Source organism: Taklimakanibacter albus, assembly GCF_016595235.1.
Lineage (GTDB): Bacteria > Pseudomonadota > Alphaproteobacteria > Rhizobiales > Aestuariivirgaceae > Taklimakanibacter > Taklimakanibacter albus.
This window is the reverse complement of record NZ_JAENHL010000007.1, coordinates 1272436-1330106: the sequence shown is the minus strand read 5'-3', so window position 1 is coordinate 1330106 and position 57671 is coordinate 1272436. Positions and strand designations below refer to the sequence as shown.

At 62.9% G+C, this 57671-nt stretch carries 48 protein-coding genes, 1 tRNA gene and 1 pseudogene (2 of these 50 only partly in view); 18 read left to right on the top strand and 32 right to left on the bottom strand.

The window, feature by feature from the left end; translation table 11 throughout:
* The 6 genes from JHL16_RS17820 to JHL16_RS17795 all read left to right on the top strand — a co-directional run.
* Positions 1-772 carry the 3' portion of a trimethylamine methyltransferase family protein gene (locus JHL16_RS17820; protein WP_200186205.1) on the top strand. Its footprint begins 758 nt before the window's first position, so the window shows 772 of its 1530 coding nt (coding positions 759-1530); its start codon lies beyond the left edge, outside the window; the stop codon is at positions 770-772.
* Positions 773-854: 82 nt separating this feature from the next.
* On the top strand, positions 855-2018 hold the full coding sequence (locus tag JHL16_RS17815) for a calcium-binding protein (RefSeq protein WP_200186204.1): 1164 nt from the start codon (positions 855-857) through the stop codon (positions 2016-2018).
* 22 nt (positions 2019-2040) lie between these two features.
* Positions 2041-3186 (top strand): calcium-binding protein, encoded by a 1146-nt coding sequence (locus tag JHL16_RS17810; protein WP_200186203.1) that lies wholly within the window; start codon positions 2041-2043, stop codon positions 3184-3186.
* A gap of 22 nt (positions 3187-3208) precedes the next feature.
* Positions 3209-4939 carry a type I secretion system permease/ATPase gene (locus JHL16_RS17805; RefSeq protein ID WP_200186202.1) on the top strand — a complete coding sequence of 577 codons (1731 nt, stop codon included), beginning with the start codon at positions 3209-3211 and terminating at the stop codon, positions 4937-4939.
* A complete protein-coding gene (locus tag JHL16_RS17800; protein WP_200186201.1) occupies positions 4936-6219 on the top strand; it encodes an HlyD family type I secretion periplasmic adaptor subunit in 1284 nt (427 codons plus the stop codon). Before JHL16_RS17805 ends, JHL16_RS17800 begins: the two co-directional genes overlap by 4 nt.
* 24 nt (positions 6220-6243) lie before the next feature.
* Positions 6244-7242: a calcium-binding protein gene (locus JHL16_RS17795; protein WP_200186200.1), complete on the top strand. Its 999-nt coding sequence runs from the start codon at positions 6244-6246 to the stop codon at positions 7240-7242.
* A 238-nt stretch (positions 7243-7480) separates the two neighbouring features.
* Here JHL16_RS17795 and JHL16_RS17790 read toward each other — a convergent pair whose 3' ends face one another.
* Genes JHL16_RS17790 through JHL16_RS17760 form a run of 7 tightly spaced genes read right to left on the bottom strand, consistent with a single transcriptional unit; the run spans position 7481 to position 15324 of the window.
* Complete coding sequence (locus JHL16_RS17790) at positions 7481-8113, bottom strand: TetR family transcriptional regulator C-terminal domain-containing protein (protein ID WP_200186199.1); 633 nt, start codon at positions 8111-8113, stop codon at positions 7481-7483.
* Positions 8110-9678, bottom strand: coding sequence for an ABC transporter substrate-binding protein (locus tag JHL16_RS17785; protein ID WP_200186198.1), 1569 nt, complete (start codon positions 9676-9678; stop codon positions 8110-8112). The genes JHL16_RS17790 and JHL16_RS17785 overlap by 4 nt, the downstream gene beginning before the upstream one ends.
* A 15-nt stretch (positions 9679-9693) precedes the next feature.
* Positions 9694-10662, bottom strand: coding sequence for an ABC transporter ATP-binding protein (locus JHL16_RS17780; protein WP_200186197.1), 969 nt, complete (start codon positions 10660-10662; stop codon positions 9694-9696).
* Positions 10659-11510, bottom strand: a complete 852-nt coding sequence (locus JHL16_RS17775) for an ABC transporter ATP-binding protein (RefSeq protein WP_200186196.1) — start codon at positions 11508-11510, stop codon at positions 10659-10661. The genes JHL16_RS17780 and JHL16_RS17775 overlap by 4 nt, the downstream gene beginning before the upstream one ends.
* On the bottom strand, positions 11507-12337 hold the full coding sequence (locus JHL16_RS17770) for an ABC transporter permease (RefSeq protein ID WP_348647232.1): 831 nt from the start codon (positions 12335-12337) through the stop codon (positions 11507-11509). The genes JHL16_RS17775 and JHL16_RS17770 overlap by 4 nt, the downstream gene beginning before the upstream one ends.
* 4 nt (positions 12338-12341) lie before the next feature.
* Positions 12342-13295, bottom strand: a complete 954-nt coding sequence (locus tag JHL16_RS17765; RefSeq protein ID WP_200186194.1) for an ABC transporter permease — start codon at positions 13293-13295, stop codon at positions 12342-12344.
* Positions 13296-13311: 16 nt separating this feature from the next.
* Complete coding sequence (locus JHL16_RS17760; RefSeq protein ID WP_200186193.1) at positions 13312-15324, bottom strand: CocE/NonD family hydrolase; 2013 nt, start codon at positions 15322-15324, stop codon at positions 13312-13314.
* Positions 15325-15665: 341 nt separating this feature from the next.
* On the opposite strand from JHL16_RS17760, the gene speE reads away from it, so the two are divergent.
* Positions 15666-16514 carry a polyamine aminopropyltransferase gene (gene speE / locus JHL16_RS17755; RefSeq protein WP_200186192.1) on the top strand — a complete coding sequence of 283 codons (849 nt, stop codon included), beginning with the start codon at positions 15666-15668 and terminating at the stop codon, positions 16512-16514.
* A gap of 346 nt (positions 16515-16860) precedes the next feature.
* Here the strand turns inward: speE and JHL16_RS17750 are convergent, their stop codons facing one another.
* The 3 genes from JHL16_RS17750 to JHL16_RS17740 all read right to left on the bottom strand — a co-directional run bounded on the left by JHL16_RS17750 (position 16861) and on the right by JHL16_RS17740 (position 21479).
* On the bottom strand, positions 16861-18099 hold the full coding sequence (locus tag JHL16_RS17750) for a porin family protein (protein WP_200186191.1): 1239 nt from the start codon (positions 18097-18099) through the stop codon (positions 16861-16863).
* 414 nt (positions 18100-18513) lie between these two features.
* Positions 18514-18786: a DUF4242 domain-containing protein gene (locus JHL16_RS17745; RefSeq protein WP_200186190.1), complete on the bottom strand. Its 273-nt coding sequence runs from the start codon at positions 18784-18786 to the stop codon at positions 18514-18516.
* A gap of 71 nt (positions 18787-18857) precedes the next feature.
* Positions 18858-21479, bottom strand: coding sequence for a helix-turn-helix transcriptional regulator (locus JHL16_RS17740; RefSeq protein WP_200186189.1), 2622 nt, complete (start codon positions 21477-21479; stop codon positions 18858-18860).
* Positions 21480-21696: 217 nt separating this feature from the next.
* Here JHL16_RS17740 and JHL16_RS17735 point away from each other — a divergent pair, with 217 nt between their 5' ends.
* On the top strand, positions 21697-22110 hold the full coding sequence (locus JHL16_RS17735) for a DUF4339 domain-containing protein (RefSeq protein WP_200186188.1): 414 nt from the start codon (positions 21697-21699) through the stop codon (positions 22108-22110).
* Between the two features lie 59 nt (positions 22111-22169).
* On the opposite strand, the gene JHL16_RS17730 is transcribed toward JHL16_RS17735, so the two are convergent.
* Positions 22170-23303 carry a glycoside hydrolase family 3 protein gene (locus JHL16_RS17730; RefSeq protein WP_200186187.1) on the bottom strand — a complete coding sequence of 378 codons (1134 nt, stop codon included), beginning with the start codon at positions 23301-23303 and terminating at the stop codon, positions 22170-22172.
* Between the two features lie 160 nt (positions 23304-23463).
* Here JHL16_RS17730 and JHL16_RS17725 point away from each other — a divergent pair, with 160 nt between their 5' ends.
* Both JHL16_RS17725 and JHL16_RS17720 read left to right on the top strand, forming a co-directional pair.
* Entirely contained in the window at positions 23464-24240 is a 777-nt protein-coding gene (locus JHL16_RS17725) for a class I SAM-dependent methyltransferase (protein ID WP_200186186.1), read from the top strand.
* A gap of 112 nt (positions 24241-24352) precedes the next feature.
* The gene (locus JHL16_RS17720) at positions 24353-25396 is read left to right on the top strand and encodes an OmpA family protein (protein ID WP_246770963.1); all 1044 of its coding nucleotides are present in this window, start codon (positions 24353-24355) and stop codon (positions 25394-25396) included.
* Positions 25397-25617: 221 nt separating this feature from the next.
* On the opposite strand, the gene JHL16_RS17715 is transcribed toward JHL16_RS17720, so the two are convergent.
* The 3 genes from JHL16_RS17715 to JHL16_RS17705 all read right to left on the bottom strand — a co-directional run bounded on the left by JHL16_RS17715 (position 25618) and on the right by JHL16_RS17705 (position 29476).
* Positions 25618-26877 (bottom strand): porin, encoded by a 1260-nt coding sequence (locus tag JHL16_RS17715; protein ID WP_200186185.1) that lies wholly within the window; start codon positions 26875-26877, stop codon positions 25618-25620.
* A gap of 419 nt (positions 26878-27296) precedes the next feature.
* The gene (locus JHL16_RS17710) at positions 27297-28616 is read right to left on the bottom strand and encodes a porin family protein (protein WP_200186184.1); all 1320 of its coding nucleotides are present in this window, start codon (positions 28614-28616) and stop codon (positions 27297-27299) included.
* 473 nt (positions 28617-29089) lie between these two features.
* Positions 29090-29476 (bottom strand): winged helix-turn-helix transcriptional regulator, encoded by a 387-nt coding sequence (locus tag JHL16_RS17705; RefSeq protein WP_200186183.1) that lies wholly within the window; start codon positions 29474-29476, stop codon positions 29090-29092.
* A gap of 589 nt (positions 29477-30065) precedes the next feature.
* Here JHL16_RS17705 and JHL16_RS17700 point away from each other — a divergent pair.
* Both JHL16_RS17700 and JHL16_RS17695 read left to right on the top strand, forming a co-directional pair.
* Positions 30066-31340 carry a TetR family transcriptional regulator gene (locus JHL16_RS17700; RefSeq protein WP_200186182.1) on the top strand — a complete coding sequence of 425 codons (1275 nt, stop codon included), beginning with the start codon at positions 30066-30068 and terminating at the stop codon, positions 31338-31340.
* Positions 31341-31438: 98 nt separating this feature from the next.
* Positions 31439-31861: a winged helix-turn-helix transcriptional regulator gene (locus JHL16_RS17695; RefSeq protein WP_200186181.1), complete on the top strand. Its 423-nt coding sequence runs from the start codon at positions 31439-31441 to the stop codon at positions 31859-31861.
* Between the two features lie 42 nt (positions 31862-31903).
* Here the strand turns inward: JHL16_RS17695 and JHL16_RS17690 are convergent, their stop codons facing one another.
* From JHL16_RS17690 to JHL16_RS17655, 8 genes are all read right to left on the bottom strand, one after another.
* On the bottom strand, positions 31904-35395 hold the full coding sequence (locus tag JHL16_RS17690) for a caspase family protein (protein WP_200186180.1): 3492 nt from the start codon (positions 35393-35395) through the stop codon (positions 31904-31906).
* Positions 35396-35593: 198 nt separating this feature from the next.
* A tRNA-Arg gene (locus JHL16_RS17685) sits at positions 35594-35670 on the bottom strand.
* A gap of 100 nt (positions 35671-35770) precedes the next feature.
* Positions 35771-36331: a fasciclin domain-containing protein gene (locus JHL16_RS17680; protein ID WP_200186179.1), complete on the bottom strand. Its 561-nt coding sequence runs from the start codon at positions 36329-36331 to the stop codon at positions 35771-35773.
* Positions 36332-36484: 153 nt separating this feature from the next.
* On the bottom strand, positions 36485-36793 hold the full coding sequence (gene clpS, locus JHL16_RS17675) for an ATP-dependent Clp protease adapter ClpS (RefSeq protein WP_200186178.1): 309 nt from the start codon (positions 36791-36793) through the stop codon (positions 36485-36487).
* Positions 36794-36863: 70 nt separating this feature from the next.
* On the bottom strand, positions 36864-37802 hold the full coding sequence (locus JHL16_RS17670; protein WP_200186177.1) for a CarD family transcriptional regulator: 939 nt from the start codon (positions 37800-37802) through the stop codon (positions 36864-36866).
* A 323-nt stretch (positions 37803-38125) separates the two neighbouring features.
* Positions 38126-38464, bottom strand: a complete 339-nt coding sequence (gene fdxA, locus JHL16_RS17665; protein ID WP_137857603.1) for a ferredoxin FdxA — start codon at positions 38462-38464, stop codon at positions 38126-38128.
* Between the two features lie 178 nt (positions 38465-38642).
* Positions 38643-38921, bottom strand: coding sequence for an RNA-binding S4 domain-containing protein (locus JHL16_RS17660; RefSeq protein WP_348647231.1), 279 nt, complete (start codon positions 38919-38921; stop codon positions 38643-38645).
* Positions 38918-41932 carry a helicase-related protein gene (locus tag JHL16_RS17655; RefSeq protein ID WP_200186176.1) on the bottom strand — a complete coding sequence of 1005 codons (3015 nt, stop codon included), beginning with the start codon at positions 41930-41932 and terminating at the stop codon, positions 38918-38920. The genes JHL16_RS17660 and JHL16_RS17655 overlap by 4 nt, the downstream gene beginning before the upstream one ends.
* A gap of 621 nt (positions 41933-42553) precedes the next feature.
* Between JHL16_RS17655 and rpmB the strand changes: the two genes are divergently transcribed.
* The 4 genes from rpmB to JHL16_RS17635 all read left to right on the top strand — a co-directional run bounded on the left by rpmB (position 42554) and on the right by JHL16_RS17635 (position 44389).
* Entirely contained in the window at positions 42554-42850 is a 297-nt protein-coding gene (gene rpmB / locus JHL16_RS17650; RefSeq protein ID WP_137857605.1) for a 50S ribosomal protein L28, read from the top strand.
* Positions 42851-42920: 70 nt separating this feature from the next.
* A complete protein-coding gene (locus tag JHL16_RS17645; protein ID WP_200186175.1) occupies positions 42921-43580 on the top strand; it encodes a DapH/DapD/GlmU-related protein in 660 nt (219 codons plus the stop codon).
* 36 nt (positions 43581-43616) lie between these two features.
* A complete protein-coding gene (locus tag JHL16_RS17640; protein ID WP_200186174.1) occupies positions 43617-43931 on the top strand; it encodes an ArsR/SmtB family transcription factor in 315 nt (104 codons plus the stop codon).
* The gene (locus tag JHL16_RS17635; protein WP_200186173.1) at positions 43928-44389 is read left to right on the top strand and encodes an SRPBCC family protein; all 462 of its coding nucleotides are present in this window, start codon (positions 43928-43930) and stop codon (positions 44387-44389) included. The genes JHL16_RS17640 and JHL16_RS17635 overlap by 4 nt, the downstream gene beginning before the upstream one ends.
* Positions 44390-44393: 4 nt before the next feature.
* Here JHL16_RS17635 and JHL16_RS17630 read toward each other — a convergent pair whose 3' ends face one another.
* From JHL16_RS17630 to JHL16_RS17610, 5 genes are all read right to left on the bottom strand, one after another.
* Positions 44394-46961: a caspase family protein gene (locus JHL16_RS17630; RefSeq protein WP_200186172.1), complete on the bottom strand. Its 2568-nt coding sequence runs from the start codon at positions 46959-46961 to the stop codon at positions 44394-44396.
* Between the two features lie 70 nt (positions 46962-47031).
* Positions 47032-48024 carry an esterase-like activity of phytase family protein gene (locus JHL16_RS17625; RefSeq protein ID WP_200186171.1) on the bottom strand — a complete coding sequence of 331 codons (993 nt, stop codon included), beginning with the start codon at positions 48022-48024 and terminating at the stop codon, positions 47032-47034.
* Complete coding sequence (gene cobT, locus JHL16_RS17620) at positions 48024-49910, bottom strand: cobaltochelatase subunit CobT (protein WP_200186170.1); 1887 nt, start codon at positions 49908-49910, stop codon at positions 48024-48026. The genes JHL16_RS17625 and cobT overlap by 1 nt, the downstream gene beginning before the upstream one ends.
* A gap of 9 nt (positions 49911-49919) precedes the next feature.
* Positions 49920-50909, bottom strand: coding sequence for a cobaltochelatase subunit CobS (cobS, locus tag JHL16_RS17615; protein WP_200186169.1), 990 nt, complete (start codon positions 50907-50909; stop codon positions 49920-49922).
* A gap of 209 nt (positions 50910-51118) precedes the next feature.
* Positions 51119-51718, bottom strand: coding sequence for a J domain-containing protein (locus JHL16_RS17610; RefSeq protein WP_200186168.1), 600 nt, complete (start codon positions 51716-51718; stop codon positions 51119-51121).
* Positions 51719-51758: 40 nt separating this feature from the next.
* On the opposite strand from JHL16_RS17610, the gene JHL16_RS17605 reads away from it, so the two are divergent.
* The gene (locus tag JHL16_RS17605; RefSeq protein WP_200186167.1) at positions 51759-52031 is read left to right on the top strand and encodes a BolA family protein; all 273 of its coding nucleotides are present in this window, start codon (positions 51759-51761) and stop codon (positions 52029-52031) included.
* A gap of 58 nt (positions 52032-52089) precedes the next feature.
* Here the strand turns inward: JHL16_RS17605 and JHL16_RS17600 are convergent, their stop codons facing one another.
* The 5 genes and pseudogenes from JHL16_RS17600 to JHL16_RS17580 form a co-directional block, all read right to left on the bottom strand.
* Positions 52090-53208, bottom strand: coding sequence for an NAD(P)/FAD-dependent oxidoreductase (locus tag JHL16_RS17600; RefSeq protein ID WP_200186166.1), 1119 nt, complete (start codon positions 53206-53208; stop codon positions 52090-52092).
* Between the two features lie 88 nt (positions 53209-53296).
* Positions 53297-53854 (bottom strand): hypothetical protein, encoded by a 558-nt coding sequence (locus JHL16_RS17595; RefSeq protein ID WP_200186165.1) that lies wholly within the window; start codon positions 53852-53854, stop codon positions 53297-53299.
* A gap of 54 nt (positions 53855-53908) precedes the next feature.
* Positions 53909-54670: pseudogene (locus JHL16_RS17590) on the bottom strand (HlyC/CorC family transporter); the annotation flags it as partial.
* Positions 54671-54738: 68 nt separating this feature from the next.
* Positions 54739-55875, bottom strand: a complete 1137-nt coding sequence (aroB, locus tag JHL16_RS17585) for a 3-dehydroquinate synthase (protein WP_200186163.1) — start codon at positions 55873-55875, stop codon at positions 54739-54741.
* Entirely contained in the window at positions 55862-56455 is a 594-nt protein-coding gene (locus JHL16_RS17580; protein ID WP_200186162.1) for a shikimate kinase, read from the bottom strand. The genes aroB and JHL16_RS17580 overlap by 14 nt, the downstream gene beginning before the upstream one ends.
* Before the next feature lie 295 nt (positions 56456-56750).
* Between JHL16_RS17580 and xerD the strand changes: the two genes are divergently transcribed.
* Positions 56751-57671: the 5' portion of a site-specific tyrosine recombinase XerD gene (gene xerD / locus JHL16_RS17575; RefSeq protein WP_200186161.1), read on the top strand. The gene runs 30 nt beyond the window's last position; only the first 921 of its 951 coding nucleotides appear in the window; the start codon lies at positions 56751-56753; its stop codon lies off the right edge, out of view.

Here is a 57671-nt window from a genome sequence, read left to right as displayed (position 1 = left end):
CCAATGCGTGATCGTGACGCCCTTCACGCTGGCGGGCGCGATGTCGCCCGTGACATTGGCCGGGGCGCTCGCCCAACAGCATGCGGAAGCGCTTGCCGGCATTGCGCTGACCCAGATCGTGCGGCCGGGGGCGCCGGCGATGTATGGTGGCTTCACCTCCAATGTCGATATGAAATCCGGCGCGCCCGCTTTCGGCACGCCCGAATATGCGCAGGCCGCGCAGGCCTCGGGGCAGCTGGCGCGGCTCATCGGCATGCCGTTCCGCTCGAGCAATGTCACCGCCGCCAATGACGTCGATGCGCAGGCGGCCTATGAAAGCATGATGGCGCTGTGGGGCTCGATCATGGGCGGCGCCAATCTGGTTCTGCATGCGGCGGGCTGGCTCGGCGGCGGCCTCACCGCCTCCTTCGAGAAGCTCATCCTCGATGCCGATCTCCTGCAGATGATGGCCGCCTATTGCGAGCCCTTCCAGGTGACACCGGAAACGCTGGCGCTCGATGCGGTGCGCGAAGTGGGGCCGGCCGGGCACTATTTCGGCACCGCGCATACGCTGGCGCGCTACGAGACGGCCTTCTATCAGCCGCTGATCTCCAACTGGGACAATCACGACACCTGGATCGAGCGCGGCCGTGAAACGGCGCCCGTCAAGGCCAATCGCATCTGGAAGCAGATGCTTAAGGATTATGAACAACCGCCGATCGATGCGGGCGTAGACGAGGCGTTGCGCGATTACATGGAACGCCGCAAACGCGGCGATTCCATAAAAGCCTGAACCTCGACTGAACGGCGCCCGCGGATGCCGTTCAGTCATGTGGCGATAGGGTGTCCTCCGTCCATCAAACCGGAGGCACATCATGATCATTTTTGGAACGCCCACCGAAAACAGCGATTGGATCATCGGCGACGACGGCAATGACTGGATCTACGGCGCCGGCGGCAATGACCTCCTGCAGGGCGGTGGCGGCAACGACCTGCTGCTCGGCAATGATGGTGACGATACGTTCGTGCCGGGCCTCGGCATCGATTTCGTCTATGGCGGCTTTCTCAACGGGGATTCCGGCAACGACACCGTTTCATATGCGCTTTACGGGGGCGCGGTGGAAGTCAGCCTGCAGCAAGGCTATGGCTATCTGCAGTCGCAGAAAGAGGCCGACAAGGACACGCTGCGCGGCATCGAGAATGTCCGCGGCTCCGCTTATGGCGACGCTATTATCGGCGATGCCAATGCCAACAAGCTTTATGGCAATGACGGCAATGACGGGCTGGCCGGGCGTGACGGCAATGACAGCCTCTATGGCGGCAACGGCGACGACGAGCTCTCTGGCGGCAAGGGCGCCGATCTGCTCGATGGCGGGGCCGGCATCGATACCGTCGCCTATGACACGTCACCGGATTATGTCTTCGTCAATCTGCGCGACGGCTACGGCATGTATGGCGACGCGCAAGGCGACACATTCGCCGGCATCGAGAATGCCCGCGGCTCGTTCGGCAATGACTATCTCTTCGGCAGTGCCGTAGCCAACCAGCTCTATGGTCAGGAAGGCCGGGATTTCCTCTGGGGCTTCGAGGGAAAAGACGGACTGGGCGGCGGCGATGGCGACGACGTACTCGACGGCGGTGCCGATAATGACGTGCTCAATGGCGGCGGTGGCAAGGACACGCTGGCCGGCGGCACCGGCGCCGACCGGTTCTACTTCGGCGCTTTTGGCAACACGCTCGAAAGCGCTCTCGATACGTCGCGCAGTGATGTCATCACCGATTTCAGCCATGCGCAGGGCGACAAGATCGATCTTTCATCGGTCGGGAAAACGGGATCTCTCGATGGCAATCAATCCGACAATCTGACCTTCACCTTCATCGGCGGCGACGATTATTCAGGAACGGCCGGCGAGCTGCGCAGCTCGCATATCGATGGCAACACCTGGATTTCCGGCGACATCGATGGTGATGGCAATTCCGACTTCCGCATCATGCTGACGGGCTCGCACCAGCTCGTCGCCGGCGACTTCATCCTATGAACCGCACGATTGGAGGACGATCATGATCATCTTCGGAACGGCGACAGAGAACAACGACTGGATCATCGGTGACGATGGCAATGACTGGATCTACGGCGCCGGCGGTAATGACCTCCTGCAGGGCGGCGGCGGCAACGACCTGTTGCTCGGTAATCACGGCGACGACACGCTGGTGCCGGGCCTCGGCGTCGATCTCGTCTATGGCGGTTTCCTCGATGGTGATTCCGGCAACGACACGGTGTCCTATACACTCTATGGCGGTGCCGTGCAGGTCGACCTCGCACAGGGCTATGGATACCTGAAATCACTGGGCAATGCCGACAAGGACACGCTGCGCGGCATCGAAAATGTCCGCGGCTCCGCTTATGACGATTTCCTCGGCGGCGACGCCAATGCCAACAAGCTCTATGGCAATGACGGCAAGGATATTCTGTCGGGCGGCCAGGGCAATGACGGCCTCTATGGCGGCAATAATGACGATATCCTGACAGGTGGCCAGGGCGCCGACATTCTAGACGGCGGCAGCGGCAGCGACATCGCCTCCTACAGTTCGTCCCAAGAGCGCGTCGTCGTTCATCTCGGCGGCGGCTACGGGCTTTATGGCGATGCCGGAGGCGATAGTCTCACCGGCATCGAGAATGTCGATGGGTCCTCCTATGACGACTGGCTGTTCGGCGATGACGGCGCGAATGGCTTGTTCGGGGCGAATGGCGCCGACCACCTCTACGGCAATGGCGGAGCCGATGCGCTCGCGGGCGGCAGTGGTGACGATTTCCTCGATGGCGGCACCGGCGGCGACAAGCTGATCGGCGGGCTGGGCAAGGACACGATGACCGGCGGCACCGGCGCCGACTATTTCATCTTCAGCGTCATGACGGGTATCATCGACAGTGCCGTCGAAACATCCAGAAGCGACGTCATCACCGACTTCGGCCAGGACGACACGATCGACCTGTCCGGCATCGACGGCAATACCGGTCTCGGCGGCAACCAGGCCTTCACCTTCATCGGCGGCGACGACTATTCGGGAACGGCAGGTGAGCTGCGCATCTCTCACATCGATGGGAATACCTGGATTGCCGGCGACAATAATGGCGACGGCAATTCCGACTTCCGCATCATGCTGACGGGTCAGCATCAGCTGACCGCCAGTGATTTCATCTTGTGATCGAGCAGCTGGGGAGCTTCCAATGGGCAGCGATCACAAGAACGGGCCGTCACGAGTAAGCCTCGTGGCGGCCCTGTCGTCTTTCCGCGCCGCCTTCATCGGCATCGGCGCGCTGAGCGGGGCGGTGAACATACTGGCGCTCACCGGCTCGTTCTTCATGCTGCAGGTCTATGACCGGGTGGTGCCGGGGCGCAGCATGCCGACGCTCATCGGGCTCGTGCTGCTCGCCGGCCTGCTGTTCGCCTTTCAGGGGCTTCTCGATTTCATCCGCGCGCGGCTTCTCGTCCGCATTGGCCTCGCCGTCGATGCCCGGCTGTCGGGCCCCGTCTATGCGGCGCTGATCCGCCAGCCCTTGCGGAGCGGCCAGCAGGGCGACGGGCTGCAGCCTCTGCGCGATCTCGACCAGGTGCGCTCCTTCCTGTCGGGCGCCGGCCCCACGGCCTTCTTCGATCTGCCCTGGATGCCGCTCTATATCGGCATCTGCTTCCTCTTCCATGTCTGGATCGGCGTCGCCGCTTTGGCGGGCGCGATAGTGCTCTGCGCCCTGGCGCTTCTCGCCGAAGGCCGCACGCGCAAACCCACCCAGGAAGCAGGCGCCCTGGCGGCGTCGCGCAGTGGCCTCGCCGAAGCGGCGCGCCGCAATGCCGAGGCGCTCCAGGCGATGGGTTTCGCCACCCGGATGGAAGCGCGCTGGGCGGTGGTCAATGACGCCTATCTCGACGCCCATGCCAAAGCGAGCGACGTCGCGGGGGCACTCGGCACCGTGTCGCGCACGCTCAGGATCGCGCTGCAGTCGGCCATGCTGGCGCTCGGCGCCTGCCTGGTCATCGGGCAGGAGGCGAGCGGCGGCATCATGATCGCGAGCTCGATCATGATGAGCCGCGCTCTGGCGCCGGTCGAGCTCGCTATCGGAAACTGGAAAGGCTTCGTCTCGGCGCGGCAAGGCTGGCGCCGGCTCGGCACGCTTCTCGGGAGCGCGCCGAACATTGCACCGCGCACCGCCTTGCCGACCCCCCAGGCGACACTTGCGGTCGAGGGCGTCAGTGCGACGCCGCCGGGCGACGGTCGGCTGGTGGTGCGCGATATGAGCTTCAACCTCGCCAAGGGAGCCGGTCTCGGCATCATCGGCCCCAGCGCTTCCGGCAAGTCGTCGCTGGCGCGGGTGCTCGCCGGTCTCTGGCAACCGGTACGCGGCACGGTCAGGCTCGACGGCGCCGCCCTCGATCAATGGGCGCCGGAGGAACTCGGCCGGCATGTCGGTTACCTGCCGCAGGATGTGCAGCTTTTCGACGGCACGATCGCCCTGAATATCGCGCGCTTCGAGCCCGAGGCGCCGGCCGACAAGATCCTGAAGGCGGCGCATCTGGCCGGCGTGCATGATCTCATCGTCCATTTGCCGGAAGGCTACGAGACGCGGATCGGCGAGGCGGGGACAAGACTGTCGGCCGGCCAGCGCCAGCGTGTGGCTTTGGCGCGCGCGCTCTATGGTGATCCCTTCCTGGTGATCCTGGACGAGCCCAATTCCAATCTCGATACGGAAGGTGAGGCCGCCCTCGGCCGCGCCATAACAAGCGTGCGTGAGCGCGGCGGCATCGCCATCGTCGTGGCGCACCGGCCGAGCGCGCTGGCGCCTCTCGACCAGCTTCTCGTGATGGCGGAGGGCAAGCCGCAAATGCTTGGACCGCGCGATCAGGTGCTGGCGCGTCTCGCCCGTCCAAAGACCGCGCAACCAGAAATGAAGGTGGCCTCATGACCGGAACAGCCCATAGAGCCGACCGCGCCATCCGGCGTTATCTGCTGGCCGGTGTCGCGAGCCTTGGACTTCTCGTCCTCGGCGTCGGCGGCCTCGCCGCCATGACCAAGCTGTCGGGCGCCGTCATCGCGCCAGGCCGGCTGGTGGTCGACACCAATGTGAAGAAGGTCCAGCATCCGTCAGGCGGCGTCATCGGCGCCATCCGGGTGCGCGAGGGCGACCCGGTAAAGGCCGGCCAGCTCCTGGTCCGCCTCGATGCGACGGTTACCGAGGCCAATCTCGCCATCGTGAGCAAGAGTCTCGATGAATTCGAGGCCCGTCAGGCACGCCTCAAAGCGGAGCGTGACGGCGCCGCAGCGATCAGCTTTCCGCAAGGCCTGCTGCCGGACCTCAGCGTCGGCGAGACATCACTGTTCAATCTCAGACATGAAGCGCGGGCCGGCAAGCGGGCGCAGCTCAAGGAACGCATCACCCAGCTCGGCGACGAGATTTCGGGCCTCAACCAGCAGAAGACGGCGAAGGCGCGGGAGATCGCGCTGATCGCCGAAGAGCTCGAAGGCATCCGCAAGCTGTGGAAGCAGAAGCTCGTCTCGATCGGGCGGGTGACGCTCCTCGAGCGCGACGCCGCACGTCTGGACGGCGAGCATGGCCGTCTCATCGCCGCCATCGCCCAGGCGAAAGGCCGGGTCGGCGAAACCGAATTGCAGATCCTGCAGATCGACCAGGACTTCCGCAGCGAGGTCGCCGGTGAGCTGCGTGACGTCGAGGCGAAGGTCGCCGAATACAGTGAGCGCAAGATCGCCGCCGAGGACCAGCTGAAGCGCATCGACATCAAGGCCCCGCAGGACGGCGTCGTGCATCAGCTGGCGGTGCATACGGTGGGAGGTGTGGTGCAAGGCGGCGAGTCGCTCATGCTCATCGTGCCGGTCAGCGACGAGCTGACGGTGGAAGCGCGCATCGCGCCGCAGGATATCGACCAGATCGCCGCCGGACAGAACGCCCTGTTGCGGCTCTCCGCCTTCAATCAGGCGACGACGCCGGAACTCAACGGCCGTCTGGTCACCGTCGCGGCGGATCTCACGACGGATGAGAAGACCGGCATCAGCTTTTATACGGCAAGGGTGAGTTTACCGCGGAGCGAAATCGTCAGGCTGAAAGGCCTGGCGCTGGCGCCCGGCATGCCGGCGGAAGTGTTTTTCCCGACGCATGAGCGCACCATCCTCTCCTATCTGGTGAAGCCGTTGAGCGACCAGATGGAGCGCGCCTTCAGGGAAGAGTGACGAGCAACGCAAAGGAGTCCTCTCATGGCCAAGATCGATCCCGTCCCCGGCACGAGGCCGCCCGGCACTGCCGACAGATTTCGTTTCGATCTCAACGTTCTCTTCGGCACCGACAACAACGATACCCTGGTCGGCGGCGCCGGCGACGACCGCATATCGGGTCGCAAGGGAGATGACACGCTGATCGGGGGCGGCGGCAACGACCGGATCGATGGCGGCGACGGCAGCGACACGCTCTTCGGGCAGGAGGGCGATGATACGTTCACCCCGGGTGCAGGACGCGATTACGTCTATGGCGGATCCTCGACCGGCGACTCCGGCATCGACACGGTTTCCTACGCCAATTATGGCAGCGGCGTCCTGGTCAGCCTGGTCAATGGCTATGGCTATCAGCAGTCGCTGGGTAATGCCGACCGGGACGATCTCCATGGCATCGAGAATATCATCGGCTCGGCCTATGACGACACTCTGGGGGGCGACAACAAGGTCAACCGGATCATGGGCGGTGACGGCAAGGACACGCTCGATGGCTGGGGAGGCGATGATTATCTTGATGGCGGTGATGGCGACGACACGCTCTTCGGCTCTGGCGGCAACGATACGCTGATCGGCGGCGATGGCGACGATGAGCTGCATGGCATAGAGGGGATCGACACTCTCGATGGCGGCGCCGGTGAGGATGATCTCTATGGCGGTTCGGAAGCGGATATCCTGACCGGCGGCAGCGGCGCCGATACGTTCCATTTCGGCGTCACGGACAATAATGGCGCCTGGGGACGCGATACGATCACCGACTTCACCCATGAGGATATGATCGAGCTGCTCGGCTTCTTCGCCGAGCCGAGCTTCCTCGGCCAGCAGGCTTTCGACGGCGTCGGCGGCGGCGGGCAGATCCGCTATGAGCATCCGCAGAGCGGCGGCACGCTCATTCAGGTCGATTTCGAAGGCAACGGGACGGTCGACAAGGAGTTCTTCCTCAACAATGTCGTGACCCTGACCACCGACGACTTCGCTTATTTCTAATCTCTCTTCCCTTCTCCCGCTTGCGGGAGAAGGGAAGAGAGGGCGGATGAGGGTGTTGGTTCAGTTGGCGGCAGCGCTGCAAGAGAACAAGATGACGAAGCTTCAATACCTCCCATACTTGCTCCTTTACAGAAGTTGAGAGAACACCCTCATCCGGCCTTCGGCCACCTTCTCCGGCAAGCGGGAGAAGGGGAAATGAAGAGAGTCCCGAGTCTTGTCACCGACGAGGTTTCTCAGATCAGCGCTTGAGGGGGCCGAGCCTCGCTTCGAGCACGGCGTAGACCGCGGCGCGCGCACTGTCGCGGTCGACGACGGAGGAATCGAGGCACCATTCGATCCACAGGCCGTCGATGAGCGCGATCACCGTCATGGCCAATGCCTCGGCGTCGAGCTTGACCTTGCGCGCCTTGGCGATCTCGCTCAGCGCGTCGCCGATCGCCCGGCGATAGGCATCGTAGGATTTGCGGTGCGAGGCCTTGAGGCGCGGATTGGTGGCGACCTCGCCCCACAGAGCGAGCCAGGCCCGGAGCGATGACTTCGAGAACATCGGGGCGCGGAACATGGTGTCGATGACGGCGGTGAGGCGCTCCTCAGGCCCGCCTTCGAAGAACAAAGTCTCGCGCCCGGCCGCCAGCATCGACTGGGTCATCGCCTCATAGACCTCGATCAGGAGGCCCGAAATGCCGTCGAAGTGATGATTGATGAGCCCGCGCGAGACATTCGCCTCGCGCGAGATGCGGTCCACCGTGAAGGCGGCGATGCCGCCCTCGGCCAGGCAGCGGATCGCGGCCTCGATGAGCATCTGACGGCGCAGATCGGCATCGACGCGGGCGAAGCGCGGCTTGGCTTTGGCGGCGGCGGTTTTTGTCATGCTTTCTGCTTCTTGAAGCCGACCGGGTTGGGATATCCGTCGGCGAGGATTTCGGGCTCGATGGTGTTGCGGTGCACGGCGACGAAAGGCTCATGGCAGATGAAGATGAAGCCCCCCGATTCCTCCATCAGATCCTCCATGCGGTTATACATCTCCTTGCGCTTGGCCTGATCGCCCTCCGACAAAGCCTTGTTGTAGAGCTCTTCATATTCCGGGCTGTTGAAGGCCGACCAGTTGTAGACGCCGATCTGGTCGGGCCGGAACCAGACCGTATTCTCCGACGGGTCGATGCCGCCGGCAAAGGCCATCAGCACCATATCCAGATTCTTATAGCCATCGCCCTGGGTCTTGTCGCCCAGCACCCAATAGGCCCCCTCGTCAAAGGGCTGGATATCGACGGTGATGCCGGCCTGGGCCATGGTCGCCTGGATGATCTGGCAAGCCGTCATGTAGCGCGAGTCGTTGAGGGTGGCGAGATTGACCTTGAGGTCGCTCGCTCCCGCCTCGGCGAGGAGCGCCTTGGCCCTTTCATAATCCGGCTTGTCGATGATGTTCCTGGCCCGGGTAAAGGGGGTGCCGGGCTGCACCACGCCGGTCGAGCGCGGCACCAGGCCGTCATAGGTGCCAGCGATCACCTGGTCGCCGTCAAAGGCATATTGCAACGCCTGGCGGACCTTCGGGTCCTTGAGCTTGGGATTGTCGATATTGATGGTGAGCCAGACATATCGCGTCGACTGGGCCTCGATGAGCACCGTCTCGGGGAGCGGCTTTTCCCGGAGCGGCTTGGCCGCCGCCACCGCGACCCGGCAATAATCGAAGGCCTTGGCCTCATAAGCGAGCTGGGCCGCCTCGTCGTCATCGACGATGCTGATCTCGATCGCCGGGAAATCGGGCTTGGGGCCTGGCCAATCGGGATTGGCCTTGAGCACGACCTTCTGCTTGGGCTCCCATTTCTCGAGGACATAGGGGCCGCATTGCGCCGGGATCTCGGTCGTGTATTTGCCGCCCACCTTCTCGACCGCCGCCTTGCAGACGATATGGCCGCCATAATAGGGGAGCGAGGCGAGCCAGATCGGCTGGTACGGCTCCTTCAGATGGATGATGCCGGAGCGCTCATCCTTGACTTCGACATGGTCGAGCTTCTCGAACTGGTACTTCCACGGCGATTCATTGGCCGGATTGGCGATGCGCTCGAAGGAGAACTTCACGTCCTCGGGGGTGAGGGCGCCGAAGCCGCCGGTCCATTTGAGGCCGGGGATGAGCGTGAAGGCGATGCTGGTCGGGCTCGTCTGCTCGATCTTCTCGGCTGCCCAGGGGGTGATCGTATTGCCCTTGCGCATGTCGGAAAGCCGCACCAGCGAGGTGAGCACGCAGCGATTGGTGATGTCTTCAAGTCCGCCGATCTCGTAAGCCGGATCGAATTTCTGGATGTCGCCTTCGCCCCTGATGCGCAGGAGATCACCCTCGGCGGCGAAGCTCAGGCGCGGCGAGAGCACGATACCGGAGCCGAGCAGCGCGGAGAGCTGCAGAAAGCCGCGACGGTCGAAATGTCCTTTGATCTTCATTTTTTCTACTCCTCCCTAATTGATTGGATAGTGACAACGCACTTTATGGTCGGCAGTCAGAGATGAAAGCGCCGGAGCCTCGGCGCGGCAGCGTGGCTGCGCAAAGGGGCAGCGTGTGTGGAACTCGCAGCCTTTCGGACGCTTGAGGATGCTTGGCACCTCGCCGGTGATGGCGAGATGCTGGCGCCGCTGCCGGGGATCGGGAATGGGCTCGGAGGCGATGAGGGACGCCGTATAGGGATGGCGCGCCTTGGCGAAGATCGTTTGCGTCGGCCCTTCCTCGACGATACGGCCCATATACATCACCGCGATCCGGTCCGAGACATGGCGGACCACCGCGAGATTGTGGGTGACGATGATGTAGGAGAGATCGAGCTCGTCCTTGAGCTTGGTCATCAGATTGAGGATTTCGCCCTGGATCGAGACGTCGAGACCGGCGGTCGGCTCGTCGGCGATGACCAGCGACGGCCGCAAGGCGAGTGCGCGGGCGACGCCGGCGCGGCGTGCCTGGCCGCCCGACAATTCATGCGGGTAACGGCTGACGAAATCGGCCGGCAGTCCAACGAGTTTCAGAAGCGCCTGCGCCGCCTCGCGCCGGGACGTCATGGCGGCGCCATGAATGACGAAGGGCTCGGTGATGGCGGCGCCGATCGACACGCGCGGGCTCAAGGAGCCGACCGGGTCCTGGAACATCATCGCCGTCTTGCGGCGCAAATGCCGGAAGGCGGAAGGCTCCGTTCCCGCAATGGCGGCACCCTCGAAACGGACACTGCCGCGGCTCCGCGGCACGAGGCCCAGCAGCGCCCGCGCCAGGGTCGTCTTGCCGGAGCCCGACTCGCCCACTAACCCCAAGGTCTCGCCGGGGACAACGGCCAGCGATATGTCATCGAGGATCATCAGGCGGCGGGAACCGAGTCCCAGCATGCCGCCAGGGGCACGGAAGTTCACGCCAAGCCCTTGAGCCTCGATGAGGGGCTGGGTCATAGTGAGGAGCCTCGGAGGAAGCCCGCGCGCTCGGAGTCCGAGATCACCGGCAGATAGCTGGTGCGCTCGGTGATGCGGGCCGGATCGCAGGCGAGCAGCGCGCGCGTATAAGGATGGCGCGGTCTGTGGAAGATGTCGTCGACATCACCGCCTTCCACCACTTCACCCTGATACATCACATAGACGCGGTCGCAGAGCTCGGCCACGACGCCCAGATGATGGGTGACGATGAGGATGCCGCCGCCATAGTCGCGGCGCAGCTCGCGGAAGAGATGGATGATCTGCGCTTCCATCGTGACGTCGAGCGCGGTCGTCGGCTCATCGGCAATGAGCAGGCTCGGATTGACGAGCAGAGCGGCGGCGATGGCGCAGCGCTGGCGCATGCCGCCCGACAGCTCATGCGGATAGGCGCGGGCGCGCAGAGCGGGATCGGGAATGCCGACCCGCGCCAGCATGGCGACGGCGCGGTTGAGTTTCTCCATCGGGCTGCCGGGCATGCGGCACTGGAAGTCGACCAGCTGCTCGCCGATGGTGAGCACCGGATTGAACGAGGTCATCGGATCCTGGAACACCATGGCGATCTCATCGCCGCGCAAGGCAGCCTGCGCCCTGCGGTCGGCGCCGGTGATGACCTGGCCCTTGAAGGCGATGTCGCCTGAAAGGATGCGCGAGCTCGACGGCAGGAGCCCGGTGATGGCCGAGGCGAGGGTGGACTTTCCGGAGCCCGACTCCCCGACGAGGCCGACGGCCTCGCCGAGCCTGACCTCAAGATTGGCCTTACGCACCGCCTGGACATGTCCGGCATAGTCGATGGTGAGATCACGGATGGCGAGCAGCGGTTCGGTCATGGGGTGCGCCTGGTCTTGAGCTTGGGGTCGAGCGCGTCGCGCAAGGCTTCGCCGAGGAAGGTGAAGCCCAAGGTCGCGATCACGAGAGGAATGCCGGCGGCAATGACCAGCGCCGGATTGCTGCGTAAGGAAGTGTAGCCGTCATTGAGGATGGTGCCCCAGCTGGGTGTCGGCGGCTTCACGCCGAGGCCCAGATAGGAGAGCGCCGCTTCCAGCGCCACGACGGACGGAATGTCCATGCTCACCAGGATGACGAGCGGCCCCAGCACATTGGGAAGAAGATGGATGCCGACGATACGCGGCAGGCTCGCCCCCATCGCCTGCTCGGCGAGGATGAATTCGCTGCGCCGGAGCGACAGCGTCTGGGCGCGCACCAGCCGGCCATAGACGGGAATGGAGATGACGGCGATGACGAAGATGAGCGTCGAGGTGCCGGGGCCTAGAATGACGATGACGGTGAGGGCGAAGAGGATGAGGGGAATGGCGTTCAAGGAGTCGAAGAAGAAGATGAGAAGGGCGTCGAGCCAGCGCGGTCCATAGCCCGCGAGAATGCCGAGGATGAGGCCGATGAAGGCGCCGATGCCGATCGAGAACACGGCGATGCCCATGGCGACGCGGGCGCCGTAAATGATGCGGGACAGGGTGTCGCGGCCAAGCTGGTCGGTACCGAGCCAGTGCGCCGCCGAGGGGCCTTGCAGCTTGTTGATGATGTCGATCTTGGCCGGGTCATAGGGGGCAATCACATCGGCGAAGATCGCCGCGCCCAGCACGATGATGACGAGCACCAGGCCCAGAAGACCGAAGGGATCGCGCGTGACGCGCTTCACTATCTCAAGCGCCCCGGAAGGCATCTCTGATCCTCGGATCGAGCCGCGCGATCAGGAGGTCGGCGGCTATGGTGAGTGTGACATAGATCGCGGTCATGACCAGCACGGCGCCCATGACGACGGGATAATTGCGCAAGGCCACGGCACTGGTGACGAGCTTGCCGATACCGGGCCTGGAGAAGATAACCTCGACGAAGACGGCGCTGGAAATGAGCCCGCCGAGGCTGACGGCGAGCAGCGACAAAGTCGGGATGAGTGCGATGCGCAGGCCGTATTTGGTGACGATCTTCCATTCCGGCACGCCGAAAGCGCGCGCCGTGCGGATATGCGGCTCGCCCATGACGTCGAGCATGGACGCGCGCACGAGGCGCGCAAGATAGCCGACCCAGGTGAAGCCGATGGCGAAGGCCGGCAGAATGAGCGCCTGGACCTGGCTCATGATGTCGCCATCCTCGCCGTCGCCGATCGCCGGCAGCCAGTTGAGCTTCACGGCGAAAATGAGCAGCGCATAGATGGCGACGACATAATAGGGGAGCGAAATGGTGCCGACGGAAATCAGGCTCGCCACCCGGTCGACCCAGCTGCCGCGCTTCAGCACCGCAAGGCAGCCAAGCGGAATGGCGAGCAAGGTCGCCCAGCCGAGCCCCGCGATGCACAGGATCAGCGTATTGGGCAGCACTTCCCAGATCTCGGCCGCCACCGGGCGGTTCGACATAACATCGATGCCGAGATTGCCGGTGAGCACATTGGCGAAGAAGTTATAGACCTGGATGATATAGGGCTGATCGAGGCCCATCTCGCGGGTGAGCCTGTCGATCATTTCCTGAGTGGCGCGCGGCCCCAGCGCGGCGCGCGCCGGATTGCCCGGCACGATGAAGACCGCCGCATACATCGCGAACATGACGCCGATGAGGATCAGAAGTCCGAGGCCGATGCGTTTGATGGTGTAAGCGAGCATGGCCTGGTCCGCCGCTTCAACAGAAGTCGCGTTTAATGGTGCGCGTCGCACCCTTGCTGTGGATGACGCGGCCCTTCTCGCGTGCCTCGATCTGCCAGGTCAGATAAAAATTCCCGGCATCGGCGGTGAGCTCGGTACGCGATTTTGCTTCCATGTCGGAGGGACCGCTTCTGATCGCCCAAGCATATTCGGTCACGAGCTTCGCCGACAAGGGATCGTCGGGGTGGATGAAGAACGTGTCGTTGTTCCAGGATGACGTGACGATGCCGCGATCGTCGATCGACTGCGTGCCGCCGTCGCTTCTGAGCTTGATGGTGCGAATGCCTGAACCCAGATCGTCCTCGACGGTTTTGGTGACCGCGCCTGCGGTGATATCGGTCGAGGGAACGGGCGGGGCGATCTCGGCCGGCTCGAATCTCACCGATGTATCGCGGGGACCCGCCGGGCGCACCGGCAGGCGGATGGTCGACAGCCCGGTCCTGATCGTCGCGGTGGCGAGCGTCGGCTGCGGCCACAGGACGAACCAATGCTGGGTGGCGAGCGCCAGGCGGATGCGATGGCCGGCTGGGATCTCGCGGGCAAAATCGTTGAGCTTCAGTTTGACCTTGAAGGGCTTGCCGACCGGGCAATCTTCCGGGAATTCATGGCTGTCGCGGTGGCTCAGATTGAGCACGCCATAGGTCATCAGCGCCGAAGTACCGTCCGGGTAAACGTCACACAATCGCGCGGCGAGATTGACCTTCGGCACGTCGACTGTGAGCTCGAGCTCGATCTCGGGCGCGCCCAAAAGCGTGATCGCTTCGGCAAGCGGCTCGGTGTCGAAACACAAAGCCTGGCCGTCCTCACGGCGCTGGTCGATGGCGAGATCGGGCGAGGTGCCGCCATAGCCGCCCCAGCGACCGCAATCGGTGCCGGCGGTGGCAGGCGAGCGCACCGACCGTTCGGCGCCGGTCTTTGCCTCGCGATCGAGACCGATCGGATTGAGATAACGTGTCTGCCAGTCAATGCGGGGGCTGGGCCAGGCCTCCTCGGCGACCCAATGGCCTCTATGCGTTTCGTAATAGGAACGCGGACGCTCCTCCTCGATGACGAAGACGCGATAGAGCGGCTCGTCCATGATGCCGGTCGCCTCGCCGGCCAGCCAGTATTTCCACCAGCGCAGCGCTTCCTGCAGATAGCCGATCTGCGGGCCCGGATTGCCGCGGCAGGGAAAGGCATGTGTCCACGGGCCCATGATGGCGCGCTTGGGGGAGGAGAGGCCTTCGAGCAAACGGGCCACGGAATTGGAGTAGCTGTCCTCCCAGCCGCACACCGCCAGCACGGCGCAGTCGATCTTCGAGAAGTCCTCGCAGACCGATCCCTGTTTCCAATAGGCATCGCGGCACTGATGCCGCAGCCAATGCTCCGACCAGGAGGTGTTGGCCTCGAGGCGCTTCAGCCACATGTCGCGCCAGGCGTCGCCGACGATCTGCGGATCGGGCGGCATGGCGTTCTTCACCAGCATGAAGTTCGACCACATCTCGTCTTCGGTGATCAGCGCGCCGCCCATATAATGGACGTCATCGGCATAGCGGTCGTCGGTCGAGCACAAGGTGATGATCGCCTTCAGCGCCGGCGGGCGGCGGGCGGCAACCTGGAGCGAATTGAAGCCGCCCCAGGAAATGCCGACCATGCCGACATTGCCGTTGCACCAGGCTTCCGCGGAGAGATGTGCGATGATCTCGCAAGCATCTTCCTGCTCGCGCGGGAGATATTCATCGGCGAGCAGGCCGTCCGAATCGCCAGCGCCCCTGATATCGACGCGGCAAACGGCGACGCCGAAGCCCGCCCAATAGGCCTGGATCTCGACGTCGCGGAAGACGGTGCCGTCACGCCGGCGGTAAGGGACCATCTCGACGACGAGCGGAACCTTGTCCTTCGTCTTCGGCTTCCACAAAGTGGTTGCGATCCGGGTGCCGTCGGCGAGGGTGATCCACAAGGGATCGACGACCTCCACCGCATAGGGGAATTCTGTTCTTATATCCGCCATGGCGTTTCCTTGTTGAACGAATGTATAACAAGGAATAGCGGACTTTCAACGGCCTATTTTCACTTTTTCGCTGGAGCATAACTTCCGGTGGAGGAAGGCGTCGCGGGCAGCGCCTAACTTGTTGAAAGGACTTGCCTGTCGCGCATATGGACCATCCCGGCGGCGACATACGCCTCGCGACATCGGTATCGGCAGTTCCTAGGCTGGCGAGGCTCACCACCACGGCAAAGGCAGGTGGCGGTCGCTCGATCGTTCATCACGACTGAAGGCCTGCACGCCTTGCAGTAGGGCGCCCAAGTGGCTATTCGACTCCCGGTTCGTATTCCGGGAGACCAGATTTCATGCCGCAGGATTTCGTCGAAAGCCTTCATGCCGATTATGGCCAGCGCTTCAGCGTGGATGAGGTGCTTTATGAAACGCGCACCGAGCACCAGCATCTGGTGATCTTCCGCAATAAGCGCATGGGCCGGGTGCTGGCGCTCGACGGCGCGGTGCAGACGACCGAGGCCGACGAGTTCATCTATCACGAGATGCTGGCGCATGTGCCGATCCTCGCCCATGGCGCGGTGCGCAAGGTTTTGATCGTCGGTGTCGGTGATGGGGGCATCGTGCGGGAAGTCACGCGCCACAAGAGCATCGAGGAGATCGTTGCCGTCGAAATCGACCAGGCGGTCATCGACATGTGCCTCAAATATCTGCCGAACCATTCGGCTGGCTCGCTCGACGATCCGCGCCTCAAGCTCGTCATCGCCGACGGGCTCGACTATCTGCGTGATGCGGCCGAGAAATTCGACGTGATCCTGTCGGATTCGACCGATCCGATCGGTCCCGCCGCCAGCCTGTTCAGCAGCGATTTCTATCGTCTGAGCCGGGAGCGCCTCAATGAGCGCGGCATTCTCTCGACGCAGAATGGCGTGCCGTTCCTGCAGCCCGATGAATTACGCAAGACGGCGAAGAACCTGGCGCAATCCTTTCCCGACCGGCATTTCTTCCATGCCGCGGTGCCGACCTATATCGGCGGCAGCATGAGCTTCGGCTGGGGGGCGATGGATCCACAAGCGCGCCATGTGCCGGTCGAGACCCTGCGCCAGCGTTTCGCCGCGAGCGGTCTCAAGACGCGCTACTACAATCCCGAGATCCACCAGGCGTCATTCGCGTTGCCGCAATATATGCTCGACCTGATGGCTTAGTTGTCCGCGACAGGCATACAGAATCCTCACCCTGAGGTGCCCGGCGAAGCCCGGCCTCGAAGGGTTTGTTGCCGCGCTTTCGCTCTATCCTGAGGGATGCTTCGAGGCTCGCTTCGCTCGCACCTCAGCATGAGGGGTTGTGATTCCTAGCTTAGGGAAATCGCAGCCAGATGGCGTAATTTATCTGGCGCAGAGGTCCCATAAGTACCCTCACCCTGAGGTGCCCGGCGAAGCCGGGCCTCGAAGGGTTTGTTGCCGCGCGCTCGCTTCATCCTGAGGGATGCTTCGAGGCTCGTTTCGCTCGCACCTCAGCATGAGGGGTTGTGGGAGATTCCTCGTTCAGGGGTCAGGGGAAACGCAGCCAGGTGGCGAAGAATATCTCAAGGCTGTCGTCATTGCCGATGACATGGTCCTCGGTGACGGCATCCTTGTAGTCTACATAGGCGGCGCCGGCGCCGAGGGTGAGCTGGCTGACCGGGTCCCAATAGAGACCGCCGCCTAAGCCCAGCGCTTGGCCGGCGATATCGTAGTCTTCGATGCCGGCGCCGAGCTCGAGGCGGGTCTGCTCGGTGAGCTGGGCGAGGAGGCCGATGGAGCCGGCCCAGAAGTCCTCATCCGCCGTCAGCGGGCTCAGATTGTTGTAGAAGCTCGATGTGCCTTCGCCCAGAACCGCGCCGGCGGTGATGAGGATACCTTCGGCGATGTCCAGCGTGGCGCCGCCGCCGAACGCCCAGTCATCGGCGCCGTGATCGTCGGATTGATAATAGCCGACGATCTGGCCGGTGAAGGGCTTGTTCGTGTACATGAGATAGGCCTGGAGCGAGGGCATATCGCTCTTGTCGATCGTCTCGCCTTCCGCATCGGTGATGTCGTCCGGGTCCTCGAGCGAGATGGCGGCCGAGACCGTCCCGTCGGAATAGGTCAGGCGCATCTGCTCGCTGTAAGGATTCGACATGCCGAAAGAGCTCGTCGGGCCTGAGGCGCCATTCCAGTCCCAGCCCACCTGCAAGGCGGACGTGCTGTCGTTGTTGCCGGCCATGAATTCCCAGTTGGGCGCAAATTTCCACCAGCCATAGGCATAGTTGATGCCGACATCTTCGGCATAATCGGTGAGATTGCCGCCGCCCGAGGCCTGCAGGCGCAGATAGCCGCCCACCTCGCCGACCGCCGTATCGGTCTTGCCGGTGACGACGATGCGGCCGCGCGTCGTGACGTCGAGATTATCGCCGTCCTCCCAGTCCGTATAATACAAGGCGGCGCGGATTTCGCCGGAGACCGAAACCTCGGCGGCGGGGGCGGCATCGGCAGCCGGCAACACCGATAGCGTGAAGCCCTGGTCGGCTCTCACCCGGTCGGCGGCGCGGCGTGGCACCAGACTTTCGGAATGTCCCTGGCCGTCGCGGATCGACAGGAGGCTGTAGCCCGGCGCCGACACGGCTTGCGGTTGCGTCTCGAGGTCCGACACGCGCGCCTGCAACAAGGCGAGCTCACTCTTCAGATTGCTGAGATCGTCGGCTGCGGCGCCCATGGCCATGGCGGCCAAAGCGACCCCGCCCAGAAGCACGTGCTTCCCGAGATTTGTCACGGTTTCCCCTCCCCAACAGAGATCAAGCACTGCGTTGCGAAATTGATCTGGAATGCCGTCTTCCCCCAAAAGTGAATCGGGGTCGGACTTATGTTGAACTATCGTTCAACAAGGCGCAACAGATTTTTGACGAAAGGGGAGGGCAGTATGGGTGGCGCACCGGAGCATCCTCTGCGTGTGATCACTTCCTCAGAGTGTGTTCCGTATTGTTTTCACATGTCAGCCCGATGTCTTTCAGCTGGTAGTCGTTCAGCCGATGAAGCTTGGCGAGGCGTGGAGCTTCGTCGCCCGCGTGTGGGCGGACAAACAATGCCCGCAGCAATCGCCGTGCCTGGGGGAGGATGGCGGCGATTGCCGGGGCGTCTGCCGGCTCCTCCCGGTCATCGTCACCGGAAGGAGCGTCGCAGGAACAGGTCATAGATAGAAATAGGGATCGAGCACGCGGACTTCGGTGATGCGGTCGACCGGCAGGCCGTTGAGCTCGGCAACCTTGCGAATGGCTTCGGGCGTCGGCCCGTCATAGACGCAGAAGGTCTTCTTCTTGTCCTGGGTGACATAGGAATGCACCCAGGTGACGCCTTGCTCGGCATTGCGGCTGACGACCTTCAGCGTACCTTGGGCGCCTTTGGCGTCCATCGGAATTTCGAGGCCGGCGGGAAAGGTTCTTTCGATGATATAGCGGGGCATGAGGAAACTCCTGTGCAAGTGGACGGCCAGACTCTAAGCGCGCCGCTTCCGCCCCACATCGGGAGGTCTCCCTATTTTGGCGCCGCCATCTCCCTATTTTGGATGACGAGGCCCTGGGCGAGGGCTGCTGCCGCGGCCTCGGCGCGCGACCGCACCTGCAATTTCGCCAGGATCGACGAGACGTGATGATCGACGGTCTTCGACGAGATATGAAGTCTCGTGCCGATCAGCGCGTTGCTGAGGCCGCCCGCCAGGCAATCGAGAATGGTGATCTCGCGGACCGTCAGGCCGTGCGGGTTGCGCAAGGTGGTGGCACGGGGCCCCCGCGGAATGCGGCGTGTCCCCTGATCACGCATGTGCTGGCGCAGCATCTGGGCGGCGGGCGCGGCGCCGAGCCGGTCGAATATTTCGAGCGCCCGCAACTTCGCCGCCATGTCGCCGTCGGCCAGCGCGCGCGCCTCCTCATAGGGACATTTGAGATCTCGCCAGGCCGCGGCGGCGCCCTGCCAGTCGCCATCGATCTGCAGGGCAAAAGGCCTGGCGCACCAGCGCGGCGGCTGGACATCTTCTCCGGCACGCCGGCGCCAGAAGGTGAGCTCACCGATATGCCAGGGATGACGGTGATTGAAAGCGAGCTCATAGGCTGCCGTCGCCTCGGCGGCGACACGCTCCTTGTCGCCTTCGAACCACGCCGCCTCGGCGCGCGCCGCATGCACGGGGGCTAGGCGCTGCAGCGTATTGGTCTGGCGCGCCAGGTCGAGCGCCTCATCGAGCGCCAAAGCGGTGCCCGGATCGCCGCGCCGCGCCCTGAGGCGGCCCAAGGCGACCAAGGCCATGACCTTGCTGACGAGTGAGAAATTCGGACAGTTGACGACGGCGGTCGCGTGATTGCCCGCATCGCTCCAGCGGCCCTGATAGAGCAGGGTCAGAGCGAGCCAGGCGGACATGTAATTGTTGGAGTGATCGAGATCGCAATCCTCGGCATAGGCGATGCCTTCCCTGAGCAGCGCCTCGGCCTTGCCGAATTCGTAACGCTCGCCATACGATGAGCCCATATTCAGGAAGGCGAGGCCGACGACATCGTCCATGCCGCCGGCGCGGGCGAGGTCGAGACAGCGATTGAAATGCGGCAGTCCCTTGTCGTCACCGCTCACCAGCATGGCGGCACCCACCACCAGCTCGGCCGCGGCCAATGTCGGCTTGTCGTCGAAGCGTGTCGCCAGCTCGATTGCCCGCTTGCCCCAATGCACCGCCGGCGCCTTGTCGCGATCGAGCATGCGCAAATGCGCCTGCATGCGGCAGGCGGCCGCCAATTCGCGGGTCGGCGGCATCGCCTCGAGAAGGGCGATCGCCCTTTGGCTCACTTCTTCAGCGGCGGCATTCTGGCCGCTGCGCACCAGCGGCCAGGCGAGATTGGAAAGGGCAGCCCCTTCCTGCAGAGAGTTGCCGGCTTCATGCCAGAGCACCACGGCCTCACGCCGCGCGGTGATCGCGTCGGCGAGATTGTCGACGATCGCACATTGCTCGGCATAAAGATCCAGCAGCCTGGCGCGCTCGGCGGCGGGCCGCGCCACCGCAAATGTCAGCGTGCGCTTATATTGCGCGGCGGCGGCGCGATGGGCGCCGGCCGAAGCGGCCGTCTTGGCCGCCGCCGGTCCGTAATCGAGAACCGAAGCGGTGTCCTCGGCGCCTTCGGCGAGATGCGCCAGTTGCGCCAGATCACCGCGCTCGATGCCTGACGCCCGGATCGCGGCGAGCACCCGGCGGCTCAGATCGCGGAAGCGCCCGGGAGGCATCGCCGCCAGTATCGCATCGCGCACCAATTCATGGCGGAAGATGATGTCCTCGCCCGCCATTTCAAGAATTCCCGCGCGCATGGCGGTGTCGATCGTATCGGCGTCGGCGCCGCAGATCGCTTCGAGCTTGGCCTCGCGCATGCGACTGCCGATGATCGCGGCAGTTTCGAGAACATGCCGGACAGCGGGAGAAAGCCGTGCCAGGCGCGCCTGCACGGAGTCGTTTACCGAGCCTGGAATACCGCCTCCATCCGAGGAGAGGATCTCGGCGACGAAGAAGGGATTGCCCGCCGTCTGCCGGTGAAGAGCATCGGCGTCGAGCTCACGCCCGCCGATCAGATCGCGCACCGCGGCGAGCGTCAGGCGCGGCAGCGTGAGGCGTAAGGTGGTGTGCGAGGAGGCGAGATCGCCGAGCAGCAGGCGCAAGGGATGCCGGGCGCCCACCTCATCCTGACGATAGCTGAGGATGAGCAAGGCGCGCGTCTGGGCGATGCGACGGCCGAGATATTTGAGAAGATCGAGCGTCGCTTCATCGGCCCAATGGATGTCCTCGACGACGAGGAGGGTGGGCTCGGCCGGATCGCGCAGGAGCTCCAGCATGGTGGCGAAGAGCTGGGCGCGGGGTGCACCGCTTTCGAGCTGTGCCAATAGGCGGCCGCCGAGGCTGCGCGCAATGTCGTGCAGCGGAACGAGCGGCGTCGGCGTGAAGAGCGAATCGCAATAGCCGGTCAGCACGCGCGCCGATTTACCGTTCCGTGCGATGAAATGGCCAATGAGCGCGGTCTTGCCGATGCCGGCCTCGCCGCTGATCAGCGCAATGCGCCCGGTGCCGGCTGCCGCATCGTTCAAGGCGGCGGTGAGCAACTGCAGATCGTGGTCGCGTTCGAGAAGCGGCATGGCGGTGGCACGTCTTCGTTGCGGGGGGGCTTCTGATACCCGCGGGATACGGCCGGGAAAAGTGAAGTATTTCACAAATCGGGCTGAAAAGCTGAGATTTTTGCGGGGGTTCCCCGTGGGCCAAGGTTCCGTTCGGACTATGCAATATCTGGTTGATTGACCCGTCGAAATGCCTGTCGCATTAAGCCGGTGCGCGACGGGGTGGACGGGGATTCGGATGAGTGTGGCTGAATGGTTCTTCCTGCAGGGAACGAAGGAAGCGGGACCTTTCACGCGTGATCAGGTTCAGTCGCTGTTCCTGTCCGGGACAATCAGCAAAGAGACCCATCTGTGGCGTCCCGGCTATTCCGAGTGGCGTCCGCTGTCCGCATTCTCGGAAATCGAAATCGAGCCGCCGCGGCCCAGCTATGGCGAGAAGCAAAGGCGGAGGGGCCGATCGCGCGCCGCGCCGCGGCCATCAGGACAGAATATCGCCATCGCGCGCGACCAGGTGCTGGCCGCAAAAGCCGTCGGCAGCAAGACGAGAGCTCCGTGGTATGGCGACTTCACGATTGGACTTCTCCTGACCCTCGGTCTCGCCGGCGTGCTGGTCTGGCTGTACCGGCTGGAGTCGCTCCCGTTTCATCAGTAACGTTGCCGACAATCTTTCACCTAGTCAGTGACTGAGGCCCCTGGGGCGCGGAAAGCCGCCTAGATCTTCGCCGCCCCTGTCGCATTGGCCGGGACCGGTGCCCGGGGCCGGAGCGGCGCCAGGGCTGCATGCTGTTCATAGGTCTCCTCGCCGAGCCGCTTGACCTCATGTTTCGGGATATCGGCGAGCAGATCTTTGACTCGGTCGAAGGAGGCGCGGAAAGTCGCTTCCTTGAGGGTGCCCTCTTTCAGCCCTGCTTGCATGAAGTCGATCATCTTCAGGATGCGCGTCGTGTCGGCCCAATAAGCGCACATGCACAAGAGGTCGGCGCCGGCATTGACGATGCGCTGCGTCGTTTCCGGCTGGTCGAGCTTGGAGGAGATCGCCGCCATGCCGAGATCGTCGGTGACGACGACGCCCTTGAAGCCCAGCTCCTGGCGCAGAATGTCATTGAGGATGACGCGCGACATGGTGGCCGGAATGCCGGGATCGACCTGCGACACGACGATATGGGCGGTCATGAAGAGGCGCGTCTTGGCATCGGTGAAAGAGCGGAAGGCGGCGACTTCGCGCTTGCGGAAGGTGTCGGGATCGACATCGATGACGGGCAGCGAATAATGCGAGTCCACCCCCGTGTCGCCATGGCCGGGGAAATGCTTGGGACAGCCCAGCACGTCTTCCGCCTGCATCGCATCGAGGAACTGGCGCGCCGCCGCCGCCACTGCCTCGGGTGTCGTGCCGAAGGAGCGTGGCCCGATGACCGGATTGGCCGGGTTGGAATTGACGTCGACCACCGGCGCGAAATTCACATTGAAGCCGAGATGGCGCAATTCGACGCCCATGGCACGGCCGACGGAAGCAGCCTGGCTCGGCCATTCCCGCGCATAGGCGAAGGGCGTGATGGGAGCAGGCGGGCGCAGCACGCCGCCGCCCTCGTGGTCGATCGAGATGATGACCTCGTCGCGGCCGATATATTCGCGCACATCGGCGAGCAGTTTCGCATGCGAGGCCAGCCACTCCTCATAAGGCGCATTGGCGAGGAAATTGGCGCGGAACAGCACGACGCCGGCCGGGCGCAAAGTCGACAGGAGCCGCTTGTCGTGGTCGCCCAGCACCGGACTCTGCTGCAGGCCGATGAGGAAACGATGGCCGAAGGCTTGCGGTCCACGGCCGAGATCGAATTCCAGATCCATCTTTTATCCTCTGTCAGAAATGCCTGTGGCGGCGCGATTTGCTGATATGTCAGTCCAATTAGAACAAATCCCGCCAAAGTTGAAGACTTTGGCGATAAGGTGATTCCTCTTCACCGGGACGCGCATCTGGTGATCCAGATCTTAATCGAGGGCAATAAGCATGGCTAAATTCGGCGATCTCATGGTCGAGGCCCGGGAGCGGCCGTTCGAAGGCTGGGATTATTCCCTTGACGGGCGGATCGTCACCCAGGAGCCCTGGGACTTCGGTGGGCTTGTCGATGCCTTGGCGGCAGCCTCTCCCGATCTCCTCGATATGGGAACAGGCGGCGGCGAATGGTTGAGCCGGCGCCGGCTGCCCAAGCGGAGTGTGGCGACCGAGGGCTGGCTGCCGAATATACCGGTAGCCCAGGCCCGGCTTTCCCCCCTCGGTGTGGAGGTCATCGCGGTCGAAGGCGCGCCGGAAAATGTCGTGCAGGATCGGGGCGCGCCCGGCGGCGACCTGCCGTTTCCGGATGGGTCCTTTCATCTCGTGATCAGCCGGCATGAATCCTATCTGTCCCGCGAAGTCCTGCGCGTTCTGGCGCCCGGCGGGCGCTTCGCGACGCAGCAGGTCGCTTCCACGATCGCCCGGGACTTTCACCGGGTGCTCGGCCAAATGGCGCCGTCCATTTCCAGAATGTGGGACCTGGATTTCGCCGTGCGGCAGATCGTGGCCGCCGGATTCACAATCGAGGACAAGGCGCAAGGCACCGAGGTCATGCGCTTCGCCGATGTCGGCGCGCTCGCGTGGTATCTGAAGAACCTGCCTTTCATCATTCCTGATTTTTCCATCGATCGGGCCGCCGTGAAACTCGAGCAGCTTCATCACGCAACGGGCGAGGACGGCATCGAGGTGCGCCAGCCGGTCTTCCGCTTCACCGCTCTTGCCAAATCATGACCCAGGGGAAATAATGAGCTACCGGCGAGATGGGGCCTCAACGGAGCGTGATTCAATGCGACGAATGATTGGTAAAATCCTGCGGGCTGTGAGCGTCGCGGGTGTCTTGGTGATGTCGGCGGCTCCGGCCATGGCCGATGCGACCGAACCTACGGCGGATATCGAAGGCGCCAAGGACAATGGCTTGGTCAAGCGTTACGAAGGCTCCTTCATCGTCTCCTATGAGCGGTTCTCCTACACGGATTTCCGTGTGCCCCTGTCACCGCTGAAGCCCGTCGCGGACGCCGATGCCCGCGATCAGATGAACAACCGGATCCATGCGCCGGACAAGGTGATCGAGGCCGAAGGCGCCTTGACACGTCTCGCTTATGTGCTGCCGCCCGAACGGTCGCCCCTGGAAGTCCTGCGCAACTATCAGGATGTGATCGAAGCGGCGAAAGGCCAGGTCCTCTTCGAATGCAAGAAGGAGGAATGCGGCGGCGCGGCCGACCGGTCGAGCTCCGGCGGCGGCGGCGATATGAGCCTGATGATGTATTTCTTCCATGAGAGCGATCTGAAGGATGCCGGCTTCTCCAACGGCGCCTGCGCGCTGACCGCCGGCGTGAACGACCAGCGTTTCTTCGCCGCCAAGATCCCGCAGGAGGACGGTGATGCCTATGTCACCGTGCAGACCTTCTCGTTGATCGACGATCTCTACTGCAAGGCATTCAACGGCCGCACGATCGCCGTCGTCCATGTGCTCGAGCCCAAGGGGCGCGACAAGAAGATGGTCGTGGTCGAGGCGGCCGAGATGGCGGACTCGCTCACGACGACCGGCAGCATCTCGCTCTATGGCATCTTCTTCGATACCGACAAGGCGGATATCAAGCCGGAATCGGAGCCGACGCTCAAGGAGATCGCCAAGCTTCTCACCGACGCGCCGCAGATGTCGGTGATCGTCGTCGGTCACACCGATAGCCAGGGGGCGTTCGATTACAATATCGATCTGTCGGCGCGGCGGGCGAATGCGGTGAAGGCCGAGCTGGCGGCGAAATACGGCATCGCCGCCAACCGGCTGGTGGCCGCGGGCGCCGGCATGATGGCGCCGGTCGCCAGCAATGACGATGAAAAGGGCCGCGCCAAGAATCGCCGCGTGGTGCTGGTCAAGGCGAACTGAAGGGAACGAGGCGCGTACTGCGAAGCCCATGCTGTTCGACTATTCATCGCCGACGATCAGTTGAGCTTCGAGCAGCATGCGAAGGAAACCCGCCGCGGGCTCGAGCTCGCGATGAAGGGGCATTTCACACGGCGCAAATAAATGACCCCCGCAATTGGCCTTGCGGGGGTCTGTAAGCACCTAGGAGGAAGGTTGGTGCTTGGTCTCGTGTAGCCTCTGGCTTACGGGAAGCGCAGCCAGGTGCCGAAGAAGACTTCGAGGCTGTCCTCGTTGCCGATCACGTCGAGGCCGTCATTGTCGATGACAGCGGCATCCTTGAAGTCGATATAGGTGGCGCCGACACCCAGGGTGACCTGGCTGACCGGATCCCAGTAGACGCCGCCGCCGAAGCCCAGAGCCTTGCCCGCGTCATCATAGTCCTCATAGCCGACGCCCAATTCGAGACGGGTATCGTCGGAGAGGTTGGCGAGAATACCGGCCGATCCGGCCCAGAATTGCTCGTCCGTCGTGAGCGGGGAGAGGTTGGCCGCGTAGCTCGACGTGCCTTCGCCGAAGACGGCGGCGCCCAACAGCTGGATGCCTTCGGTGATGTTGACGGCCGCGCCACCGCCGATCGCCCAGTCGTCATTATCGCCGGCATCGTCCTTCTGATAGAGGCCGACGATCTGAGCGGTGAAGCTGTCGGTCGAATACATGAGGTAGCTCTGCACCGCCGGAATGTCGCCGGTGTCACCGTTGATGACTTCGCCATTGCGCAGATATTCGGCATTATCCGGATCCTCCAGCGCGAGGGCGAAGGAGAGCGGCCCTGACGAGTAGGTCAGGCGGATCTGCTCGTTATAGGGGTTGGACGGACCAAAGGTGCGGGTCGGCCCGGTGGCGGCAAGCCAGTCCCAGCTGGTCAGCAGCACGGCGGTATTGTCGTTATAGCCGGCCATCAGCTCCCATTCTGGGGCGAATTTCCACCAGCCATAGGCCTTGTTCATCTTCACATTTTCGGAATAGTCGCCGAAATCGCCGCCGCCATTGGATTGCAGACGGAAGTAGCCGCCGACTTCGCCGACAGCGGTGTCGGCCTTGCCCTTGATGAAGATACGGCCGCGGATATTGATGTCCGCATTGTCATCATTGCGGAAGTCCGAGTAGAGCAAAGCGGTGCGGATTTCGCCGGACACCGACACTTCGGCGGCGGGAGCCGCATCGGCGGTCGGGACGACCGACAGCGTGAAGCCCGATTCGTCGCGAACGCGATCGGCCGAACGCTCGGGAACGAGTGTTCCGAAGTTGCCCTGGCCGTCACGGATCGACAGCAGGCTGTAACCCGACGGCATCGAGGCCTGCGGCTGCGCCTCAAGCTGCGTCACACGCGACTGGAGGGTTTCAATCTGCGCCTTGAGCGCGCTGAGATCGTCGGCGCGGGCAGCGGTGGCTGTCACGGCAACCGCCGCACCGCCCAAAAGCGCCCATTTCATCGTTTTCATTATTAGTCTCCATCAATGCAGCGAAACGCACTTTGTTGCGTTCTTGATACAATTCTCCCGAAGAGCGCTGTATCAACCCCCACTCTGTGAATCGAGGTTGAACGGATACTTATCCGAGGTTGGCTGAAATACAATTGGTCGGCACGCGGACGGGATCGATTAATTCCGGCTGTGCGGTTTTTGTAACAGGAACAGGAATGTGTGTCGGAGTCGCAATGATTAGAGAACGACGATGCGTAGAAGTGGCGTGCGTTCGGTTACAATAAAGTCTGTCGCTTATGAGCGTGTGCGTTGGTAACCTGTCGTGCAACGCAAAAAGAAACCCCCGCAATGCGATTGCGGGGGTCCCTGTAGGGGATCGGAACTCAGCGTCCAGAAGTGGGAACTACCGGCACTAAATCACAATCCTCGTCCCTTTATCAGGGGAAGCGCAGCCAGGTGCCGAAGAACACCTGGAGGCTGTCTTCGTTGCTGTCGTCCACGAAAGCGAGGTTGCCCAGGCCATCGGTGCCGACATCCTGGCGATCGCCGTAGTCGATGTAGGTCGCGCCGACGCCGAGAGTGACCTGACTGACCGGATCCCAGTACACGCCACCGCCGAAGCCGAGAGCGGTACCGGCATTGTCGTAGTCCTCATAGCCGACGCCCAGCTCGAGGCGGGTGTCTTCCGAGAGATTGGCGAGAATGCCTGCGGACGCGCCCCAGAATTCTTCGTCAACCGTCAGCGGGCCGAGGTTGTTGGCGTAGGAGTTGGTGCCTTCGCCGTAGACTGCGCCAACGGTCAGCTGGAACATCTCGCCGAGGCCGACGGTGGCACCGCCGCCGATCGCCCAGTCGGCGTCATCACCGAGAGTGTCGTCCTGATAGAGAGCGACGATCTGACCGGTGAAGGCATCCGACGAGTACATCAGGTAGCCCTGAACGGCCGGGATGTCGCTGCGGTCGGCAGCGTCAGCTTCAACGACGAAGTCGTCGCCGCCGCCAGCCGCCTTGTCAGCGCCGAAGTTGACCGCGTAACCCGTCGCGCTGTCCGGATCTTCGACCGCGATGGCGAAGGAGAGCGGGCCGGACGAGTAGGTCAGGCGCATCTGCTCGTTAGCCGGGTTCGACGGACCGAAGGAAGCGACCGGGCCGGTGGCCGCGAGCCAGTCCCAACCCACCTGAAGAGCGGCGGTGTTGTCGTTATAACCGGCCATCAGCTCCCATTCCGGAGCGAACTTCCACCAGCCATAGGCCTTGTTCATCTTGGTGTTCTCGGAGTAGTCGCCGAAATCACCACCGCCATTGGCCTGGAGACGGAAGTAGCCACCGACTTCACCCACGGCCGTGTCGGCCTTGCCCTTGATGAAGATACGGCCACGGACGTTGATGTCCGCGTTGTCGTCGTTCTCGTAGTCCGTGTAGATCAAGGCGGTGCGGATTTCGCCGGACACCGACACTTCGGCAGCCGGAGCCGCGTCAGCGGTCGGAACGACCGAGAGCGTGAAGCCCGATTCTTCACGGACGCGATCAGCAGCGCGTTCCGGCAGAACGCCCTGGAAATTGCCCTGGCCGTCGCGGATCGACAGCAGGCTGTAGCCCGACGGCATCGAGGCCTGCGGCTGAGCTTCGAGCTGGGTCACGCGCGACTGCAGGGTTTCGATCTGCGCCTTGAGAGCGCTGAGATCATCAGCCCGGGCGGCGGTGGCCGTCACGGCGAGAGCCGCACTGCCCATGAGCGCCCACTTCAACATGTTCATTTTATTCTCCCTCAAAACAGCGACAATCGCCGTGTTGCGATAGTACGACAAATTTCCCCCTGGGGAATATTGCCCAAAACCTCTCTTCAATGAATCGAGGTTACTGGTTGGATACTTTTCGCCGGAACGGATTGCAATTCCCGCCTGCGTTGCGGAAGACGATTTGTCAGCTGCTGTGCGGTTTTTGTAACAGGGACAAAGAGGTAACTTAGAGTCGCGCGACAGTGACGGAAATGTGACAAGCGCGTGGACAGGAAAAGTGGAGGCCGACTTTCCGTCCGATCATGCGCTAAAGTTAAGGCTCCGATCGCGTTTGTCCCTTCAGGTCGAATTGACTTCAGGCGATCGTGATCCAGGGAGTCTTCAAGTTACATGCATGTAACTTTGAGACCTGCTTCGTCGGCGATGGTCGTAAAATAAAGACGCGGCGGTAGTGTTCCGCCGCGTCACTGAGATGCAAAAAGTGATGGAGTCTACTGCTCAGTCGTCTGAGCTTCGAATTCGCGGCGCGCCGTCTCGAACGCAGTCTGGTGCTCCATCGTCCAGCCCATGATCTCCTGGGCGTGATGAAGAAACTGCTGGCCGAGCTCGGTGAGCCTGTATTCGACGCGTGGCGGCACCACCGGGTAGACGCGGCGCGTAACGAGGCCGTCGCGCTCGAGCTGCTTCAGCGTGCGCGTCAATACGCGCGATGAAATCGGCGTCGATCGCTCGATCTTGCGCTTCAGGTCGGTGAAGCGGATCGGCTCGCCGGCCGCCTCATGGATGACACGCACGCTCCATTTGTCGCCCAAACGCGAGAGTATCTCGCGCACGACAATGAACTCGTCGTCGCTGCTCGCCCTGTTCGTAGAGGACATTGAATCGCTTTCCTGCGTCGAGAGGCTCATCTGACTACCACATAGTTCATTTCGGAAGATTTCACGGATTTGCATATAAGGAATGTGAGTCATGCTCACAATGAAGATTGAGTATCAAATTGTATTCGCGGCGCATGCTCGCCAGTGTCAGGATCGTCTCGATCACGAGGCAGTGAGTTGACGCGAAGTCCGGCACGCACGGCGTAACCATTCATGATCGGCGCTTCCTATGAGCGCGATACGGCGGAAGTTCGGCGGCGGACCGGGGCAGAGCCTGGCGATACGTGACCGCCCGCCTTCGCGCTCTCCATCTCGCGCAATCTGAGCGCCCGATCGAAGTAATGATTCATGAACGAGTCGTCGTCCGCTTCAGCGGAGTCCTGCCTTATATCCGTCATCAATGACCTCATGAAGATTTCATGTCATCGAACGAACCTGAACAACGCGAAATCACGTTGTTCAGGTTCTCTGCCCCCGGTCCATGACCGGATTGTAGGTGCCCGTGGTTGAAGTCACCGACGAGAACCTGTATGTTACTTGCTAGTCACTATTCTGTGACTGATCAGTAACAAAGTCAAGCAGAAAACTGGTGGCCGCCGGCAAAAGCAAAATCGATACCGTGAGGCCGCGCGAACGCATTCTCGATGCGGCGCGTGATCTCTTTGGCCAGCGCGGTGTCCAAGCCGTCGGTGTCGATGAGATCGCGGCCGCCGCCGACAGCAATAAAATGACGCTCTACCGGCATTTCGGCTCGAAGGAGAATTTGGCGATTGCCTGCCTGCGTGCCGTCATCGATGAGATCGACGGCAAATGGCGGGCGGCCGAAATGTACGACAATCCCGCCGGCGCGCTCGATGACTGGATCGTCAAGATGGCGAAGGGATGTGCGAGCGGCGACAGTCGCAGCGAGCTCATCTTCGCCGTGTTCCGGCAGGCGCGGGAAGATGCCGCCGCCCGCCCTTTGCTGGACGCCTTCATCCTGCGGCATCGCAGGCGAATGGCCGACATATGCCGAAGGTCCGGCATTGCCGACGGCGACATACTCAGCGAGGCGCTGATGCTGCTCGCGCATGGCATCCGCGCCAATCCGTGGGGGCTCGCCAGCGCGGGCCGCAGCGCGTTGTTTTCGGCGCGCGCCCGCTTGCTGGTGCGGTTGTTCAGAGCTGGGCCTAAGGCGCCGACATCCGTTTCCGCCTCCGGCAGGTCGAAGCCGGCAGGCAAGCGCAGGGCGGTGCCGGCATCACGGGGCAATCCCAGGCCGCGCGAGCGCATACTCGCCGCCGCCTGCGCGCTCATTCAGAAGCACGGCGTCCAGGACGCCAGTGTCGATGAAATCGCCGCCGTCGCCAACAGCAACAAGATGACGCTCTATCGTCATTTCGGCTCCAAGGAGAATCTGGCCGTTCACTGCTTCAAGGCCGCTCTGGCCGAGGCCGAGGCCATTCTGAAGGAGATCGATACAGCCTGTGGGGGTGATGCCACAGCCCAGCTGCAAAGCTACCTCAAGCTCATCGCCGACGCATTGGCACGAACCGACCGGCGCCTCGAGATGATCGGCATGGCGATGCAGGCCATGCGCAGCGAGGAATTGGGGCAAGGACTGATGCGCGATTTCGAAATCCGCGAGCGCAAGCGGCTGACGCGCATCTGCCGAGCGCTCGGCGTTGCCGATTTCGAGGCGCTGGCCGACAGTTTGATTCTCGTTCTGCATGGTATCGATTCGGATCCATGGGGATTGAACGGCGCGCGCCAGAGCACTCTCTATCTGTCGGTCGCCGGCGCGATCGTGGACATATTCAGGGCGCAACCGGCGAAGCCGCTGCGCCGCCGCGGTGGAGCTTCATCCGTGAAACAGGCGAAATAGATCGCCGCGTCGGGCTTGTGCGTAAGTGACAAAGTTGTCACGTCTTGCGAGCCCATTGCAGCGTCCTATATGTCGGCAATCTGCAGAGAGGGCCTATCATGCTCACATCGGAGAAGGACACCGGACAGCGCGGTCAGGAGACGAAGGCGGTGGACGGTATCGAGCATCGCGTGATCATCCGCGAGCTGTTCGAGCATATCGGTGACGATGCGACGCTGCGGCTGGCCTGGTACCTCAACGAAACCCCGGCGCGGCTCAACGAGCTGCGCGATTTCGTGGCGGACGTGTCGCAAAGGAAGTTCAGCCTCGCCTTGCGCCAGCTGATCCGTAACGGCTTCGTATCGCGGCGTCATTCCGACACCTTCCCGTCCTGGACGATCTACAGCCTGACGCCGATGGGCGCCGCCTTCCTCGATCGGGTGACGGAACTGGCCCACTGGATCGACGCACATGGCCAGGACATCAAGTCGGCGCGCGGCCGGTTCGAGAAGCGTAGCGTCAGGATGCTCGACGCCGCGTGAGGGCCGATTTGCCCCGGCCAGGACTACGCCGTGCTCAGCCGATCACTTGGCCAGTGTCGCCGCAGCGGCATCAACACCAGCCAGCCGCTCTGTGAAATAGGCGTCATAGTCCGCGAGACTCCTTGACTTGTAGACTTGCCAGGCCGCCTCGATGGCTTGCCTCGCCTCACCGATCATCGCACCATCGCGATGCCGCCTGCCGAGCTCCAGCAAGACGCCGCCCAGCCTGTCTTTCGCCAAGGCCCAGTTCAGGCCATTCTTCTCCAGCGTCCATGCGGTGGCCGCAGCCTCATAGGCAGTGGCCGCCTTCCGCCAATTCTCGTCGCCGCCATTGCCCTCGGCGAGCGTCTGTCTGACCAGTCCGAGGCCCATCTGGGTCTGCGCCCATTGATCGCGATTGCGCTCGCGGCTCCATTCCCGCAAGGCCTGCTCAAAGGCGTCAGCCGCTTCATTAAAACTGCGCGTCCGTTCATCGCGCTCGCCCATCCTTTTCATCACGGTGGCAAAGCCATGGATCTCGATGTCCGAGAGCATATCCCCGCTGCTGCCCTGCCGTCCGCCCAGGAACTGCCATGCGGTGCCGCGATTATATTGGAGAACAGCCCATTCCATCGGCGCTTTCTCCCGCGTCTTGACAGTCAGAGCCGCGTCATATCGGGCGATGGCCTGTCTCAGCACGTCGTTGTCGGCCTCATAGCCAGCGAGCGCGACCAAAGCGGTTCCAAGACCAGTCTGGGCGTCCGCCCATTGTCGCGGGAGGCGATCCTGCGTCCATTCGCTCAAGGCGGCCTCATAGGCGACGATGGCTTTCTTCAGAAGCGCCTCATCGTATTCCCGAACACCCCGGTTTTGCAGCACCAAGGCCAAGTTAAACTGGAGTGACGCCCAATCGAGCGGCACCCGCTCACGGGTCCATTCCGTCAGCGCCAATTCATAAGCGGCGGCGGCCTTTTTGAAATTCTCCGGCTGATTGCCGATTTCGGCCAGGGTCGCCAGGGAGTTTCCGAGAACATTCTGGACGGAAGCCCATTGCATGGGCGCCACCTCACGTTTTGCATCCGCCAGCACCGCCTCGTAGACTTCCACTGCCCTGGAAATCGTTGCCGGGTTCCGTTCCCGCCGCCCCAGCGCCAGCAAAGCATTGCCCAGATTGATCTCGGCATTCCCCCAGCCGAGCGTCGTGTCATCGCGCGTCAGCACCGTTAGGGATGCCTCGGACGCCGCGATGGCTTTCTTCAGATGGTCAATCTTTCCTTCGCGCTCGCCAAGGGCGAGAAAGACCATGCTTAGGCCGTCCTGAGCGTTGGCCCATTGCCGCGGAACGCGCTCACGGGTCCACTCGGTGAGAGCGGCCTGATAGGCCGTGGCCGCCCTGAGCAAGTTTCCGGTGCCGGTTTCGCGCCAGCCGAGCACGCTCAAGGCAAGGCCGAGATTATTTTGCGCCTTCGCCCATTCGAGCGGAACTTCCTCACGTGACCACTCGCCGAGCGCGGCCTCGAAAGCGGCGACCGCCTTCACCAGATTTTCCGAGCCAGTTTCGCGCCGCCCCAAGGCGTTCAGGACCAGGCCGAGGCCATTTTGCGTATCCGCCCATTGCCACGGAGCGCGCTCGCGGGTTCTCACCGTCAGCGCCGCTTCATAAGCGAGCGCTGCCCGCTTCAGATTGTCCGTGCCTGTCTCACGTTCACCGAGAGTGGAAAGCACATGGCCGAGATTGAGCTGAGTTTCCGCCCAATCCATTGGTGCGTTGTCACGCGTCTGAATGGTGAGCGCGGCATTGAGCGCCGCCGACGCCTTCTGCAGATTTTCGAGATCGTTCTCCTGCGCGCTCAAGCGGAGCAGGGTGCGGCCGAGGTTGTTCTGAAGGACAGCCCATTCCAACGGAAAGCGATCGCGCGGACGCTCGGCGAGCGCGGCCTCGAATGCCGTCACCGCTTTCTTCAGCTTCTCCTTGCCAAGCCCTCTTTCACCCAGAACGCGCAAGGCAATGCCGAGACTGCTTTGTGCCCTGGCCCACTCCGCCGGCTTGCGCTCGCGCGGTATCGAGGCAAGAAGTGCTTCATAACGCCCGGCCGCTTGCTGCAATGCTTCATTCTCGCCCTTGTATTCGCCCTGATTGCGCAAGGCATCGGCTTCGCTGAACCGGAAGCTGAGAACCAGCGCGTCGTCCTTTCCCGTCGCCTGCTCGGCCGCCCTGGCATATTTCACCGCCGCCAGCCGATAGTCGGCGGCAAGGATCGCGGTTCCCGCCTCATCGGCATAGGTCGAGGCAAGCTCGATCCGATCGGCGATCACATCGGCCTCGCGCTGATCGAGGGTCTTGTCGAGCTCGTCGGCCCTGGCGCTCGCTCTGGCGCGAAAGGCCTTTGCCAGTGGAATGACGCCCTTGGCCTCGGCGCGGTCAGCGAGGCCGGCAAGGCGTGCAAGCTCCTGATCGTTGCGCAAGGGTGCTGGCTTGTCGGCCAGAAGCTTCTTCAGATTCTCCGCTCCGGCGCGAAGCTGATTATCGAGTTCTTGCGGCCCTGCCGAGACATCGACCTGCAATTCCTTCAGCATGCCGTAGAGTGGATCGAGCGGCAGTGATTGCTCCTTGGCCAGATTTTCGACCAGCTTCTGCATATCCTTCGGCGTGGCCGCGATCGACAGCAGAAGCTTGCGGCGGGCGCCGGACAATAGTTGCTCGTCGGGCGAAACTTCCGCCACTGCGCCGCCGAAACGCAGAAGTCGCCTCAGGCTGGCATTGACCCACGGACGCTGGCGCGTTGCGGTCGCGAGATAGACCTCCTCGGTTACCATGGTCATGACCTGGCCGAACTCATAAGCGTCATTGGCGCCGAGATGCTCCAACAGGGCGGCGGCATAGGGGCTGTTGCTTCCGGCAGGGCCATCGAGTGCCACCTTGCCGGGCTCGGCGGCAAAACCGATGACCTCGCCGATCGTATCGGGCGAAACGGCATCGTTCAGCACGATAGCACCCTTCCCGGCGCCGAGCCCGGCCGCGGCCACGGCTATGCCGGGCGATGCCGCGTCGGGCTTCAAAGGCGCATCAGGCGGGAAGGGACTGACGCGGCAGGCATCGAGCAGCAGAATGGTGATGCGGGCCTTGCCGCGCAAGCGATCGAGGACGTCCTGCAGCGAGACGAGACTCTCATTCGCCTCTGCCAGCGACGTGATGTCAGCGTCGGTAGGGATCAGGTAATTGACCCCGCCGGCCTCGATAGCGTGTCCCGAATAATAGACGAGCGCCACATCGGCGCCCTCGGCATCCTCGATGAAGCCGTCCAGGGTGCGGCGGAGTTTCTTGGCATTGCCGTCGAGAACGGTCGTCGTCGCGAATCCCAGTTCATCGAGCAGCGCCTCGATCGCCCGCGCATCGCGTTCCGGATTGGTGAGGCGCACCAGCCTGGCATAGGCCGATTGACCGATGACCAGGGCCGTGCCTTTCAGAGCCTCGGCGGCAGAGGCGGGAAGACTGGCGCAGAGCACGACGGCCAGGACCAAGGAAAGCCGTCGGAAAACCACTGCGCAGCTCATGCCGTTTTCAAGCTCACACCGCTTTCTGACATTGCGTAATGTCAGCATGACGCCGGAATTCTGGCAAGTGTGGGACCGTTTTTATTCGGGCAGAACTCTGTGCCTGATGGATCGTCAAGGGGGGTAAATGCTGCCGGATCTGTGCCGGGCATCAGCATATAAGCTGGCATAGGTCAGCTGACAGCCTATTGAAATCTATGGCGACCCCGAGAGGATTCGAACCTCCGACCCTCAGATTAGGAATCTGATGCTCTATCCTGCTGAGCTACGGGGTCACTCGGGGCCGCTTATATAGCGTTCGCTGCCCGGACGGAACCCCGCAAAAAAGGAGCCCGGCGAACCGGGCTCAAGGTCTCACGTCCCGTTAGCCGACGGTTACATTTTCGGCAGCAGGACCTTGTCGATCACATGGATGACGCCGTTCGACTGGTCGACATCGGCAATGGTGACATTGGCGACAGTGCCGTTCTCATCGGCGATCATCACCTTGCCGCCCTCATACATGGCGGTGAGGGTGCAGCCGCCCACCGTCTTGACCGGGTGCTTGCCCTTGTCGTCGTCGACCATCTTCATGATGGCCTTCGAGAACGCCTCGGCGCCCACCACATGGCAGGTGAGGATCTTGACGAGCTTGTCCTTGTTCTCGGGCTTGAGCAGGGTCTCGACGGTCCCGGCCGGCAAGGCGGCGAAGGCCTCATTGGTGGGCGCGAAAACAGTGAAGGGCCCCTTGCCCTGCAAGGTCTCGACCAGGCCGGCCGCTTTGACCGCCGCGACCAGGGTCGTGTGATCCTTCGAATTGACCGCGTTCTCGACGATATTCTTGTCCGGGAACATCTCGGCGCCGCCCACCATCGGATTGGCGGCGAAAGCGAGGCCGGCGGCCCCCATCGCCAGGGCGGCAGCGGCGGCAGTCAGGGTCTTGTGAAATTTGGTCATCGCATAGTCCTCTCTAGGTCATCATCCAAGTGGATACGCCCTTCGATACGAGGCTTGCGGGAAAGTGGACGCCGTCACGCCCGTCACAATGAGTTGAGAGACGGCCATGCAACCAAATGCCGGTACGCGGCGTAGGGGCTGTTATTGCGCGCCTTATTCTTCAGGCTCGGTGGTGAAGAACAGCGGATAGCCCTTGCTGCGGCCGAGGTCGGTCGCCTCTTTCGCCTTCGTCTCGGCGACATCCTTGGTGAATACGGCGATGACACAGGCGCCGCGCTGATGCGCGGTCATCATGACGCCATGGGCGCGGTCCGCGGTCATGCGGAACACCGCCTTCAGCACCGTGACGACGAACTCGCGCGGCGTGTAGTCGTCATTGAGGAGAATGACCTTCCAGAGCTTCGGGCGCTCGGTCTTGGGCTTGACCTTGGTGCGCGGCGCGACAGTGGATTTTGGGCTCATGACATGATCGCCTGCAACAAAAAGCCCGGCGCTGGGCCGGGCTCTTCATCGATCATTCAGAAGGGGCGATTCACGCCGCTTCTTCCGCCGGAACGCCGTCATCGGCCTTGGTGTTGCGATGCGCGTTCTTGGCGAGGAAGGTTTCGATCTCCTTGACCGCCATGTCGTCGTCGATCTTCTTCACCGCGGCGATCTCGCGCGCCATGCGGTCGAGCGCCTGCTCGAAGAGCTGGCGTTCAGAGTAGGACTGCTCGGGCTGGCGCTCGGAGCGGTAGAGGTCACGCACGACCTCGGCCACCGCGATGAGGTCGCCGGAATTGATCTTCGCTTCGTATTCCTGAGCGCGGCGCGACCACATGGTCCGCTTGATGCGGGCGCGGCCCTTCAGCACCTTCATCGCATGCTCGATGAGCGGCTTGTCGGCGAGCTTGCGCATGCCCTTCTGCTCCGACTTCGAGGTCGGAACCTTGAGGCGCAGCTTTTCTTTCTCGAAATCGACGATATAGAGCTCGAGCTTGATGCCGGCGATCTCCTGCTCCTCGATCATGACGACGCGGCCGACGCCATGCGCCGGATAGACGATCAGCTCGTTGACCTTGAACAGAAGCTTCTTGGCGGCCGGCGTGGCGACGACCGGCTTGTCGGCCATATGGGTGATGGGGGCATGGGTCGCCACCGGCGCCTGGACCGGCTGAGCGGGCCTATGGGCCTGGGGCGCATGCGCCTTCGGCTGCTCAGGCCTATGGAGCGGAGCCTGGGGCTTGGGCGCGGGAGCGGCGGGTTTATGGGCCTGCGGGGCGTGCGCCTGGGCTTTCACTTCAGGCTTGTGGACCGGCTTGGCAGCGGCCTTGGCCGGCTGGACGGCGGGCTTCACTTTCTTCGGGGCGACTACAGTTTTGGCCTTCACGGCCGGCTTTTTCTTGGCAGTGGCTTTTTGCACGATCTTTTTCTTCGCTTTCGCTGCAGTTTTCAGGGATTTGGCAGTGGCCTTCGTCTTCGATTTGGTCATGGCTTTCCTTCGCCTCGCAACCTATCGATGGCGCAAGCTAATGCCGGCGCCTTGAGCAAACGGCCGATCGTCTGATCTCGCCTTTCCGGCAGTCCAGCGGATGGGGATCTCAGGCCCTCTTTCCGGCATTGGACAGGCATTTGGCGAAAAAAATCCGAGCTTTGGGGGCCCGGGATCGTTTCCGTAAGTCTGGTTTACATCATGAGGGAATATAGCACGGCTTTAATGAAAATTAAAGTCCGACCTGTCCGTGTACGGTATAATTCTGCGTAACGAGCGATATTTGCGGGGGAAAAGGTTAATGGCCCCGCAACATATTCAAATCAATCGCCTTCACCGGGATTGGGCGAGAAATACTTCTCGAGCTTGCCTTCGACGCCGTCGAATTCCTTGGCATCGGGCGGCGCATCCCTCTTAATCGTGATATTCGGCCATTTCGGGGCATATTCGGTGTTGAGTTCCAGCCACTTTTCAAGGCCGGGCTCGGTGTCGGGCTTGATCGCCTCGGCCGGGCATTCCGGTTCGCAGACGCCACAGTCGATACATTCGTCCGGATGGATGACGAGCATGTTGTCGCCTTCATAGAAGCAATCGACCGGGCAGACTTCCACACAGTCCATGTACTTGCATTTAATGCAGTTTTCCGTGACGATATAGGTCATTCGCGACAATCCGTTCTTTATTCCGAACGCTCTATAGCAAGGCTTTAGAGCAAGAGCAAATCCCGCCAGAGTTGAAGACTTTGGCGATAAGGATTTGCGCCAACATATTGATTTTGGCGCGAATCCTTTTCAGCGAAGTCATTCAACTTCGCTGGGATGCGGGCTAATGCAGCAGATTTTACGACGCATCCGCGGCGGGGTCTGCCATGTCCTCATAGAGGGTCTGGGCTTCGCTGGCCGGGCCCCTGCGGGTGCCGATCGCCAGCACCTTGAGGACCCGCACCCGGCCATGCGCGGCCAAGGTTATCACATCGCCCGGCCCCACCTCCTGGGCGGGCTTGGCGATCTTCACCTTATTGAGCCGGACCTGCCCCTGCGACACTATGGACGCGGCCAAAGTCCGGGTCTTCACCATCCGGGCGAACCACAGCCATTTGTCGATGCGCTGCCGACTCACGTCTTATTGGCGAGTTGCGCCTTGAGCGCCCCCAGAATGGCGAAAGGCGAATCGGGGTCGATCGGCTTTTCCGGCTTGCGCTCGGGGCGGGGCGGGCGCTGCGGCTTCTGGGGCCGCTGGCCGGGCTTGCCGCCGTCCTGCGCCTTATGCTCGCCGCGTTCCTTACCGCGCCGATGGCGTTGCTGCTGCTGTTGCTGCGGCCGCGCCTCGGGCTTCTGGCGCTCGCGGCGGAAGGGACCGGTGTCCTTGGGCCACCAGACCTCGATCTCGATCTCCTCCGCCGACGCGTCGGCCGCGGTTGTCTCAGCGGGGACCGCCGCGTCCCCTTCAACCGGAGCGGCGTCGGCAGGGACTGCCGCTTCCCCTTCGGCCGTGGCGGGCGCGGTCTCGGCGGTTTCGTCCGAAAGCTCGGTCTCGACCGGCGCCGCCTCGACGGCGGGTGTCTCTATTACGGCCTCCGCAACGGGCTCGATGACCGGTTCGGCCACAATCTCAGCCACCGCGTCGCCCGAAGGAGCTTCGGTTGCGGCTTCCGGCTCGGCTGCCGCCGGCGCCGTGGCGGCCGGCACCGGCCGCTTCACCTTGCGCTTCTGCATGCGGAAATCGAGGCTGCGCAGAATGGCTTGGAACTCCTCGCCCGAGCAGCCGACCAGCGACATCATGTCGGGCACGATGCCGAAGCCGCCGCCCTCGATGGAGCCGGCCGGGCGCGGTTCTTCCGGAAAACGCGGGCGCCAGAAGACCCGGTCGCGGATCATGTCGGCGAGCCGCTCCAGCATGTCGATGCGCACCACGCGCGGCCCGCAGATGCGGTAGCCGCAAATGCCGTAGAAGCCGCGCGGCGTCGAACGGTCGAAAATCGCAGAGGTGAGGCCCTGGCCCGGGGATTCCGGCAAGGTCTCGAGATCGAACTTGCCTTCCTTGCCTTTCTCCAGGCCCCAGAGCAGCAGGCGCAATTGCGTTGCGGCGGGCTTCAGCAGCAGCGGCACGAAAACATTGAAGGCGCCGAAGCGCACGCCGAATTTGCGCAAGGCGGCGCGCTCGTCCTGACTCAGGCTTTTCACTTCCTGCGCCACCTGATCGCGCGGCAGCACGCCCAGCGTCTCGACCAGGCGGAAGGCGATGCCGCGGCTGGTGCCGGTGAGGCCCTCGCCCTCTTCGAGCTTGATCAAGGGCTCGATCACGTTGGCGATGTGGCGGCTCAGAAACTTCTCGAGCCGCGCCTGCACCGCCTCGCGATCGGGGCCGGTCAGCTGGTCGTCGGCGATGATGACGATGCGCGGCTTGAGGAGGGCGGGGCCGGCCTCGAGCCTGGCGATCGGCGCATTCTGCCAGACGATCTGACCCTGCCGCGTCAGCGACAGATCGGGATCGGGACAGGCGGCGACCGTCTGAGCGCGGCCGGCGATCTCGGTCGCCACGGCCTTCAGCGAGGCGGCTTTCACCGTCTTGCCGGTGGCGCCGTCTCCACCATCGGGAATGAAGTGGAATCCCTTGATGCGGCCCACATACTCGCCTTCCACATGCAGGGCGCCATCTTCCTCAACCGTCGACATCAATTCTTCCTTTTGGGCCAGACGCCGCATGAGCACGCTCGTGCGGCGGTCGATAAAACGCTGTGTGAGCCTTTCATGCAAGGCATCTGATAATTTGTCCTCAATTTCGCGGGTGCGCGACTGCCAGAAGAGCGGTGCCTCCAGCCAGTCGGAACGGTTTGCCACAAAAGTCCAGGTCCGGACATGGGCAATGCGATTGGACAGGGTATCGATGTCGCCGTCGGAGCGGTCGCAGTGGCTGAGCTGGCGGGCAAACCAGTCCTCCGGGATGCGGTGCTTGTCGCGCGACAGGAACTCGAAGATACGCCCGACCAGCCCCGCATGCTCGCTGGCGCTGATATTGCGGTAATCGGGGATCTGGCAGACATCCCACAGAAGCGCCACCTGGGCGGGGGTGGCGGCGAGGCCGGCGACCGTTTCGTCGCGCGCCGAGGCCTCGAGCGCCAGGATATCGGGCCCGGCTTGCGCCCGCGTCAGGCCCTCGATGCGCGGGAAAAAACCGAGGCTCCTTTTCAACCCGTCGATCGAACGGAAATCCAGGTCGCGGTTGCGCCATTGGAGCACCGGCACATTGTCGAATTTGTGGGTCTCCAGGCGTTCGATCATGTCGGCGTCGAAATGCTCGGCCTCACCGGTGGTGCCGAAAGTGCCGTCATTGAGATAACGTCCGGCGCGCCCGGCGATCTGGCCCAGCTCCGAAGGGTTGAGGTTGCGGTAGTGGAAGCCGTCGAATTTGCGCGTCGCGGCGAAAGCGACGTGATCGACATCCATATTGAGGCCCATGCCGATGGCATCCGTCGCCACCAGATAATCGACATCGCCCGACTGGAAGAGAGCCACTTGCGCATTGCGGGTGCGCGGCGACAAGGCGCCCAGCACGACAGCGGCCCCACCGCGCTGGCGGCGGATCAATTCGGCCACCGCATAGACGGTCTCGGCCGAGAAGGCGACGACGGCGGAGCGCCTTGGGAGCCGTGACAGCTTCTTGCTGCCGGCATAGGTCAGCTTGGAGAAACGGGGCCTTGCGACGAAGTTGGTGCCGGGCACCAGCCGCTCGATGATCGGGCGCATGGTGGCGGCGCCCAGGAGCATCGTCTCCTCGCGGCCGCGCCGGTTGAGCAGACGGTCGGTGAAGATATGACCGCGCTCGAAATCGGCGCAGAGCTGGATTTCGTCGATGGCGAGGAAATTCACGTCGATATTGGAGGGCATGGCCTCCACCGTCGCCACCCAGAAGCGCGGGGTGGCCGGAATGATCTTCTCCTCGCCGGTGACGAGGGCGACGGCGTGATCGCCGACCCGCAAGCGCACCCGGTCATAGATCTCGCGCGCCAGAAGGCGCAGCGGCAGGCCGATCATGCCGGTGCCATGCGCCAGCATGCGCTCGACGGCGAGATGGGTCTTGCCGGTATTGGTGGGGCCGAGAACGGCCGTGACACTGCGGGAGGCGGGCATTTTCTTGAGTTCTCACTTGATGCCCTGGGGCGTCCGGGTCAAGGGCTTCGGCCGCACGAAAATGAGCCTCGGCTTAACCTTCGGATTCAAAGGCGAACAAAGCCTGTCCGAATCGCTGACCAGGCCCCGATTCCGGCTTTGTTCCGTAGGCTGAACATTCGTTTCGCTGCGTCAACCCTGGTCGTCCTCCTGACGGGCTGGAAGGCGATTTCTTCGCTAGGTCATGACAAGTGTTAATTTCGTCCTGGTGGGCGAGGCTCATGGTTAGCAAAGCCTCACTGGGAAGCAGGCAATTCCCGGCATCCTGTTAAGAATTTGTTCCCCTTCCGGAACAGAGCATGTCCGAATCACAGATCTCGTGATTTTCCGCTTTTGTTCCAATGGTTTAGAGCAACATCTTGTGCCTGGTTGGCGGTTTTCCACAAGCGGCCATGCGGCTGTTAAGGATTTGGGAGCATGGTTTCAGCCCTGGCATTTACCATATGTGCCAAAATGGGAATCGCTCTTTTGGGCGCTGCGGCCATATGCAACCCGAAGAAAGCGCTGCGAAACTTGACGGGCGAGGGGCTTTGCCCTTATACGACCGACCTCTTTCCGCGAATTTGAGTTTGGAGCAGTGAAATGGCTCGTCGTTGCGAGTTAACGGGTAAAGGCGCCCAGGTTGGCAATAAGGTCAGCCATGCCAATAACAAGACCAAGACACGGTTCCTGCCGAACCTGTGCAATGTCAATCTCATCAGCGATGCGATGGGACTGGGCTATAATTTCCGCGTCAGCGCCATCGCGCTGAAGTCGGTCGAGCATGCCGGCGGCCTCGATGCCTTCCTGGTCAAGTCCCGCGACGAGAATCTCTCGCTCAAGGCCCGCCGCCTGAAGAAGAGCGTCGAGAAGCGCGTGGCCGCCGAAAAGGCCGCCTGATCTTCCAGGTGCCTGTCGAATTTGCAGAGCCGCTCTTTGCCGGGCGGCTTTTGCATTATCATGGTCCCTCATGACGAAGGACCATCCGAAACGGCATTCGCCCAAAGCCTCGCGTGACGGGGAGCCCGTCATCCATCCTTCCGCGCAATTGCGCAACGCCAGGCTCGGCCGCTTCACGGCGCTGGCAGAGCGCGTAGCGTTCAAGGATTCCGAGCTCGGCGACTATTCCTATGTCGAGCGCCATGCCGAGATCATCTATTCATCGATCGGCAAGTTCTGCGCCGTCGCGTCCGATGTGCGCATCAACGCGCTCAACCATCCGATGGAACGGGTGAGCCAGCATAAGATCACCTATCGGCCCAACGAATATTTCCTCGGCAAGAAGCTCGATGCGGGCTTCCGCGAAGAGCGCATGCTGAAGAAGGTGACGATCGGCCATGATGTGTGGATCGGCCATGGCGCCATCATCCTGCCCGGTGTCAGCATCGGCAATGGCGCGGTGGTGGCGGCCGGCGCCGTCGTCGCCAAGGATGTCGCCGACTACATGATCGTCGCCGGCGTTCCGGCGAAGCCTTTGCGCCCGCGTTTCGCAGCCGATATCGCCCGGCGCATCGCTGGGCTCGCCTGGTGGGATTGGCCGCATGACCGGCTCTGCGAGGTGGTCGATGACATGGCGGCGCTTTCGGCGGAAGACTTCGTCGCCAAATACGAGAAACAACCTGCCTCTTGACATGCAACTGAATGGTTGCATATTGGGTGAATGAGCATGGACGCCGTATTCAAGGCGCTGGCCGATCCGACGCGCCGGCAGCTTCTCGACAATCTCCATGCCAAGAACGGACAGACGCTCGGCGCGCTGTGCGAGGAGATGAACATGACCCGGCAGGCGGTGAGCAAACATCTGGCGATCCTCGAAGAGGCCAATCTCGTGGTGACGTTCCGGCGCGGCCGCGAGAAGGAGCACTATCTTAATCCGGCGCCGATCTTCGAGATCGCCGACCGCTGGATCGACAAATTCGAGCGCGGAAAATTGCGCGCGCTCACCGATCTCAAGAAAAATTTGGAAAGGGATGAAGAATGAGCAAACCCAGCTTCGTCTATGTGACCTATATCCGGACCACGGCGGAAAAACTCTGGCAGGCGCTGGTCAATCCGGAGGCCAACCGACAATTTTGGTTCGGCGCGCATCAGGAAAGCGATTGGAAGAAAGGCGCCCCCTGGAAGATCGTCTTCGCCGATGGCCGCCTCGCTGATACGGGCGAGATCGTCGACATCGATCCCTTGCGCCGCATCGTCATCAAATGGCGCAACGAAACCATGCCCGAGCTCAAGGCCGAGGGTTATACACGCTGCACCATCACGCTCGAGCCGCAGGACGCGCTGGTGAAGCTCACCGTCACGCATGAGGCGGAGCGCGAGGGCCAGCACAAGATGATCGATGCGGTGCAATCGGGCTGGCCGCTCATCCTCGCGAGCCTCAAGAGCCTGCTCGAGACCGGCAAAGCACTGGAGGGCACCGACCGGCTGCCGGAAGAGTAATGCGTTACTTCGGGAGGCCGGAGAGGGCGGTATCGACCTCGTTCAAGGCGTCCTTGAAATAATCATCGAACTCATTCCGGCCCGCCGATGTGTAGGTGCGCCAGGCCAGCTCAAGTGATTGCCGGCTTTGTTCGAGGAGCCCTTTGTCGCCGCGGCGCTGGCCCAGAAGGAGCTGCGTCCGGCCGAGATTGTTCTGTGCCGCCGCCCAATCGAAACGGGCATTCTCCTCGGTCCACTGGGTGAGCGCTCCTTCGAAAGCGGCGCTGGCCTTCGTCAGCATCTCCGCGCCGTTCTGGCGCTGCCCCAGGGCTTTCAGCGCCAAGCCGAGATTAAACTGGGTGCGCGCCCATTGCATGGGCATGCGCTCACGGGTCCGTTCGGTGAGCGCCAGCTCGAAGGCGGCGACCGCCGCGGTCAGGCTTTCCGAACCGGCCTCGCTTTCCCCGCGGATCGTCAATGCGCTGCCGAGATTGTTCTGCGCCATGGCCCAGGCGGCCGGATGATTGGCGCGGGTGAGGCGGGTGAGCGCTGCTCCATAGGCGTCTATTGCCTGGCCCAGGCTTTCCATGTCGCCGCGCTGGCCGAACGACAGAAGCACGTTGCCGAGATTGCTCTGCGTCACCGCCCAGGTGAAAGGCTCGCTTTCCGGATTCCATATCGTCAGCGCCGCCTGAAAGGCTTCGATCGCCTCGAGCCGGGTCATCGGATCGTCTTGGCGTTCGCCTTGCAATCTGAGGACCGTGCCGAGATTGGTCTGGGTCTGTGCCCAATCGCGAGGCAACTGCTCGCGTGTCCTGACGCTGAGCGCCGCCTGATAGGCGGCGATGGCCTTGCTCACATTATCGGCGTCGCCGCTGCTTTCGCCCAGCGCGGCGAACACGCTGCCGAGATTGTCCTGGGTCCGCGCCCAATCGATCGGAGCGCTCTCCTTCGTCCAGATGGTGAGGGCGGCCTCATAGGCGGCGACGGCCCGAGTGAGTGTCCCGGTATCGCCCTCACGCTCGCCCTGAAGCGACAGCGCATTGCCGAGATCGTTCTGGACGGCAGCCAGGTAATCGGGATTTTTCTCGCGGTCGATCGCGGCCTCGTAAAGGCCTATCGCCTGCCGCAACCCGTCGCCATCGCCCTTATACTGACCATGGTTGTAGAGCGCGCTGGCCTGCTGCAGCCGGTACCAGGAGGCCAGATCGGTATCGTCCTTCGCCGCCTGGCGATAGGCCTGCTCGTATTTCGCCGCCGCCAGCTGATAATCGAAGGCCATGATCGCCGTTCCCGCTTCCTTGGCATAGGTCGCGGCCAGAGCGAGGCGGGTGGCGGTGATTTCGGCTTCGCGCTGATCCAGCGTCTTGCTCAGCTCATCGGCGCGCCGCGAAGCCTGGGCGCGATAATCCTGCGCCAGAGCGATCGAGCCCTGCGCCTCCGCCCGGTCGCCGAGCACCGACAGCCGCGCGAGCTCGGCATCATCGCGCAGGGGAATCATCCGTTCGGCGAAAAGTCTATTGTCGGCGAGCAACTTCTTCAGATTTTCGGCACCGGCGCGGATCTGCTTCTCGATGTCCTCAGGATTGGATGTCGTATCGACCGCGAGGCTCTCCAGCATGCCATAGAGCGGATCGAGCGGCAGCGATTGAGCCTTGGCGAGATCCTCGAGCCTGATGCGCATATCCTTGGGCGTGGCGGCGATGGCGAGCAGGAGCTTGCGTCGATCGATCGACAGCCGTGCTTCATCGGGGGAAGCGTCCACGACCGCGCCGCCAAAGGTCAACAGCCGTCTGAGGCTGGTATTGGTCCACGGCTTCTGGCGCGTTCCGGTGGCGAGATAGACCTCTTCCGTCACCATGGTCATCACGTCGCCGAACTCATAGGCCGTGTTGGCGCCGAAATGCTTGAGGAGTGCCGCCGCGTAGGGGCTGTTGCCATCGGCGGGCCCGTCGAGCGCCACCTGTCCCGGCTCGGCGGCAAAGCCGATCACTTCGCCAAGACTGTCGAGCGCGGTCACCGTTTCGTCGGCGGGACGCGCGCCTCTGGGGGCGCCAAGACCACCGGACAGGATCGGTTGGCCGGTGGCGGCCGTACTGCGTTTGAGCTGGCTCCCCGGCGGGAACGGATTGCTCCGGCAGGCATCGAGCAGCAGGATGGTGATCCGCGCCTTGGTACGCAGACGTTCCAGCACGTCCTGCAGCGAAATCAGCTTGGCATCGGCATCATCGAGCGCCTCCGGATCGGCGTCGGTGGGGATCAGATAATTGATCCCGCCCGCCTCGATGCCGTGGCCGGAATAATAGACGAGGGCCACATCGGCGCCCTCGGCATCCTCGATGAACATGTCGAGGCTGCGCCGGAGCTTGCGCGTATTCTCGTCGCGGGCGAGCTCGGTCTCGAAGCCCAGGCGATCGAGGAGGTCTTCGATGGCCTTGGCGTCGCGCCCGGGATTGGGCAGCGGCACCAGGCTCTCAGAGGCTGATTGTCCGATGACCAGAGCGACGCCTTTAAGCGGCTCGCCGGCGCCGACGGGCAGGATGGCGCCGAGCAACAGGACAAGCGCCAGAACCAAGCGGCATGCGATCGGCATCACTCCTCCGGATGCCCCATGACTGACATAACGTCATGTCGGGAACAAGCCGGAAATGCGGCTGGATTAATCAGGGCTTGAGCGCGAATTGCAGAAGCAGCGTGCGCTGGAATTGCGGGCGGTAATTGTTGTCGGAAATGATGGTCACGCGCGTCTCGCCATTGAGCTTCGACACCGCGATGCCTTCCATATTGTCGATGCGATAGAAGGGCATGCGGCCGGAAAAGACGAGGCTCGGGGCCACGGCGCCATCGGCGACGATGTCTTCGGTCTTGATGCGGCGGACCGCCATGCCGGGCAGGCTGGTGGCGCTGAAGCTACGTTCGACCGTGAGGACGTCGCCATCGGGCAGGATGGCGAGATCGGTGATGGCGTAATCCTCATATTGCTTGATCGAGAAGCCGAAGGCTTTCTTGCCGCCCCACACCCAGGCACGGATATCGCCGTTCTCGTCCTTGTTAAGCTCCGAGATGGCGAGCATCGAGCCCGCCAAGGGACCTGACGCGAAACGGCCGATCGCCTCGAGTTCCTGATTGGGCGGGCCCTTCGCGACGGCCTTGGGCAGCTTCAGATCCTTGAAGCGCGCCTTGAAGCCGTCCTTGCCCAGATCATAGAGGCCGGCGCGCGCCCGGCTCTCGAAGCCGACGATCACCTTGCCGTCGATGCGCATCGGCTCCCAGCCGGCGAGCGCCTCGGCATCGTTCCTGACCTTGCCCTTGTAGGGCTTGCCGTCAGGCCCCAGAATCGGCGCCATCACCGCGTCCTTGAGCCCCGAAAGATGGTCGTCGGTATAAACGAGAACGGCCTTGAACCAGAAGCCGCGGTCGGACACGGCGAGGAGGCCGGTGCCGTCGGCCGAGAGCTCGAGCGAGGACAGGCCGCCGAAACGTTCATCGTCGCTCGCCAGCTCGATGCCGCCGCGCCATTCGAGCCCGCCGAAGGTGACGAGCTGCGAGAACATGGTGAAGGATTTGACCGGCTGGGTGCGGACGCTGAGCGCTTTCTCCTCAGCGCCGGCGGGGCCGGCGATCAGGAGGAGGGCTGATACCCACAGCCATTTCATCAGTTGAGCCGACGCCGCGGTTTCGCGGGCTCGCGCTTTACTTGCTTCGGCGCGCGCTCTTCAAAGAGCTCGGCGAGCTTCTCGGTCATGGCGCCACCCAGCTCCTCGGCATCGACGATGGTGACGGCGCGCTTGTAGTAACGCGTCACGTCATGACCGATGCCGATGGCGATGAGCTCGACCGGCGAGCGGTTTTCGATGTCGGTGATGATCTGGCGCAAGTGCTTTTCGAGATAGTTGCCGGAATTGACCGACAGGGTCGAATCGTCGACCGGCGCGCCGTCCGAGATCACCATCAGGATACGGCGCTGCTCGGTGCGGCCGAGCAGGCGGTTATGCGCCCAGATCAGCGCCTCGCCGTCGATATTCTCCTTGAGCAGGCCTTCGCGCATCATCAGGCCGAGATTGCGCCTGGCGCGACGCCAGGGCGTGTCGGCCGATTTGTAGATGATATGGCGCAGATCGTTGAGGCGGCCCGGATTGCCGGGCTTGCCGGCGGCGAGCCATTTCTCGCGCGACTGCCCGCCCTTCCAGGCCCTGGTGGTAAACCCTAGGATCTCGACCTTGACGCCGCAGCGTTCCAGCGTGCGCGCCAATATGTCGGCGCAGGTGGCGGCCACCGTGATGGGGCGGCCGCGCATCGAGCCCGAATTGTCGAGTAGCAGCGTCACCACCGTATCGCGGAACTGCATGTCCTGCTCGACCTTGAAGGAAAGCGCGTGCAAGGGGTCGATGACGACGCGGGTGAGCCGCGACGCGTCGAGCAGGCCTTCCTCGAGATCGAAATCCCAGGACCGGTTCTGCTGCGCCATCAGGCGGCGCTGCAGGCGGTTGGCGAGCCTTGCCACCACGCCCTGCAGATTGGAGAGCTGCTTGTCGAGATAGTTCCGAAGCCGCGACAGCTCTTCGGAGTCGCACAGATCTTCGGCCGCGATCTCCTCGTCGAACTGGTTGGTATAGACGCGGTAGAAATCCTCGTTGGAGAGCGACGAGAAGGGCAATTGCGGGCGCCAGGGCTCCTCGCCGTCGGGGGATTCCTCGCTGTCCATGTCGTCCGGCATGTCGTCGACATCGAGCTGCTGGGCATCCATCTCAGAGGCGTCGGTCTCGCCCTCGGCGTCCTGCAGTTCCTCGGCCGCCGATTGCTGGCTTTCCTGCTCCTCGCCCTCGGGCGTCTCCTGCTGGTCGCCGGAATCGGGTTCGGCTTCCTCGTTCTCGTCGCTGTCGTCGCTTTCGTCCGGGTCCTCACCCAGCTCGTCCGCCATATCGAGCGCGGCGATGATGTCGCGCGACATGCGCGCGAAGGCCGCCTGGTCGGTCATGGCGTCGGTCAGATGGTCGAGATGGCCCGCGGCCTTCTCCTCGACCCAAGGCCGCCACAGCTCGACGAGCGCCTTGGCGTCGTCGGGCGGCGGCGCACCGGTCAATCTTTCGCGCACCAGGAGGGCCACGGCTTCCTCGAGCGGCGCGTCCTTCTTGGTCGCGGGCCTGCCCGCCATCTTCTTGTGATAGCGGTCCTGCAGCATGGCGGTGAGATTCTGCGCCATGCCCGGCATGGCGCGGGCGCCGATGCATTCGACGCGTGCCTGCTCGACCGCCTCGAACATGGCGCGCGCGTTCTTGCCTTCGGGGCGATAGCGATTGTGGACGCCGTCGTCGTGATTGGCGAGACGCATGGCGAAGCTGTCGGCGATGCCGCGGGTGATGGCGACTTCCTGCCGGTCGAGCTCGGTCGAGATCTGCGGCAGCTTGGCTTTCTTGCCCTGCAGGCTCGGCGCCTCGGCGCCGAAGGAGACCGAAAGCTCGGGCTCGCCGGCGATGGTCTTCATCGCCAGCGTCAGGACATTACGGAATTCGCCTGCCGGTCCTTCGCGGTCCTGTGCCATCAGGCATCCTCATGACAGCGCGACATGCGCCGGCGATTCAGGCAGCTCCTCGCCGAAGCAGCGCTGGTAGAACTCGGCCACCAGCGCGCGCTCGAGCTCGTCGCACTTGTTGAGGAAGGTCACGCGGAAGGCGAAGCCGACATCGTCGAAGATCTCGGCGTTCTGCGCCCAGGTCATGACGGTGCGCGGGCTCATGACGGTCGAAAGATCGCCCTGCATGAAGGCGTTGCGGGTCAGATCCGCGACGCGCACCATGTTGGCGATGGTCTTGCGGCCCTTGTCGTTGTCATAGCTCTTGCTCTTGGCCAGCACGATGCCGACTTCCTGCGCATGCGGCAGGTAGTTGAGCGCGGTGACGATCGACCAGCGGTCCATCTGCGCCTGGTTGATCTGCTGGGTGCCGTGATAGAGGCCGGTGGTGTCGCCGAGGCCGATCGTATTGGCGGTCGAGAACAGCCGGAAAGCGGGATGCGGGCGGATGACGCGCGACTGGTCGAGCAGCGTCAGCTTGCCGGACGATTCGAGGATGCGCTGGATCACGAACATGACATCCGGGCGGCCGGCATCATATTCGTCGAACACCAGCGCGACATTGTGCTGGTACGACCAGGGCAGGATGCCTTCGCGGAATTCGGTGATCTGCTTGCCGTCCTTCAGGACGATGGCGTCCTTGCCGATGAGATCGATACGGCTGATATGGCTGTCGAGATTGATGCGGATGCACGGCCAGTTGAGGCGCGCGGCGACCTGCTCGATATGGGTCGATTTGCCGGTGCCATGATAGCCGGAGATCATGACGCGGCGGTTATAGGCAAAGCCGGCCAGGATCGCGAGCGTGGTTTCACGATTGAAGAGATAGTCTTCGTCGAGATCGGGCACATGCTCGGTGGCCTTGGAATAGGCCGGCACTTCCAGGTTCGAATCGAAGCCGAACAGCTGCCGCACCGACACCTTCATGTCGGGGAGCGGGGCTGCTTCGCCATTAGCGGTCGCGGTCATATTTTTGTTGCCAATATATGAGGTCTCGGAGTGCGGAGGTTCTAGACGGTCAAACGGGCCTGGGCAAGGCTCGAAAACCCTGATCGGGGGCGCTCTTAGATCACGATGAGGTTGGATTGAACCAATCCAAACTCACAAACGTGATCGATTCTTTAAATTTAGCGCGGGATTCTCGCGAAAAACCGGTATCCGCTTTTTCGCATCCCGCGCTAGCAGAATCCCGTCGAGCGCAGGTAATCATAAGCCTGGATCACCGCCTTGAGCGTGTCCTCATTGGCCCGGCTGCCGTTATTGGCGTCCGGATGAAGCCTTTTTACCAAGGTTTTATACTGGGCCCTGGCCTTTTCCTTGGTCGCCGTCTCGTCGAGGCCCAGCGTATGCAGTGCCTTCAACTCAGCATTGCGAAGGGGGCGGGCGGTGCCGGTGTTCACTTCCTTGCCGTTCTCGCCCAGGAAATTGAACGGATCGCGGAAGCTGCCGGGCTTGGCCCTGCGGCCTTGCGCATTCATGGAACTCGAATTCTGGCCGAGCTTCCAGGTCGGGCGATGGCCGGTCTGGGCTTCCTTCTGGAAGTCGCGCACCGCGTCGTCCTTCATGCCGTCGAAGTAATTGTAGGTCTTGTTGTATTGCTGGACATGCTCCAGGCAGAAGGAGTGGAACTGGCCTTCCTGGTTACGGCCCTTGGGCGCCTTGTGGCGCCCGGGCTTGGGGCAGCCTGGCCATTCGCAGGGCGGATGCTTGTCGCGCGTGACGCGCTCCTCGCCCCGCTTGACGCGAATCTTGTCGAAATATTTGGAATCGAGTTTCATCGCCACCAATTATGGTCATCAGTTGAGACAGGAGCAAGTCATGACGCTCGGACCCATCGGTACGCAAATCAAGGATAAGCTATCGCAAGCCTTCAGGCCACAGATGCTCGATGTCGTCGATGAGTCGCATCTGCATGCGGGCCATGCCGGATCGCATCCCGATGGTGAAAGCCATTTCCGCGTCAAAATTGTGTCTGAGGCCTTCACCGGCAAGAGTCGGGTCGATACGCATCGTATGGTGAACGAAACCTTGAAGGAAGACCTCAGGACGCGCGTGCATGCACTCGCCATCCAGGCATCGGCACCAAAATGACTTAGATGGGAGCGCATCGGCTTAACCGAGAACCGCGTACACTTCTCGGGCCGATGCGCTAGACTCTGCTTCTGATCCGCTGCTCGAAATTTTCGAGGCTGTCGCCGGTCCAGGCGCGGCGGTGGAAATATACCTTGCGCGCGAACCAGTTCATCAAGGGCGTGCCGATCACCTGGTCGTAGAGCCAGTTGGGCGGCGCGGCGTCCATCACGCGGCGCAGCAGAAGCTTCTTGCGCATGGCCGGAATCTCGCGCGCCAGCACGCGCTCGGGCGAAGGCCCGTGGCGGGTGAGGTGATCGGCAATCAATTGCGCGGCGCGCCGGCCATAGCGGAAAGCGAGGCGGATGCCGCCGCCGGTCAAGGGCGAGACATGGCCCGCCGCATCGCCGATGAGCAGAACCTGGGGAGCCGCGAAAGGTGAAACGGGGCCGCCCACCGGGATGCGGCCGCTGCGTCGTTCCTTGAGCGCGACTTTCGAAAAACCGAAGAGCTTCTCGGTGTGGGCGAGGAAGGCCTTGAGATCGGGCTTGGTGTCGCCATTGGTGGCGAGCCCGACCTGGAAGAAGCCGGGCGCCGGCGCCACCCAGGCGAGATAGCCGCGGGCGAGGCGCGAATCGAGGAAGCAATGGAGGAAATCCGGATCGGCCTCGGGGAGCTCCGGATATTCGATCTCGAGACCGGTGAGGAAACGGGTGTTGCGGCCGAGGTCGAAGAGCCGCGCGACCGTCGAGCGGGCGCCATCGGCGCCGACGAGATAGCGGGTGCGCAGGCCCGTCTGCGGCAGGAAGATCCTGTCGCCCTGGCGTTCGACGCGATCGAGCCTTGTCGAGCAGCGGATGTCGGCGCCGGCCGCCTCGGCTTCGCGCGCCATCCAGCGCATCAGGTCGGCGGTGTTGCTGGTGAGGAAATAATAGCCGGGCGCGAAGAGATCGACGGAGCGCAGCGACGGCGCATAAAGACGGACGCCATGCACGGTGCGGGTGAGATGCGGCGGAATGTCGATTTCGTCGGCCGCTTCCTTGACGATGATGCCGGTGGTCGAGATGCGCGCACCCGGATCGGTCTTGGCCTCGATGACCAGCGTGCGCAGGCCGCGGATGGCGGCGGCGCGCGCGCAAGCCAGGCCCGCAAAGCTCGCTCCCACGATCACCAGATCATATGCCGCCGTGTCTTTCATCGCGTTACGGAAGATTGGGTGACAAGGTGGTAATTTGAAGGCAGCGACCAAAGTGATGAAGGGACGGCGGCAATGACGCGCTGCGGGATCAATTTCTGCGCTCGTGACCTGCCGCATAGGCCGGGAGCGCATCCATGGCAGCCTGGAACGCCCGGCGAATTTCAGTCTGGCTGAACCCCTGGTCCCAAAGCTCCGTCGCGAGATCAGCGATGACCACATCTATTGTGGGTGTGGCCTGGTCTGGATTGTCGGTCTGAATTTCTCGACACGCCTCAGAGAAGTCGGTCGCCAGCTTAAGACAGGCCGAGCGCCATTCATCTTCCTTGTCCAGTGTCATTGAATTCTCCAAGCGTCCTTCAACCACCTGAATTGTCAGTTCCACAGCCTCGGAAAGGCCGGCGGCTTCGAACTCTCGGACCTCGAAGCTGTCATCGACGACGAACCATTCATGGACCGCCTCCTCGGGCTGGGTGAATGGGCGGAGGCTAAACATATCGAGGCGGGAAATGCGTGAGCGGTAGAGTGTCGCGTCGGCTTGGGTGCTGGAGAGAATCTGAATCTTCAGAAGTATATGAGGGCTGGCTGTCGTGATCTCCAGCTCACCTTCATATTCAAGCTTCCATATTCGATGACGGGCGCGTCCCATGCCTTGCAGTATAGCAACGCCATGGGTTTCACAAAAATTGCACGATGAGATGGTTTATTCCACCGGCGCCGGGCTTATCCTGAGCGTGGTGATCTGATGCCGGCGCTTGCGCATCACCTCGAAGCGGAAGCCATGGAAGGTGAAGGCCTGGCCGGCATCGGGGATCATGCGCGCCTCATGCACCACGAGGCCGGCGATGGTCGTCACTTCCTCATCCGGCAGGTGCCAGTCGAGGGTGCGGTTCAAATCGCGGATCGGCACCGCGCCGTCGATGATGATCGAACCATCCTTCTGCTTGCGGATGCGCGGACGTTCGGCGTCATGCTCATCGGAAATGTCGCCGACGATCTCCTCCAGCACGTCCTCGAGGGTGACGAGGCCCATGACCTCGCCATATTCATCGACCACCATGGCGAAATGGGATTTGCGCCGCAAGAAGGCGGCGAGCAGGTCCGACACGCGCCGTGTGTCGGGCACGAACCAGGGCGGCTTGACGATCGCCTCGATGGCGATCCCTGACGCATCGCCCTCACGCTCGAGGAGCGAGGCGAAAAGATCCTTCACATGCAGAACGCCGATGATGTTGTCGGGACTGTCTTTCCACACCGGCACACGGCTGTGGCCGCTCTTCAGGACTTCCTTGATGATCTCGTCCGGCGTCGTCGCCACGTCCACCATCGTCATCTTGGTGCGGTGGACCATGACATCGAAGACCTCGAGCTCGGAAAGGTCGAGGACGCCGCCCAGCATGTCGCGGTCCTTCTTGACGACCGCTCCCTCTTTCAGATGCTGATCGATGGCGCCGCGCAGTTCTTCCTGCCCAGTCTGCGACCTGGCGAGGCCCAGCCTTTCCAGGAGACGTTTGAAGCCGCGCTGCAGCGCCGTCATCTTGCCGCTTGTTCCTCCGCGAGGAAGGCTAGCACGTCGCTCTCCTTGATGTCGCGCGCGATGAACGCTTCGCCGATGCCGCGCACCAGGATGAAAGTGAGCTTGCCCGCCACTGCCTTCTTATCCTGGCGCATGATCTCGAGAAGCTTCTCAGGGCCCGGCAGGTCGCCCGGAATATCGGCAAGCCGGGTCGGCAGGCCGACAGAGCGCAGATGCGCCTCGGCGCGCTCGGCGAGGCCCCTGGCGCAGAGGCCGAGCTTCTCCGAGAAGCGGAAAGCCTGCGCCATGCCGATCGCTACCCCCTCGCCATGGAGAAGGCGGCTCGAATAGCCGGTCGCCGCCTCGAGCGCATGGCCAAAAGTATGGCCGAGATTGAGGAGGGCGCGCACACCGGTCTCGGTCTCGTCCTCGGTGACGATATGCGCCTTCATCTCGCAACTCTTGGTGATCGCCTTGATGCGCGACTGGGCGTCGCCGGCGAACAGTGACTGAGCATTGCCTTCGAGCCAGGCGAAGAAGGATGCATCGCCGAGCAGGCCGTATTTGGCGACTTCGGCGTAGCCGGCCGCGAGCTCGCGCTTGGGCAGTGTGTCGAGAAGCGCGATGTCGATCAGCACGGTGCGCGGCTGATGGAAGGCGCCGATGAGATTCTTGCCATGGGGCGAGTTGATGCCGGTCTTGCCGCCGACCGAGGAATCGACCTGTGCCAGCAAGGTGGTGGGAATCTGGATGAAGTCGACGCCGCGCCTGAGGATCGCCGCGGCGAAGCCGGTGAGATCGCCGATGACGCCGCCGCCGAAGGCGATGACGATGTCGCGCCGCTCGATGCCGGCGGCGAGCAGCTCATCGCAGGTCTCGGCGAGATGGCGGTAGCTTTTGGTCGCCTCGCCGGCGGGCAGCACGATGGCGCGCGAGGTGATGCCTTCCGCCGCGAGGCTCTTGCGCAAGGCATCGAGATGGAGGCCGGCGACGGTGCTGTCGGTCACGATGGCGGTGACCGGACGCTTGAGGAACGGCTTGATGCGTTTGCCTGCCTCGGCGAGAAGGCCGGCGCCGATGGCAATCTCGTAGCGCCGCGCGCCGAGCTCGACAGGGACGGTGGTGGCAGGGTGAAGCGCCTCAGCGTTGTTCATTGGTCAGTCGGTCCCAGCCCGGCCAGCGGGCCAGGGTCTTGATGATGGTGTTGACGATGGATGTATGGGCCACATCGCGGCTGTCGACCGTGATATCGGCTTCAGCATAGACGGGATAACGATCGGCGATCAGCTTGCGCATGACACCTTCGGGATCGTCATTCTGCAGGAGCGGCCGGTTGGAGCGCCGGCGCACCCGGCGCATCAGAAGGTCGAAGTCGGCCCTGAGCCAGATCGAGATGCCGTGGGTGCGGATGGCGTTGCGGGTGTCGGCATTCATATAAGCGCCGCCGCCGGTGGCGAGCACCTGGGCACCGTTTTCGAGGAGGCGGGCGATCACCTTGCGTTCGCCGTCGCGGAAATAGGCCTCGCCATGCTTGGCGAAGATCTCCGGAATGGTCTGCCCGGCGGCGACCTCGATCTCGTGGTCGGCATCGACGAAAGTGAGGCCGAGCTTCTCGGCGAGGCGGCGGCCGACCGTCGTCTTGCCGGCGCCCATGAGGCCGACCAGCACGATGGGATGGCCATCGAGGCGCTGACGGACGAGAGCGGTATCCTTGCTGAGCGAGCGGCGGGCCATGCGTGTTGACTATGAGTTTATTGCCTCGCGGGGATAGCGCATTCCAGGGGCGAGGGGAATTGCGGACGCCTCACTAGGAAATTTTATCGCCACATTGTGATTCTGAGATGCCTGAATCACTTGGCGTGGCCGTCACAATCGGGCAAAAGGGCGCCGGGTAGGGAAGGACGTGTCGTGCCTGATACTGTTCGCTTTCTGTTAATCATCGCGTGCTTGGCTGGTGCCGTTTACGGGGCTGCCTGGGGCTTGGCAAACTATCCCCCGGAACAGACCGAGATCGTCAAGGCGCTACCGCATGAAAAAATCAGAGCGCAATGAGAATGGCCGCGATCAGAGGCTGATCGAGCGATTCCTGGAAATGATGAGCGCCGAGCGGGGCGCCGCGCGCAATACGCTTGCCGCCTATGAGCGAGATCTCGAGGCCTATGCGGCTTTTCTCGGCAGCGAAGGAACCGGCCTTCAGAATGCGACGTCGGAACATATAAGGAACTATCTGGCGGCGCTTGCGGCGGAAGGGCTCAAGGCTTCGAGCGCCGCCCGCAAGCTCTCGGCGCTCCGGCAGTTCCACAATTTCCTCTATGGCGAGGGGATCGTGCGCGAGAATCCCGCCACGGCCATCGATGCACCGCGGCTGCGCCGGCCCTTGCCCAAGGTGATGACGGCGGATGACGTTACGACGCTGATTTCCGCCGCCGAAGCCCGGACGCTCCGCCTCACCGGCAAAGCGCGACTCAAGGCGGTGCGGCTCCATTGCCTGCTCGAACTGCTCTATGCCACCGGCTTGCGGGTCTCCGAGCTGGTGGCGCTCAAGCGCCAGGCGGTCGCCAAGGGACCGCAATTCCTCGTGGTGAAGGGCAAGGGCGGGCGCGAGCGCATGGTGCCGGTATCGCACAAGGCGGCCGAGGCGACAGCGGCTTACCTTCGGGCGCTCCGCGAGGACGAAGTGCCGGAAAGCCCCTGGCTGTTTGCGTCCCATGGCGAGGCCGGACACTTGACGCGCCAGCATTTCGCCTTGGAACTCAAAGCTTTAGCAGCCGAAGCCGGCTTGAGCGTGGCGAAGATCTCGCCGCATGTGCTGCGCCACGCCTTCGCCAGCCATCTGCTCGCCGGTGGTGCCGATCTCCGGGCTGTGCAGCAGATGCTTGGCCATGCCGATATTTCAACGACGCAGATCTATACCCATATCGAGAGCGACCGATTGCGGGCGGCGGTCGAA

What these genes read in the sequence shown, in the direction of transcription:
- JHL16_RS17715 (WP_200186185.1), bottom strand. Translation starts at nt 26,877, where the DNA reads ATGAAAACGATGAAATGGGCGCTTTTGGGCGGTGCGGCGGTTGCCGTG.
- JHL16_RS17595 (WP_200186165.1), bottom strand. Translation starts at nt 53,854, where the DNA reads ATGGGACGCGCCCGTCATCGAATATGGAAGCTTGAATATGAAGGTGAG.
- JHL16_RS17625 (WP_200186171.1), bottom strand. Translation starts at nt 48,024, where the DNA reads ATGAAATGGCTGTGGGTATCAGCCCTCCTCCTGATCGCCGGCCCCGCC.
- JHL16_RS17790 (WP_200186199.1), bottom strand. Translation starts at nt 8,113, where the DNA reads ATGACAAAAACCGCCGCCGCCAAAGCCAAGCCGCGCTTCGCCCGCGTC.
- JHL16_RS17800 (WP_200186201.1), top strand. Translation starts at nt 4,936, where the DNA reads ATGACCGGAACAGCCCATAGAGCCGACCGCGCCATCCGGCGTTATCTG.
- aroB (WP_200186163.1), bottom strand. Translation starts at nt 55,875, where the DNA reads ATGAACAACGCTGAGGCGCTTCACCCTGCCACCACCGTCCCTGTCGAG.
- JHL16_RS17780 (WP_200186197.1), bottom strand. Translation starts at nt 10,662, where the DNA reads ATGACCCAGCCCCTCATCGAGGCTCAAGGGCTTGGCGTGAACTTCCGT.
- fdxA (WP_137857603.1), bottom strand. Translation starts at nt 38,464, where the DNA reads ATGACCTATATCGTCACGGAAAACTGCATTAAATGCAAGTACATGGAC.
- JHL16_RS17795 (WP_200186200.1), top strand. Translation starts at nt 6,244, where the DNA reads ATGGCCAAGATCGATCCCGTCCCCGGCACGAGGCCGCCCGGCACTGCC.
- JHL16_RS17645 (WP_200186175.1), top strand. Translation starts at nt 42,921, where the DNA reads ATGACGAAGGACCATCCGAAACGGCATTCGCCCAAAGCCTCGCGTGAC.
- JHL16_RS17760 (WP_200186193.1), bottom strand. Translation starts at nt 15,324, where the DNA reads ATGGCGGATATAAGAACAGAATTCCCCTATGCGGTGGAGGTCGTCGAT.
- JHL16_RS17580 (WP_200186162.1), bottom strand. Translation starts at nt 56,455, where the DNA reads ATGGCCCGCCGCTCGCTCAGCAAGGATACCGCTCTCGTCCGTCAGCGC.
- JHL16_RS17605 (WP_200186167.1), top strand. Translation starts at nt 51,759, where the DNA reads ATGACGCTCGGACCCATCGGTACGCAAATCAAGGATAAGCTATCGCAA.
- JHL16_RS17695 (WP_200186181.1), top strand. Translation starts at nt 31,439, where the DNA reads ATGCTCACATCGGAGAAGGACACCGGACAGCGCGGTCAGGAGACGAAG.
- JHL16_RS17690 (WP_200186180.1), bottom strand. Translation starts at nt 35,395, where the DNA reads ATGAGCTGCGCAGTGGTTTTCCGACGGCTTTCCTTGGTCCTGGCCGTC.
- rpmB (WP_137857605.1), top strand. Translation starts at nt 42,554, where the DNA reads ATGGCTCGTCGTTGCGAGTTAACGGGTAAAGGCGCCCAGGTTGGCAAT.
- JHL16_RS17670 (WP_200186177.1), bottom strand. Translation starts at nt 37,802, where the DNA reads ATGACCAAATCGAAGACGAAGGCCACTGCCAAATCCCTGAAAACTGCA.
- JHL16_RS17680 (WP_200186179.1), bottom strand. Translation starts at nt 36,331, where the DNA reads ATGACCAAATTTCACAAGACCCTGACTGCCGCCGCTGCCGCCCTGGCG.
- speE (WP_200186192.1), top strand. Translation starts at nt 15,666, where the DNA reads ATGCCGCAGGATTTCGTCGAAAGCCTTCATGCCGATTATGGCCAGCGC.
- JHL16_RS17745 (WP_200186190.1), bottom strand. Translation starts at nt 18,786, where the DNA reads ATGCCCCGCTATATCATCGAAAGAACCTTTCCCGCCGGCCTCGAAATT.
- JHL16_RS17730 (WP_200186187.1), bottom strand. Translation starts at nt 23,303, where the DNA reads ATGGATCTGGAATTCGATCTCGGCCGTGGACCGCAAGCCTTCGGCCAT.
- JHL16_RS17610 (WP_200186168.1), bottom strand. Translation starts at nt 51,718, where the DNA reads ATGAAACTCGATTCCAAATATTTCGACAAGATTCGCGTCAAGCGGGGC.
- JHL16_RS17635 (WP_200186173.1), top strand. Translation starts at nt 43,928, where the DNA reads ATGAGCAAACCCAGCTTCGTCTATGTGACCTATATCCGGACCACGGCG.
- JHL16_RS17735 (WP_200186188.1), top strand. Translation starts at nt 21,697, where the DNA reads ATGAGTGTGGCTGAATGGTTCTTCCTGCAGGGAACGAAGGAAGCGGGA.
- JHL16_RS17815 (WP_200186204.1), top strand. Translation starts at nt 855, where the DNA reads ATGATCATTTTTGGAACGCCCACCGAAAACAGCGATTGGATCATCGGC.
- JHL16_RS17775 (WP_200186196.1), bottom strand. Translation starts at nt 11,510, where the DNA reads ATGACCGAACCGCTGCTCGCCATCCGTGATCTCACCATCGACTATGCC.
- JHL16_RS17655 (WP_200186176.1), bottom strand. Translation starts at nt 41,932, where the DNA reads ATGCCCGCCTCCCGCAGTGTCACGGCCGTTCTCGGCCCCACCAATACC.
- JHL16_RS17810 (WP_200186203.1), top strand. Translation starts at nt 2,041, where the DNA reads ATGATCATCTTCGGAACGGCGACAGAGAACAACGACTGGATCATCGGT.
- JHL16_RS17705 (WP_200186183.1), bottom strand. Translation starts at nt 29,476, where the DNA reads ATGTCCTCTACGAACAGGGCGAGCAGCGACGACGAGTTCATTGTCGTG.
- JHL16_RS17720 (WP_246770963.1), top strand. Translation starts at nt 24,353, where the DNA reads ATGTCGGCGGCTCCGGCCATGGCCGATGCGACCGAACCTACGGCGGAT.
- JHL16_RS17630 (WP_200186172.1), bottom strand. Translation starts at nt 46,961, where the DNA reads ATGCCGATCGCATGCCGCTTGGTTCTGGCGCTTGTCCTGTTGCTCGGC.
- cobS (WP_200186169.1), bottom strand. Translation starts at nt 50,909, where the DNA reads ATGACCGCGACCGCTAATGGCGAAGCAGCCCCGCTCCCCGACATGAAG.
- cobT (WP_200186170.1), bottom strand. Translation starts at nt 49,910, where the DNA reads ATGGCACAGGACCGCGAAGGACCGGCAGGCGAATTCCGTAATGTCCTG.
- JHL16_RS17600 (WP_200186166.1), bottom strand. Translation starts at nt 53,208, where the DNA reads ATGAAAGACACGGCGGCATATGATCTGGTGATCGTGGGAGCGAGCTTT.
- JHL16_RS17640 (WP_200186174.1), top strand. Translation starts at nt 43,617, where the DNA reads ATGGACGCCGTATTCAAGGCGCTGGCCGATCCGACGCGCCGGCAGCTT.
- JHL16_RS17785 (WP_200186198.1), bottom strand. Translation starts at nt 9,678, where the DNA reads ATGAAGATCAAAGGACATTTCGACCGTCGCGGCTTTCTGCAGCTCTCC.
- clpS (WP_200186178.1), bottom strand. Translation starts at nt 36,793, where the DNA reads ATGAGCCCAAAATCCACTGTCGCGCCGCGCACCAAGGTCAAGCCCAAG.
- JHL16_RS17765 (WP_200186194.1), bottom strand. Translation starts at nt 13,295, where the DNA reads ATGCTCGCTTACACCATCAAACGCATCGGCCTCGGACTTCTGATCCTC.
- JHL16_RS17725 (WP_200186186.1), top strand. Translation starts at nt 23,464, where the DNA reads ATGGCTAAATTCGGCGATCTCATGGTCGAGGCCCGGGAGCGGCCGTTC.
- JHL16_RS17710 (WP_200186184.1), bottom strand. Translation starts at nt 28,616, where the DNA reads ATGAACATGTTGAAGTGGGCGCTCATGGGCAGTGCGGCTCTCGCCGTG.
- JHL16_RS17805 (WP_200186202.1), top strand. Translation starts at nt 3,209, where the DNA reads ATGGGCAGCGATCACAAGAACGGGCCGTCACGAGTAAGCCTCGTGGCG.
- JHL16_RS17740 (WP_200186189.1), bottom strand. Translation starts at nt 21,479, where the DNA reads ATGCCGCTTCTCGAACGCGACCACGATCTGCAGTTGCTCACCGCCGCC.